This is a genomic window from Spirosoma validum (genome assembly GCF_014699035.1).
GTDB classification, from domain to species: domain Bacteria; phylum Bacteroidota; class Bacteroidia; order Cytophagales; family Spirosomataceae; genus Spirosoma; species Spirosoma validum.
On sequence record NZ_JACXAA010000001.1, the window covers coordinates 691,710 to 749,380 of the forward strand.

53 protein-coding genes (2 of these 53 cut by a window edge) are annotated in these 57,671 nt (G+C 48.0%); 19 read left to right on the plus strand and 34 right to left on the minus strand.

What is annotated here, in order from left to right; all coding sequences use genetic code 11:
- Positions 1-1,383, plus strand: the 3' portion of a protein-coding gene (locus tag IC230_RS02730) for a peptidase dimerization domain-containing protein (RefSeq protein ID WP_191037422.1). Its footprint begins 324 nt before the window's first position; the window shows 1,383 of its 1,707 coding nt (coding positions 325-1,707); the start codon falls outside the window, past its left edge; its stop codon occupies positions 1,381-1,383.
- Between the two features lie 94 nt (positions 1,384-1,477).
- Here the strand turns inward: IC230_RS02730 and IC230_RS02735 are convergent, their stop codons facing one another.
- The 10 genes from IC230_RS02735 to IC230_RS02780 all read right to left on the minus strand — a co-directional run bounded on the left by IC230_RS02735 (position 1,478) and on the right by IC230_RS02780 (position 12,814).
- On the minus strand, positions 1,478-2,320 hold the full coding sequence (locus IC230_RS02735; RefSeq protein ID WP_191037423.1) for an endonuclease/exonuclease/phosphatase family protein: 843 nt from the start codon (positions 2,318-2,320) through the stop codon (positions 1,478-1,480).
- A gap of 88 nt (positions 2,321-2,408) precedes the next feature.
- Positions 2,409-4,196, minus strand: a complete 1,788-nt coding sequence (locus tag IC230_RS02740) for a RagB/SusD family nutrient uptake outer membrane protein (RefSeq protein WP_191037424.1) — start codon at positions 4,194-4,196, stop codon at positions 2,409-2,411.
- Between the two features lie 12 nt (positions 4,197-4,208).
- Positions 4,209-7,811: a TonB-dependent receptor gene (locus IC230_RS02745; protein ID WP_223860197.1), complete on the minus strand. Its 3,603-nt coding sequence runs from the start codon at positions 7,809-7,811 to the stop codon at positions 4,209-4,211.
- A gap of 150 nt (positions 7,812-7,961) precedes the next feature.
- The gene (locus tag IC230_RS02750; protein WP_191037425.1) at positions 7,962-8,981 is read right to left on the minus strand and encodes a FecR family protein; all 1,020 of its coding nucleotides are present in this window, start codon (positions 8,979-8,981) and stop codon (positions 7,962-7,964) included.
- Between the two features lie 22 nt (positions 8,982-9,003).
- A complete protein-coding gene (locus tag IC230_RS02755; protein ID WP_191037426.1) occupies positions 9,004-9,558 on the minus strand; it encodes an RNA polymerase sigma factor in 555 nt (184 codons plus the stop codon).
- 213 nt (positions 9,559-9,771) lie between these two features.
- The gene (locus IC230_RS02760; protein WP_191037427.1) at positions 9,772-10,050 is read right to left on the minus strand and encodes a DUF167 domain-containing protein; all 279 of its coding nucleotides are present in this window, start codon (positions 10,048-10,050) and stop codon (positions 9,772-9,774) included.
- A gap of 3 nt (positions 10,051-10,053) precedes the next feature.
- The gene (locus IC230_RS02765; RefSeq protein ID WP_191037428.1) at positions 10,054-10,443 is read right to left on the minus strand and encodes a tautomerase family protein; all 390 of its coding nucleotides are present in this window, start codon (positions 10,441-10,443) and stop codon (positions 10,054-10,056) included.
- The gene (locus tag IC230_RS02770; protein ID WP_191037429.1) at positions 10,440-11,354 is read right to left on the minus strand and encodes an SDR family oxidoreductase; all 915 of its coding nucleotides are present in this window, start codon (positions 11,352-11,354) and stop codon (positions 10,440-10,442) included. The genes IC230_RS02765 and IC230_RS02770 overlap by 4 nt, the downstream gene beginning before the upstream one ends.
- A gap of 36 nt (positions 11,355-11,390) precedes the next feature.
- Positions 11,391-12,095 (minus strand): peptidylprolyl isomerase, encoded by a 705-nt coding sequence (locus IC230_RS02775; protein ID WP_191037430.1) that lies wholly within the window; start codon positions 12,093-12,095, stop codon positions 11,391-11,393.
- Positions 12,096-12,187: 92 nt separating this feature from the next.
- Positions 12,188-12,814, minus strand: a complete 627-nt coding sequence (locus IC230_RS02780) for an ATP-binding cassette domain-containing protein (protein ID WP_191037849.1) — start codon at positions 12,812-12,814, stop codon at positions 12,188-12,190.
- Positions 12,815-12,950: 136 nt separating this feature from the next.
- On the opposite strand from IC230_RS02780, the gene purN reads away from it, so the two are divergent.
- Positions 12,951-13,526 (plus strand): phosphoribosylglycinamide formyltransferase, encoded by a 576-nt coding sequence (purN, locus tag IC230_RS02785; protein WP_191037431.1) that lies wholly within the window; start codon positions 12,951-12,953, stop codon positions 13,524-13,526.
- Positions 13,513-13,932 carry a YbjQ family protein gene (locus IC230_RS02790; protein ID WP_223860199.1) on the plus strand — a complete coding sequence of 140 codons (420 nt, stop codon included), beginning with the start codon at positions 13,513-13,515 and terminating at the stop codon, positions 13,930-13,932. The genes purN and IC230_RS02790 overlap by 14 nt, the downstream gene beginning before the upstream one ends.
- A gap of 54 nt (positions 13,933-13,986) precedes the next feature.
- Here the strand turns inward: IC230_RS02790 and IC230_RS02795 are convergent, their stop codons facing one another.
- From IC230_RS02795 to IC230_RS02810, 4 genes are all read right to left on the minus strand, one after another.
- The gene (locus IC230_RS02795; protein WP_191037432.1) at positions 13,987-14,220 is read right to left on the minus strand and encodes a DUF4834 domain-containing protein; all 234 of its coding nucleotides are present in this window, start codon (positions 14,218-14,220) and stop codon (positions 13,987-13,989) included.
- 126 nt (positions 14,221-14,346) lie between these two features.
- Positions 14,347-15,897, minus strand: coding sequence for a M28 family peptidase (locus IC230_RS02800; RefSeq protein ID WP_191037433.1), 1,551 nt, complete (start codon positions 15,895-15,897; stop codon positions 14,347-14,349).
- Between the two features lie 68 nt (positions 15,898-15,965).
- Entirely contained in the window at positions 15,966-16,862 is an 897-nt protein-coding gene (locus IC230_RS02805) for a LysR family transcriptional regulator (protein WP_191037434.1), read from the minus strand.
- 91 nt (positions 16,863-16,953) lie between these two features.
- On the minus strand, positions 16,954-17,466 hold the full coding sequence (locus IC230_RS02810) for a DUF2480 family protein (protein ID WP_191037435.1): 513 nt from the start codon (positions 17,464-17,466) through the stop codon (positions 16,954-16,956).
- Between the two features lie 172 nt (positions 17,467-17,638).
- Here IC230_RS02810 and dnaN point away from each other — a divergent pair, with 172 nt between their 5' ends.
- Together dnaN and IC230_RS02820 are read left to right on the plus strand one after the other, a co-directional pair.
- Positions 17,639-18,760 carry a DNA polymerase III subunit beta gene (gene dnaN / locus IC230_RS02815; protein WP_191037436.1) on the plus strand — a complete coding sequence of 374 codons (1,122 nt, stop codon included), beginning with the start codon at positions 17,639-17,641 and terminating at the stop codon, positions 18,758-18,760.
- A gap of 109 nt (positions 18,761-18,869) precedes the next feature.
- Positions 18,870-20,108 (plus strand): TCR/Tet family MFS transporter, encoded by a 1,239-nt coding sequence (locus IC230_RS02820; protein WP_191037437.1) that lies wholly within the window; start codon positions 18,870-18,872, stop codon positions 20,106-20,108.
- Here IC230_RS02820 and IC230_RS02825 read toward each other — a convergent pair.
- The 8 genes from IC230_RS02825 to IC230_RS02860 all read right to left on the minus strand — a co-directional run bounded on the left by IC230_RS02825 (position 20,086) and on the right by IC230_RS02860 (position 27,992).
- Positions 20,086-21,588, minus strand: coding sequence for a serine hydrolase (locus IC230_RS02825; protein ID WP_191037438.1), 1,503 nt, complete (start codon positions 21,586-21,588; stop codon positions 20,086-20,088). The genes IC230_RS02820 and IC230_RS02825 overlap by 23 nt on opposite strands.
- Before the next feature lie 79 nt (positions 21,589-21,667).
- Positions 21,668-22,228, minus strand: coding sequence for a YceI family protein (locus IC230_RS02830; protein WP_191037439.1), 561 nt, complete (start codon positions 22,226-22,228; stop codon positions 21,668-21,670).
- A 4-nt stretch (positions 22,229-22,232) separates the two neighbouring features.
- Positions 22,233-22,940, minus strand: a complete 708-nt coding sequence (locus IC230_RS02835) for a hypothetical protein (RefSeq protein ID WP_223860201.1) — start codon at positions 22,938-22,940, stop codon at positions 22,233-22,235.
- Between the two features lie 120 nt (positions 22,941-23,060).
- Complete coding sequence (locus IC230_RS02840; RefSeq protein ID WP_223860210.1) at positions 23,061-23,573, minus strand: Rieske 2Fe-2S domain-containing protein; 513 nt, start codon at positions 23,571-23,573, stop codon at positions 23,061-23,063.
- A gap of 80 nt (positions 23,574-23,653) precedes the next feature.
- Positions 23,654-25,240, minus strand: coding sequence for a porin family protein (locus IC230_RS02845; protein WP_191037440.1), 1,587 nt, complete (start codon positions 25,238-25,240; stop codon positions 23,654-23,656).
- Complete coding sequence (locus IC230_RS02850) at positions 25,221-25,799, minus strand: RNA polymerase sigma factor (RefSeq protein ID WP_191037441.1); 579 nt, start codon at positions 25,797-25,799, stop codon at positions 25,221-25,223. Before IC230_RS02850 ends, IC230_RS02845 begins: the two co-directional genes overlap by 20 nt.
- A gap of 72 nt (positions 25,800-25,871) precedes the next feature.
- Positions 25,872-26,663: a hypothetical protein gene (locus IC230_RS02855; protein ID WP_223860212.1), complete on the minus strand. Its 792-nt coding sequence runs from the start codon at positions 26,661-26,663 to the stop codon at positions 25,872-25,874.
- 183 nt (positions 26,664-26,846) lie between these two features.
- Entirely contained in the window at positions 26,847-27,992 is a 1,146-nt protein-coding gene (locus tag IC230_RS02860) for an App1 family protein (RefSeq protein WP_191037443.1), read from the minus strand.
- Between the two features lie 165 nt (positions 27,993-28,157).
- On the opposite strand from IC230_RS02860, the gene IC230_RS02865 reads away from it, so the two are divergent.
- The 7 genes from IC230_RS02865 (at position 28,158) to IC230_RS02895 (ending at position 32,981) form a co-directional block, all read left to right on the plus strand.
- Complete coding sequence (locus IC230_RS02865; RefSeq protein WP_191037444.1) at positions 28,158-28,541, plus strand: Rid family detoxifying hydrolase; 384 nt, start codon at positions 28,158-28,160, stop codon at positions 28,539-28,541.
- Positions 28,542-28,642: 101 nt separating this feature from the next.
- Positions 28,643-30,184: a glutamate--tRNA ligase gene (gene gltX / locus IC230_RS02870; RefSeq protein WP_191037445.1), complete on the plus strand. Its 1,542-nt coding sequence runs from the start codon at positions 28,643-28,645 to the stop codon at positions 30,182-30,184.
- A gap of 77 nt (positions 30,185-30,261) precedes the next feature.
- Entirely contained in the window at positions 30,262-30,555 is a 294-nt protein-coding gene (locus tag IC230_RS02875; protein WP_191037446.1) for a hypothetical protein, read from the plus strand.
- A gap of 123 nt (positions 30,556-30,678) precedes the next feature.
- Entirely contained in the window at positions 30,679-31,458 is a 780-nt protein-coding gene (locus IC230_RS02880; protein ID WP_191037447.1) for a TIGR00266 family protein, read from the plus strand.
- 64 nt (positions 31,459-31,522) lie between these two features.
- On the plus strand, positions 31,523-31,813 hold the full coding sequence (locus IC230_RS02885; protein WP_191037448.1) for a hypothetical protein: 291 nt from the start codon (positions 31,523-31,525) through the stop codon (positions 31,811-31,813).
- A gap of 140 nt (positions 31,814-31,953) precedes the next feature.
- On the plus strand, positions 31,954-32,541 hold the full coding sequence (gene gldD, locus IC230_RS02890; RefSeq protein ID WP_191037449.1) for a gliding motility lipoprotein GldD: 588 nt from the start codon (positions 31,954-31,956) through the stop codon (positions 32,539-32,541).
- Between the two features lie 11 nt (positions 32,542-32,552).
- Positions 32,553-32,981: a c-type cytochrome gene (locus IC230_RS02895; RefSeq protein WP_191037450.1), complete on the plus strand. Its 429-nt coding sequence runs from the start codon at positions 32,553-32,555 to the stop codon at positions 32,979-32,981.
- A 67-nt stretch (positions 32,982-33,048) separates the two neighbouring features.
- Here IC230_RS02895 and IC230_RS02900 read toward each other — a convergent pair whose 3' ends face one another.
- From IC230_RS02900 to IC230_RS02910, 3 genes are all read right to left on the minus strand, one after another.
- Positions 33,049-34,659 (minus strand): acyl-CoA carboxylase subunit beta, encoded by a 1,611-nt coding sequence (locus tag IC230_RS02900; protein ID WP_191037451.1) that lies wholly within the window; start codon positions 34,657-34,659, stop codon positions 33,049-33,051.
- Positions 34,660-34,681: 22 nt separating this feature from the next.
- Entirely contained in the window at positions 34,682-35,689 is a 1,008-nt protein-coding gene (locus IC230_RS02905) for an MlaD family protein (protein ID WP_191037452.1), read from the minus strand.
- A gap of 163 nt (positions 35,690-35,852) precedes the next feature.
- Complete coding sequence (locus IC230_RS02910) at positions 35,853-36,692, minus strand: N-acetylmuramoyl-L-alanine amidase family protein (RefSeq protein ID WP_191037453.1); 840 nt, start codon at positions 36,690-36,692, stop codon at positions 35,853-35,855.
- Between the two features lie 202 nt (positions 36,693-36,894).
- Here IC230_RS02910 and IC230_RS02915 point away from each other — a divergent pair, with 202 nt between their 5' ends.
- The 5 genes from IC230_RS02915 to IC230_RS02935 all read left to right on the plus strand — a co-directional run bounded on the left by IC230_RS02915 (position 36,895) and on the right by IC230_RS02935 (position 43,103).
- A complete protein-coding gene (locus IC230_RS02915) occupies positions 36,895-40,266 on the plus strand; it encodes a putative LPS assembly protein LptD (RefSeq protein WP_223860214.1) in 3,372 nt (1,123 codons plus the stop codon).
- Between the two features lie 73 nt (positions 40,267-40,339).
- On the plus strand, positions 40,340-40,588 hold the full coding sequence (locus IC230_RS02920; protein ID WP_191037455.1) for a hypothetical protein: 249 nt from the start codon (positions 40,340-40,342) through the stop codon (positions 40,586-40,588).
- A gap of 70 nt (positions 40,589-40,658) precedes the next feature.
- Positions 40,659-42,326, plus strand: coding sequence for a gliding motility-associated ABC transporter substrate-binding protein GldG (gene gldG / locus IC230_RS02925; RefSeq protein ID WP_191037456.1), 1,668 nt, complete (start codon positions 40,659-40,661; stop codon positions 42,324-42,326).
- A gap of 62 nt (positions 42,327-42,388) precedes the next feature.
- Positions 42,389-42,616 (plus strand): hypothetical protein, encoded by a 228-nt coding sequence (locus IC230_RS02930; RefSeq protein ID WP_191037457.1) that lies wholly within the window; start codon positions 42,389-42,391, stop codon positions 42,614-42,616.
- A complete protein-coding gene (locus tag IC230_RS02935) occupies positions 42,582-43,103 on the plus strand; it encodes a DUF6169 family protein (RefSeq protein WP_191037458.1) in 522 nt (173 codons plus the stop codon). The genes IC230_RS02930 and IC230_RS02935 overlap by 35 nt, the downstream gene beginning before the upstream one ends.
- A 6-nt stretch (positions 43,104-43,109) precedes the next feature.
- Here IC230_RS02935 and IC230_RS02940 read toward each other — a convergent pair whose 3' ends face one another.
- The 7 genes from IC230_RS02940 to IC230_RS02970 form a co-directional block, all read right to left on the minus strand.
- On the minus strand, positions 43,110-44,792 hold the full coding sequence (locus IC230_RS02940; protein WP_191037459.1) for a complex I subunit 4 family protein: 1,683 nt from the start codon (positions 44,790-44,792) through the stop codon (positions 43,110-43,112).
- Positions 44,793-44,826: 34 nt separating this feature from the next.
- Positions 44,827-46,734: an NADH-quinone oxidoreductase subunit 5 family protein gene (locus tag IC230_RS02945; RefSeq protein WP_191037460.1), complete on the minus strand. Its 1,908-nt coding sequence runs from the start codon at positions 46,732-46,734 to the stop codon at positions 44,827-44,829.
- Between the two features lie 61 nt (positions 46,735-46,795).
- Positions 46,796-47,431, minus strand: coding sequence for a 2OG-Fe(II) oxygenase (locus IC230_RS02950; RefSeq protein WP_223860216.1), 636 nt, complete (start codon positions 47,429-47,431; stop codon positions 46,796-46,798).
- A 45-nt stretch (positions 47,432-47,476) separates the two neighbouring features.
- Entirely contained in the window at positions 47,477-47,788 is a 312-nt protein-coding gene (gene nuoK / locus IC230_RS02955; protein WP_191037461.1) for an NADH-quinone oxidoreductase subunit NuoK, read from the minus strand.
- Positions 47,775-48,332, minus strand: coding sequence for an NADH-quinone oxidoreductase subunit J family protein (locus tag IC230_RS02960; protein ID WP_191037462.1), 558 nt, complete (start codon positions 48,330-48,332; stop codon positions 47,775-47,777). The genes nuoK and IC230_RS02960 overlap by 14 nt, the downstream gene beginning before the upstream one ends.
- Before the next feature lie 20 nt (positions 48,333-48,352).
- Positions 48,353-49,864, minus strand: a complete 1,512-nt coding sequence (locus IC230_RS02965) for a 4Fe-4S dicluster domain-containing protein (protein WP_191037463.1) — start codon at positions 49,862-49,864, stop codon at positions 48,353-48,355.
- Between the two features lie 55 nt (positions 49,865-49,919).
- Positions 49,920-52,325, minus strand: coding sequence for an alpha-ketoacid dehydrogenase subunit alpha/beta (locus IC230_RS02970; protein ID WP_191037464.1), 2,406 nt, complete (start codon positions 52,323-52,325; stop codon positions 49,920-49,922).
- Positions 52,326-52,567: 242 nt separating this feature from the next.
- On the opposite strand from IC230_RS02970, the gene IC230_RS02975 reads away from it, so the two are divergent.
- Complete coding sequence (locus tag IC230_RS02975) at positions 52,568-53,011, plus strand: DUF1573 domain-containing protein (RefSeq protein ID WP_191037465.1); 444 nt, start codon at positions 52,568-52,570, stop codon at positions 53,009-53,011.
- A gap of 319 nt (positions 53,012-53,330) precedes the next feature.
- Positions 53,331-54,236 carry a prohibitin family protein gene (locus IC230_RS02980; RefSeq protein WP_191037466.1) on the plus strand — a complete coding sequence of 302 codons (906 nt, stop codon included), beginning with the start codon at positions 53,331-53,333 and terminating at the stop codon, positions 54,234-54,236.
- A 37-nt stretch (positions 54,237-54,273) separates the two neighbouring features.
- Here IC230_RS02980 and IC230_RS02985 read toward each other — a convergent pair whose 3' ends face one another.
- Both IC230_RS02985 and IC230_RS02990 read right to left on the minus strand, forming a co-directional pair.
- Positions 54,274-55,524: an OmpA family protein gene (locus IC230_RS02985; protein ID WP_191037467.1), complete on the minus strand. Its 1,251-nt coding sequence runs from the start codon at positions 55,522-55,524 to the stop codon at positions 54,274-54,276.
- Positions 55,525-55,529: 5 nt separating this feature from the next.
- Positions 55,530-57,671: the 3' portion of a tetratricopeptide repeat protein gene (locus IC230_RS02990; protein ID WP_191037468.1), read on the minus strand. Its footprint extends 744 nt past the window's final position; only the last 2,142 of its 2,886 coding nucleotides appear in the window; its start codon lies beyond the right edge, outside the window — the gene reads right to left on this strand; it ends in the stop codon at positions 55,530-55,532.

Here is a 57,671-nt window from a genome sequence, read left to right on the forward strand (position 1 = left end):
ATTGGCTCCGATATCGACTGTATTCCGAAAGCCAGCCAGAAACCGGGTGTAGCTTATAAAGATCCCATTGTAGAAGGTGCTCCCGGCCACGGGGAGGGTCACAACTCCGGTCAGGCACTTAACATCGTAGCTGTATTAGCGGTAAAGAAATTGATGGAGCGCGAGAAAATCCCGGGTACGCTAATGCTCTGGCCAGGCGTGGCCGAAGAACTCGTTGGTACGAAAGCATTCTACGTTCGTGACGGTTATTTCAAAAATGTCGACGCCTGTATCTTTACCCACGTCGGCAACAACCTGGCTGTCTCCTGGGGCGATAACGGTAACAATGGGCTTGTTTCCGTAAAATTCAACTTTGAAGGACAGGCCGCGCACGCAGCGGGTGCTCCCTGGCGGGGACGTAGTGCGCTCGATGCTGTCGAATTGATGAACATTGGCTGGAACTTCCGTCGTGAGCATCTTGAACTTACGCAACGTTCGCATTACGTCATATCGGACGGGGGTGATCAACCGAACGTAGTCCCTTCGAAAGCAGCCGTCTGGTATTACTTCCGAGAGAGGACGTATCCGAAAATCAAAAAGCTTTTTGAGACGGGCGTGAAAATTGCGGAGGGAGCGGCATTGATGACCGATACAAAATTCACCTATGAAATTCTGGGATCGGCCTGGCCAGTCCATACGAACAAGGTGATGGCGGCTGCTGCGTATGACAATATCAAAAAGGTTGGCTTACCAACCTGGTCGGAAGAAGATCAGTTGCTGGCCAGAGCCTCGCAGATTGAATTGCAAGCGCCTAAAGTTGAAGGCTTAGCGGTGAAGCTGGATTCGATGGGAATGCCTACCTCATCGGCGCCGGTCGTGATGATGGGAGGCCAGGCTATGACGCCCATGGGCGGTGGTTCCGACGACATTGCGGATATTTCGTGGTCGTTGCCAACCATTGTGCTACGTTACCCCAGCAACATTCCTGGTTTGCCGGGTCACCATTGGGCCAATGCCATTTCAATGGCCACACCTATTGCGCACAAAGGCGTTGTATATGGGGCTAAAGCTGAAGCGATGACGTTACTGGACTTACTGCTGAAACCAGAACTCATCAAAGATGCCTGGGCATATTACAAGGACGAACAAACGAAAGACATCAAGTACGAACCGCTGATTTCGCCAAAAGAGCAGCCTGCCATTTATCTAAACAAGAAGATCATGGCCGAGTTTAAGCCGAAGCTAGAGAAATTCTACTACGATCCGGCGAAATACAAAAACTACTTAGAGCAGTTAGGTATCAAATACCCAACCGTGCGTGATGATCAACGGGAGGCAGTGAAGAAGCAACTTGACAAAGAGAAATCTACAGCTGCGAAGGTTTCTTCTTCTCGGTCAGAATAGTGTGTAGAGAAATGCATTAGGGGTAGCAGAGGTGGTGTCAGGTTTTCGAACCTGACACCACCTCTGCTACCCCTAATGCATTTCCTTATATCGATTATTTCATGATTACCTTCACCATCACCGGCTGATGATCAGAAGGGTATTTCTGTTCTTTAGCATCCGTCAGAACGCCGTATTTCAACACATCGAACTGCTTGCTGACGAAGATGTAGTCGATACGTTTGTCCATCGGCGCGTCAAATTTAAAACTGTTGAAGGTACCTTCAGGGCCGTAGGGTGGTGTCGCCGTTACGTTATGCGCGTCGCTTAGCAGGGTTTGAATAGCCTGAATCTGTTCGGTTTCTGGAGTTGAGTTGAAATCGCCGACGAGGATAACCGGATCGTTCTTCGCAATTTCTTTGATTTTCGCCACCATTAATTTACCCGATTGCCGACGAGCTTCTACACCCTGGTGGTCGAAGTGAACGCTGAAAAAGTAAAAGTCTTTTTTCGTTTTCAGATCGTTAAATTTCCCCCACGAACAGATGCGGTTACAGCAGGTCGCGTCCCAACCTTTACCAGGTTTATCAGGCGTTTCGCTTAACCAGAAATTACCTGATTGAAGTACTTTAAACCGATCTTTTTTGTAAAAAATTGCTGAGTGTTCGCCCGCTTCTTTCCCGTCGTCGCGGCCGACACCGATGAAGGTAAAATCCTTTAATTCAGCTACGTCATTTAATTGTTCGCGCAGGGCTTCCTGGGTTCCGAAGATATCGAATTCGTGAAACCGAACCAGCGCTTTTACATTCTCTTTCCGATTCTCCCAGGCGTTAGGGCCGTCGTTTTTGTTTTTATAGCGAAGGTTATACGTAGCGACCGTAATAGGTTCGTTTTTTTGAGCAAATACATACTGAGTCAACAACATACTGCCCAGTAAAAGAAGAATGGATACGCGCATGTCAATGGAGTTAAAAAGTTAGTGTTTGCGGTTTAGTAGCCGAGATTTGGCAGTAGCCTCGACTAGTAAACCACAAACTAATTCATTTCTACCAACCCGGATTCTGGCCAATTTTTGGATTCAGAAGCCGATCATTCTCCGGAATTGGGTAGAGATAGAATTTTTCATCCCACTTCCTCGGAATGTTACTTAGCCAGGTCAATTCGCCGGACGTATCATTTTTCAATCGCTGGGGATTAGCAACACCGTTTACCGTTTCCGCTACGTTGATATACGTAACACCTGCCAGTTGCGTAGCTGGTTTCACTTTGTAGAAAACGACATCGTTCTTCCCATCTTCATTCAGATCAAGTGGCTTGTCTAAAGCCGGTACGTAAAAACCATTCCATACCTGCTCCATCAGCGGTCCGCGATTCCAGCGAATAATATCGGGGAAACGAAAACCTTCCAGCGCTAGCTCGATACCCCGCTCCCGACGAACTTCCAGCAGAACCGGGTCTGAAATATCGGGGAAGTAATTCGCTTTCAGATACGCGTCCGCTACGGCTGGCTTAACCGATAATCCCCCCGTAATCCCAGCCCGTTTCCGCAACGCACCCACGGTTTTAGCCCAATCGTCATTCGTGAGCGTACCGAGTTCCGTCTTCGCTTCGGCGTAGTTCAGTAGGATTTCAGCGTATCGCATGGTCGAAATCGAGTTGATGTTACGTGTACCACCGTCATAATACGTATCGTCCAGCGACCATTTGATGGGCATATAGCCCGTATAGGTATAGGAAAAAACCGGCGGTGCAGGTTCGGTCGCGCCCGCATTTGTACGGGTATAGTTACCCAGACGAATGGTCTGTTGCAGGCGTTTGTCTCGGTTCTTCACCTCATCCATAAACGTCATGGTCTGGTAACCGGCTTTATCCGTGAAGGGCGTTCCGTCGATGTTCAGGTACGTATTGACGAAGGTTCTGATCAGACTTACCCGCGCGCCATAAGTAGCACTGGTCCACCACCAGTTGGCATCATTATAAACACTCAACGTAGCGTCCGAGACCGCCGACAGCATGATTTCATTCGTTACGGGAGTTGTGTTGATGAATAACTGCCGATACGATTTGTCGGTGCCACCCGTTTCGTTCAGGCTAAACCCGCCTTCTTTCATGACCTTATCCGCTGCATTGACCGCTTCGGTCAGCCACTTATCGGCGGTGCTGCCCAGGTTATAACTTTTCCGGTATTTGCGAAACGTGCCTTCAAACAGGCAAACTCTCGATTTAAACCCGTAGGCTACGTATTTCGTGATCAAACTACGCGTATTATCACTGGTGGTTCGGATGTTCTGGGTAGCATAATCCAGATCGGCCAATACCGAATCCATCACCATCGCCCGTGGATCGCGACCATTATACAACGTCGGATCATCAATAGCCTGGGGCGTATTAATCCAGGGAACATCGCCGAACCGCTTCACTTTGTCGAAATAGAACCACGCTCTGAAAAAACGGGCCAGCCCGGTATAGTGCCGACGAGTTTCTGCTGGAATAGCAGGGTTCGTATTGTTGGCAATGAAATAGTTGATATTCCGGAGCGGTCGCCAGTCCCATCCAGTACTTTGACGAGGTCCGTAAGCGCCGTCCCGCAAAAAGTCAGGCACTTGGGTCCGGGCCGCAAAATCGGCCATTTCATCGCTTCGGATAATGTCGTTACCACTCGGCAAAACGCCCGTGTTCGTTCCTTCGTAGAACGAGTTGACGTATAATTCCAAACCACCGGTACTGCCAAATACGGCATCCTTCGAGGCTGTCGATTGGGGAACCTGCTCTAATTCATTACACCCAACGGCCAATAGGGTGATCAGGAGAAGCCAGCTATATCGTATATTCATGATTGTCTTAGATTAAAACGTAGCGGATATTCCCATCGTGAAGCTCTTCAGAATCGGATAGTTATTCCCGTTTCCACTGTTATTATTGTTTGGATCACTGCCGCTCGGTGGATTCAGAACAACGTCGGACCGACCGATATTTTCGATGTCCAGATCACGAGTGATTTTGTAGAGCGGTGACCAGGACAAGAGGTTTTCGCCCGATATGAACACGCGGGCGCTGTTCATGCCTACTTTCTGAATCAATGTCTGGGGTAAATTGTAGCCCAGTTGAATGTTTTTCATGCGCAGGTAGGCCGCATTCTGAAGGTATTTTGTCTGTGCCTGCGCTAACTCACCCGCACTGTTCTGCGCTACGTAGCCACGATAACGGGGTAGATAAGCGTCCGGATTCGTAGGCGACCAGATGTTGTCTAATTGCCAGGTAGGCAGTTTGTTGTAAGGACGATTGTACTGCCCCCAGAAAATACCCGCTTCCGTACCCGGCCACCAATCCTGTTGGCCCACGCCCTGGAAGAAAGCCGAGAAGAAGAAATTATTCCAGTCAGCGCCCAGCATGATTCCGTAGGTATAACGTGGCGTAGAGTTGCCAATAACCCGCCGGTCGCCGGGGCTACTCACTGTGTTATCGCCGTTGTTAATGACGCCATCGCCATTAAGATCCCGGAACTTAATATCACCTGGTAGCCACTGACCTGTGTTAGAGGCTTTAAACAAACTTTGTTTGGGTGACGTCTTCACGTCTTCATCCGACGTAAAATAACCCGCCGTTTCATACCCCCAGATTTCACCCATTTTCTGACCAGCGTAATAGTCCGTCAAGCGCTGATTCGGGTTATTGAACTTGTCGATAGTAGCCTGATAATCAGCCATCGTTAGCCGAACTTCGTAATTAAACGGCTTGCTGGCAACGGAGAATTTATCCCGCCAGGTCAGCACGGCTTCCCAGCCTTTCGTGGTCAAATCAGCGTAGTTGCCTTTCGGTACGTCGGTTCCGAAAACGGCGGGCAACGTCATCCCGACGGTGAACATACCCGTTGTTTTCCGAATGTAGGCATCACCCGTGAACGTCAGGCGGTTATTCAGCATACCCAGGTCAACACCCAGATCAGACGTAGTGGAGGTTTCCCAGGTCAACCCATCCGGAATAACGGTAGGTTGGCCGGTCCGTTGTGGCTTCACACCATTCAGCACCCGACCCGATTGTGAAATACTGAACTGTTCCTGGAAAGCATACGAACCAATGCTACCGTTCCCCAATGATCCATACGACGCTCTGATTTTCAAGTCCGTAATGGCCTTTGGCGATACTTTCCAGAACGGCTCATTCGATACGCGCCAGCCGCCCGATACGGACGGAAAGAATGCGTAGCGTTGATCCGTTGGGAATTTCGATGAGCCATCGTAACGCCCATTCAGTTCAAGCAGATAACGGTCTTTAAAGGAATAGTTCAGTCGATAAAACCCGCCCAGAATGGCCCAGGTTTCCATCCCGCCACTGGTGTTGATCGATTGGCCTAACGCCAGACTAAGATCCTGCGCGTTTTCATAAATCAGCCCGTTTCTGACGACTTCAAGCCGCCGAAAATTCGACTGTTCGTAGTTATACCCAGCCAGCACTTTAACGTAGTGATTCGGACTGAACCGGGGTTCGTATTCAGCATACAAGTTTGTAGCGGTGTAGAGCGTTTCCCGGTAGATGTTCTGAAGGTCGTTGTAGTTCGTACCAACGTACTCAATAACCCCCGGTTTGCGGCTATAAGGAACCGGTACGCGCGTCCGGTACTCGTTGTTATCGGTATTCTGAAACGTGAAGTTCCCGTTTATCCGAAATTTGTCGTCAAAGAACTTCGTCGCAAAATCAACGGTATTCCGGAATACCCGCCGATCCATGTTGATGCCATTCTTACCGTACCAGAAATCACCAACCGTATAAGCCGCCGAATAACTCAACGTACCATCGGGGTTAAACATCGGCGCCACCGTATGCCCTTCATCCGAAATATTCCGCCAGATGCTGCCACCTTCACCCACGTTGAGCGGATTGTGGTATTTCATCGACGAGAAATCGGCGTTGTTCGTAATCTTCAGCCATGAATACAGTTGGATCGAACCTTTAGCCCGTAAGCTCAAAAGTTTGTAATCGTCTGAGTTGTATTTAAAAATGCCGTCCTGCGTATAGTAGCGCCCCGTTACGTAGAAATCGGCTTTTCCGCTGCTGCCCGAAAACGATAGGTTGTGCTCCGTAGCACTCGTGTTCTTTTTGTAGAGTTCACCATACCAGTCTGTGTTTTCGTAATATACATACTCGCCTGTAGTCGGGTCCACAACCGTTTTGGGCAGGCTGGGGTCGTTGTTACGTCGTTCAAGCTCCGTTAAATAAGCGGGGGAGAAACGTACCGTCTTGTTAATATTCTGGGGCGTTTGCGCGTAATCGTTCCAAGCACTCCAGCCTTCGTTAAAATTTTTGGCAAATACATACCCATTCGTTACGTAGTCGGGAACCGTAGTCGGTGTTTTGATGGACCGGTTCACCGAATACGTAATGCTGGTACGGTCTTTCGTTGGGCTTTTTGTGGTAATCAGCACCACGCCAAAAGCACCGCGAGCCCCATAAATAGCTGCCGAAGCCGCATCTTTCAGCACAGACACCGTGGCCACGTCGTTCGGATTCAGACGGCTCGGGTCGCCCTCTACGCCATCAATCAGCACCAGCGCGCTCCCACCCTGTCCGATGGACGTAGTGCCCCGAATGTTATACGAAGGTGACTGAGTGGGTTTACCATCCCCCATCGTTAAATTAAGGTTAGGGATTGTGCCCTGAAGGCCCTGCGTCAGGTTGGGTAATGAACGGTTTTCGATCACTTCGCTGGTTACCTGATCAACGGCTCCGGTCAGGTTCACTTTCTTCTGCGTACCATACCCTACAACAACGACTTCTTCCAGCGATTTGGAATCCGTTTTGAGTGTTACGCTAATAATACTCTGATTACCCACCTGAATTTCCTGCGACAGATAGCCAACAAACGAGAAAATCAACGTAGCGGACCCGTTCGGAACGGCAATTCGATATTGGCCTTTGGCATCCGTAGTGGCACCGCGTTGCGTCCCCTTGATCACCACGCTTACGCCGGGTAGCGCTTCGCCTTTTTCGTCGCTTATCGTACCCGTTACCGTCTGATCTGCGCTGGCTACGGTTTGCTGAACCGCCAGTGGCTTAATCGACGGTAAGGAAAACGATGTGGCTTCCACTATTTTTTTACGGAGTAAAATGCGAGAGCCAACTACCTCATACGAAATCCGAAGCGGTGTCAGCAAATCATCCAGCACTTTCGAGAGTTTTCCGTTCGATACGTTCACAGACATTTTCTGCTCCGCCCGGATGCTATTGGCGCTGTAGACGAACTTGACATCTGTCTGTTTTTCAAGCCGGTTCAGGATTTTCCATACTTCGGTGGATTCCATTTTCAGGGACACTTCCTTGTTCAGAATCTCCTGCGTATGGGCGTCGTGAGCTAATGTTAAGCCACAGAAAAACACGGAAAGCAGCAGTTGCAAAACCGGTAATTTCATAGCCGTGAACAGAAGCTTTTTCGAGAGTATACTTTCTGTCATATTTGTAAAAGATTAGGTAAAAATTTGAATAAAATAGGCCTTGTGGCTCTGTTGATCATGTTTTTGTCTTTAGTATGTCATCGCAAAAGTAGGCTTGTCCACATTACCGCTACGTTAACTCTGAGGGCGGTATGTTAAGGTTTTACCTCGTTAATCCGGGCAGCCTTCTCCATGGATAAAGAGCGTAGTGCCCCGTCGTTCATACGTAGCATTTACCGATTTACAGACTAGATCCAGCTGAACGTAAAGGGGTAAATCTGTCAAATCCCCGGTGAAAACGCAGTGGCTCAGTACCTGATTCTCGATCAGAAAGTCAATTCCGTAGGCCTTATTGAGTACGTTAAATACGTTAGTAAGAGGAGTTTTATCGAAGACAAAAGCCGACCGGGCTTCTGGCGGCTGAATCATTCGAGGAGCTTCAACAAGAGCCGGCGTTAACTTCTGGGAAGCTTTATCGAACGTAATCTTTTGATTAGGAATCAGAATGACGCCGTTTCGACTGTTGGCCGACTTCTCCGAGTTTTCATAGACCGATACCCGACCCCGCGTTACCAACACTTCAATCGCCTTATCCTCTTCGTAAGATTTTACGGTAAAGCTGGTTCCCAGCACTTGCGTCACTAAATTACCCGTATGGACAATGAAAGGCCGGGTGGCATCTTTCTTTACGTCGAAAAGAGCTTCTCCCTGTAAATAAACCTGGCGGGTCTTAGCGCCAAAGTGCGCCGGATAGCTAATACTACTTCTTGCGTTGAGCATCACCAGGCTCCCGTCCTTAAGCCTGATTTCCTGTGGTTTATTTGTGGTGTTTCTTATGTTGATTGTGTTGTCTACATCCGATTTTTCAGTAGCAGAAACCTGTGTTATTTGGTTAGGTTCTGGTTGCTTCCAGAAGAAGCCAGCCACCGTTATACAAACGACAATCGATGCCGCTACTACGCTTATGCTACTCCATCTATACCGTACAAAAAAAGGCTGTTGACGTAGTGTATCGTTATGAATGCGTTTCCAGATTCGTTTTTCAACGACCTGCTTATCGTCGGTATTAAGCTGCAACTTACTTTCTTCCAGTCTGGCTTCTGCCCACCTGTGCATTAGTTTTTCTTCTTCCGGACTGGCTTCTCCCGCAAGGTATTTCTGCACCAATTTGTCGAAATCATACTGGTTCATGTAGACGTGCGTTTACTCTGGATCAATTATCCGAATGATAGACCCTGAGTTGGCCCTGTAAAGCTTTGAGCGACTTAGTAATGTGGTATTCCACTGCTTTTTCCGACAGACTGAGCTGACGAGCAATGTCTTTCACGGGTTTATTCTCAAATCGGCTTAGTTTGAAAATTTCGCAGGTTTTCTCCGGCAGTTTTTTCATTACTTCGTCAACTGCTTTTGATAGATCCGAAAAATTCACGGTTTCGTCCGTCGATTCGGTTTGGTGCAGTTCGTGTAGAATCAAGTATTCCTGATAGCGTCGATGCGTGATCTTCGATTTTATATAATTCGTGGTCAGATGCTTGATCGACACGACCAGATAGGAGCTTAAGTGCCGAATAATAGCCTGATCGCGCTTATTCCAGAGGCTTTCAAATAAATCGTGCACTAACTCTTCGGCATCCTCCCGACTGCCGGTTTCCTGATAGGCGACGCCGAATAGTTTATACCAATAGCGCTTGTAGATCGCTTCAAAGGCTTTTTGATTCCCTTCTTTGAGAAAACAGACCAATTCCGAATCGGTATATTCTGCATTCATTGAGCTAAGCACCGTAATTTATGTATAGTCAATCTAGTCTATGAAATCCCTAAATAATTTTTAAAATTATATGATAAATACAATTCCAGCCAAATAAATACAGTTGTTCCTAATTGAGAAGTCAATTAAGTGGATGACTATGCCAGCCTTACAAAAGCAAATGCCTGACAATCGGGACGACTGTCAGGCATTTGTTTAGAACGTACTAGGCTCTTAGTTTACTTTTGATAGGGGGCTTATTTGATCCAGCGTAGCTTGGATGGATTTTTCATCCCCGTCAACGTTAATTCGCTTGTGCGGATTTGTCAATCCTGCAATAATCGTTACGTTCGATTTGGCTATTTTAAACTGCTTGGCCAAAAACTCGACGAGATATGCATTAGCCTTTCCGTCTTGCGCAGGGGCTTTAATCTTAACGTTCAATTGTCCGGTGCTGTCGTAAAATAACTGATCAACTTTACTACCGGGTTTCACTTTTACGTGCAGCGTCACGATTCAGACATTGATTTTGTAATTCAGTTGAATCTCATCACCCGTCATTCCACGAAATCCCCAGTTATGTGCCGGACTTTCCAGAATACAAATTTCAATATCCGCTACTGCCAGGCCCACTTGTGCGTTGATCCGTTCGTAAAGCAAATGAATCAGCTTCTTTTTCGTCTCAACGGTACGTCCTTCCATCATCAGAAACTCCAGAATAACGTAGCGTTCCGACGCGGTAGCCGGTCTGAAAAAATCGTCCTTTTCCAGATAGAAAAAGCGGTGTGCTCGCTTGCTTTCCGGAAATTGAAGCGCTTCAACCACGCAGGCGTGAATTACGTCCGAAAGCTGATTCCGAATGGGCAGCAGATGTTCGCGAACGCCATATATTTTTACCTGACTCACACAACCTCGCGCTTCAGTTGACTCGCTAAAACGGCTATCCCTTCCTCGAACGAATGCGGATCGTAGCCCAGCACCATACGGGATTTGTCCAGCGTGAAGCCCGTACGGGGAGGCCGACGCGCTACCTGCGTGAAGGTTGATGCGTCAGCTTGCGCAATTAGCGATTTATCTAACCCAAAGTAATCAGCCGTTTTAATGGCCATGTCGTAAGGGGTCAGAACCTCTTTGCCGGAGATATTAAAAATTCCTTCGGCTTCTTTATCCGCGATTAGATAGCAGCCCATCGCCAGATCTTCGGCCAGCGTTGGGCTACGCCACTGATCCGTTACGACTTTAATATTTTTGCCATCCTCCAGTGATTTTTTAACCCACAGGATAATGTTACTACGGCTCATGTCATGGGCAATGCCATACACCAGTACCGTGCGGGCAATCGCCCAGCGTAAGCCTGAGTGCTTGACAACCGATTCACCGGCCTGCTTGCTCCAGCCATAGAAACTAATCGGATTGGCTTCGGCAGTTTCGTCGTAGGGTCCGGCAGAGCCATCAAAAATAAAATCGGTCGAGACGTGTGCTAAGAAAGCGTCGGTTGACCGACAAGCTTCGACGATGTATTCAACAGCATGCACGTTCTGATCCCAGCAGGCGTCTTTCTGGGTTTCGCACTTATCCACATCCGTCATAGCGGCACCGTGGATAACTACGTCCGGGCGCGCTTCGCCGATTACGTCGAGAACTTGCTGCCGGTCGGTGATATCCATCGAACGATACGTATACCCATCCGAATAAGGCAGCCGATTATCGCCCCGCGCTGTAGCGATCAGTTCAACCTCCGATTTCTGCGCCAGCAGATCTACTAATTTCTGTCCCAGCAACCCGTTCGCGCCGGTAATGAGAATCCGTTTTTTCATATCATCAGCTCTGTAGAAACGCAATACGTTACATCTCTACAGGTATTTATATCCGTACTGTTTTGTAATTTTCTTTTTCTTCAGCCATTCGCCGGTCATGGTCATCCGAATATCTTTCAGCGGACGATCCTGCGGGTCATGGGGTTGTTTGGCAACGCTATCAACAACGGCTATGCCATCGATTATTTCCCCGAAAACGGTATAGTTTCCATCCAGATGAGGGGTCCCACCGAGCGTTTTATAAACCTGCTTTTGCTCATCGGTGGGCATACGTCCTTTCAGGCTTTCAATACGTTCCATCTGCTTTTGTAAGCCCGCATCATCCCATACGCGCCCCTGCACTACGTAGAACTGACAACCGCTGGATGCTTTTTCCGGATTGTTATCGCGAGCCGCTGCCAGTGACCCCTTCTTATGAAAAAGCGTTGGCACAAACTCCGCCGGAATCTTGTAACCGACATCGCCATTGCCCGACGGTTGTTCAGCTTCAGCCTTACGCGAGTTAGGATCGCCCCCCTGAATCATAAAGTTCTGAATGATCCGGTGAAACAGCAGACTATCGTAAAATTTCTGATTGACAAGCTTAATGAAGTTTTCCTTGTGCTTCGGTGTCTGGTCATACAACACGAGCTTCATGGGCCCATAGGCGGTTGTGAGCGTAACCAGATAATCTTTTTTCTTCCGATTCTGCGCCAGCAAAACGGTTGGAGTCAGCAAAATCAACAGTAAAAATTTATTCATCTTGTTTTTGTCATGCTGACGAAGGAAGCATCTTCGATAATTGACCAATCTTGCTATTATCGAAGATGCTTCCTTCGTCAGCATGACAAAACCTACAAGGCTACTCGATTTTGAAACGCATCTTTCAACCGCTGATCGTGCGTAACAACGATCAGGCTGGCGCCGATTTGCTCCGACTGATTTCGGAGAAGCTCCACAACCAGACCCGTATTTTCATCATCCAGGCTAGAGGTAGGTTCATCGGCCAGAATAATGTCAGGCTGATTCATGACGGCCCGGGCAATGCTAACCCGCTGTTGCTCACCCTGACTGAGTTGGTGGGTTTTCTTTTCCAAATGATCGCCAAAGCCCAATTGGTCAGCTAATTCACGAGCGCGGTTTTTATCCTGCGGTTTGTTGGCCAAATAATTCGCCATCAATAGGTTATCCAGTACCGACAGCGAACTGACGAAATGAGGCTTTTGGTACACGATGCCAACATGTTTGGCACGAAAAGCCGCTGTTTCTGCCACGCTAAGTTTCGTCAGTTCAGTCTGATCAATAACAACAGAACCGCTTTTAGGATTGAGTAGTAGGGCCAGTAGATGCAGAAATGTCGTTTTTCCCGTACCGGATCGTCCTAAAATCAGGAGCGCTTCGCGATTAGCGCAGTATACATCGGGAAACGAGAATCGCTTCGAGGGACCGTATTCGAATGTGAGTTGCTTGGTTGCCAGCATTGGATTCGGGCGAGTACTCACAAAAATAGGCAAAAGCTCGTAATTTTGACTGTTTAGTGGCCGGTGATTCGCGGTTAGTGGCTTGTCTATTATCCAATTACTGAACACTACCTATTAATCATTAGCCATTAATCTGTTGAAACGTATCGCCATTTTTGCTTCGGGTTCAGGCTCGAACGCCGAGAAAATTGCCCAGTATTTTGCCGATAAGGCTACCGTAGACATTACACTGATTGTATCGAATAATCCGAAAGCGGGGGTCATCGAACGTGGTCGCCGGTTGCACATTCCGGTTCTGCTTTTCGATCGGACAACGTTCTACGACACAAACCGGATTACACAAATTCTGCTCAGCCAGCCTATCGATCTGATTGTTCTGGCCGGGTTTATGTGGCTGATGCCGAGCGATTTAGTGCGAGCTTTCCCGCATAAAATCATTAATATCCATCCGGCTTTATTACCTAAATTTGGCGGTAAGGGCATGTATGGCCATTTCGTTCACGAAGCTGTTGTAGCGGCTGGTGAGACTGAATCAGGTATTACGATTCACTACGTAAACGAGCATTACGACGAAGGGCAAATTATTTACCAGGCCCATTGTCCGGTATCACCAACGGATACGCCCGAGGACGTAGCACACAACGTACAAATCCTTGAACATCTACATTATCCAAGAGTAGTAAACGAAGTGTTGATGAATGATGAGTTATAAAAAACAAATTACCAGATTTCTGTCGCTGCTGGTTGTTTTTGTGGGCGTAACGAGTTGCTTCAGACCAGTGGCGTACCTGCAAAATAAGCCGAATTATCCGGTCGATGTTTTCTACGAAAATCAGCGCCCCGAACGCCCATTTGATCCGTTGCAGGACCTCGAAATAAAAGGCGAAGTACCATTAATGAGACGCCAATGGGATAACGGACGGATGCTGAGCCGGGGAAACGATGCGCAGCAGAAAGAACTGATGCTAGCCCGCCTGACAATACAGGCTAAAAAACTCGGAGCCGATGCACTGGTAGCCGTTCGTTATACATACTATACTTCCATGACCGATAATGGCTACGTAATGACGGGGCTGGCGGTTAAGTATAAGCATGAGTATGAGAATTCGGCTAAATAAATCGGCCTCCTAACGTAGCGTTACGTTAGGAGGCCGATTTATTTGTATATAACTCTATTTAACTTCTTCGTAATCAACGTATTCTCCGCCCGTATAACGCGAATCTTTTCCATTGTTTGGGCGAGCATCGACCTTTATCTCTCCTTCACGACGACTACCGCGAATATCAGCCTGCTGCTTCTGTTGTTTCACTAATTGTCGACCAACCAGCAGATAAAACACAAAACGACGTACAGGGGGTACGAACAAAATAACCAGCGTGATGATGAAAAGATATTTTAACAGCATGTCAGAGTATCGTTATTAGTAAGTAAACGCCGAAGGAAGTCGTTTAGTTTTCTGTTCCGTTGAACGGATGGTATTCGGGTTAATCGGTCATTATATTGTATTAGTAAAAGTAGGTTCTTACAAACTCTACTCCTGCGTATACAACGCTTTTGCGGCTGGTTCATACTTATCACCTGCGGACCACTGTGGCCGCGTAGCGCGGTTAGCGATCAGGCGGGCGGTATGCGCATACGCCTGACAGAACCTTAATACGTAGTTAAAATTAAGTGATTCCGGATTATCGATGGCCTGGTGGTAATACTTACCGATTTCCTGGTCAAACGATTTAAATCCGGGAGAAAAATCTGGCGCAGGTACGCCTTTAGCCGCAAAGCTCACGTTATCAGACCGATCAAATAGTCCCTGTTCAGGCGCTGGTTCAGCGAATACACCCAGTCCAAACGCTTTGGCACCCGCTTCGATCTCGGCCTTAGCCCCGGTACGTTCAAGACCGATCACCGAGATTATGGTTGTGTCACTATAGCCTGCTCCATCGGTGTTCAAATCAAAAACCGTTTGCTTCAACGGGACTAATGGATGATCGGAATAGTATTTACTTCCCAATAAACCAACTTCTTCGCCGGTTAAAGCCAGTACCAATACTGACCGGCCAGGCCGTTGCAGAGATAACGCTTTGGCGGCTTCCAGAATCGCTACCGTGCCGATTGCATTGTCACGTGTCCCGTTGAAAATACTGTCGGACGGTTGATAGGCAGCCCCTCCCTGTTTCCCAACACCTACGTGATCGAAGTGCGCAGAGAGCACAACGTATTCATTTTTTAATTTCGGATCAGTCCCTTCAATAATACCGGCTACATTGGCTGACGCTACCGTTGTTTGTGGACGACCTGACGTACGTAGCGTGATGGTTTGTGCAGCTTCTTTCAGTTGTTTGTATTGATTATTTGCATTGTTCACCCATAAATGCGTCAAAGGTTTGCCAGGATTTGCATCAGTAGGCAACGTAATCTGTTCACGGCTAAAGTACTGATTGACAAATCCCCAGGGAATCGATTCGCTATAAAGCTCAATAAGAGCGGCCGCTCCTTTATCCGTTGCCAGTTTACGTTTATCCCTTGATGCCCGGAAAATCTCCCCCGGTCCTTTCGCTTCGGGCGACCCACCCTGCGCTACGACGATACGTCCTTTTACGTCGCGTCCTTTATAGCCATCTTCACCGTCGGTCAGGCCGTAACCTACATACATAACCTCACCTGATAGGTTCGTGGGTCCGCCTGCCATGATGACCAGATCTTTGCCAGCCTGGAGGGTATCTTTACCCAGAAGCAGGGTTGCCGACGTAGCCGCTTTTACCTTTTCAAAATTTATCCGTTGAAAATAATCATCCTGACCAGCCGCCGGTTTGAGGCCCAACAACCGAAACTGTTCAGCAATGTAGCGGGCAGCCGTCCAATTGCCTTTCTCGCCCGTCCGACGACCTTCCAGCTCATCAGAGGCTATAAATCGAATGTGAGATTCTACTTCAGCACGGGAAATTGAAAATTCAGGAAGTTTAGCTGTCGTAACGGTTGTTGCTGTGCGGGTTGAGGTACTCTTGACGGTTCGAGACTGCGCCTGCAACGAGGTAGTTATCAGGAACGAACCCGCCAGAAAGGCAAGTATAGAAGACGTTTGCATGATGATTGGGTTAATAAGCAAAAGTACGAAAAAGCTTAACCCCAAACCCTATGCCTCTAGCCCTCAAATCAACCCCGCTTATAGTGCTGCCGGGCAAAGCGCATGAACGTATCGGCTAAACCCTCACTAACCCCCTGTAATTGAATCGAATAAAAGTCTCGATGAATAGCCAGTTCCTGAACGTCCAGGATTTTTAGTGTCCCTGCCTTTAGCTCATGCTGTAGCGCAAATACCGATACAAACGCCATACAACGTGAGCTACTCAGGTATGATTTTATAGCTTCTGTACTACCTAGATGCATCTCGATGGTCAGGTCAGTCAGCCGAAGCCCAAAACCACGTAGCGCATGCTCAATGACCTCCAGTGAGCCGGAACCCCGTTCGCGTAATACAATAGGTACGGCCCGTAATTCGTCCAGTGTAATTTCATCGCGATCGGCCATCGGATGATCAGTTCGACAAACCAACACCAATTCATCTTTTAAAAAAGGCGTGTAGCGAATATCGCTGTGGTGCGTTCGGCCTTCCACTAAACCTAGATCGACGTCATTATTAAGCAGTTGTTGTTCAATCTGTTCAGTATTGCCACTTAGCAGCGAAATCGACACATCAGCCGACTGTTCATGAAAACGGGCCAGCACTGGCGGAATAACGTATTGAGCTATCGTCGTACTCGCCCCTACCCGTAACGTACCGCCCGATTCGCCTTTAAGCGCGTTCATGTCGAACTCCAGCTGGCGATACGTTCCCATAATGGTTTCGGCATGTCGAAGCAATACGTTCCCCGCTGTTGTGAGACTAATCTGATTACCTCGTCGGTCAAAAAGTGCCGTACCAAATTGGTGTTCGAGTTCCTGAATGTGTTTCGTTACAGCCGGTTGCGTTACGTATAACTCAGCGGCCGCTTTCGTGAAGCTAAGTCGTTTGGCAACCGTGTAGAATACGTTCAGGCGAAAGTCGAGCATGAATTTTTAATCGTCTTTGGTGCAAGTAAGAACATTTAGCGTAAAAAGCCCACTGCCGGGTAAGCAATGGGCTTAAAGATAGATTAAACGCTTACGCTTTGGGTCGTTTGTATAGAGGAACGGTACTACAAGGTTCACCAAACAACAGACTTTGCACGACAGGACGTAGCAAGCGCGTAACGTCAACGTAAGCCGCTGTTGGAACGGGGACTTTGGAACAGCCTTTTACGACAACCCGGGCATCACGATAATCCTCGGGATTAATTTGCGCGATGGCATCGAAGTAAAGTTTTTCTTCCAGATCGGTGAGATTGCCGAAGACAATTGTGTTGGCGTACGGCTGTAACTGAAGCGTAAGTAGCATATAGGCCCAGGTGGGTACAATAGCATCTTCGGTACACGTAATCGCTACGTTCTTACCTATGTATTGACTCCAATCGTGTTCTTTTAGAAAAGCGCGAAAATCCTTCTCTTTCAGGATCAATCCCATATAGAGATTGTCTTTCAGATCATAGACTATACGCTCGCCAGAATGATAATAGTCTTCCAGATCCAGGGTAATCAGACCACTATTGGCGACCCGGTTGATGATTTCAGTTTCCATTCGTTACTTGTCAATAAACAGCTACTAGTTATCACTAAACAGCAGTCTACTCTCAGCCGTTCAATCCGTTCTGATTACTGACAACTCTTTCCTGAAAAGTAAATAAGGGCTCCGCTTTTTTTGCTACTTTTGTTCTTATATTTCATAATGAACCGTCTAAATACTTGACCCGATGAAATTCATTGTTTCCTCGTCTGTTCTGCTAAAGAACCTTCAACATATTAACGGCGTGGTAGCGACCAATCCGATTGTACCAATCCTCGAAAACTTCCTGTTTCGCATTGAGGATGGGACACTTACGGTAACGGCATCGGATCTGCAAACGACCATGACGACTCAGATTCCGGTCGAGTCCAGCGATAACGGTTCGATTGCCATTCCGGCTAAACTGCTGCTGGATACGCTACGTAGCCTGCCTGAACAACCTGTTACAGTCAATATTGACACCGATACGTTCGGCACCGAAATTCTGACCGATAATGGCCGTTATAAACTGTCTGGCGAGAACCCGATTGACTTTCCTAAGTTGCCAACAGTAAATAAAAATATGTCGGTTGAAATGACATCGGACGTATTGCTGAGCGCTATCAATAACACCGTTTTCGCCACCAGTACTGACGACCTGCGCCCGGCCATGACGGGGGTACTCCTGCAACTGACAGGTGACAACGCTACGTTTGTTGCTACAGATGGACATCGGCTTATCCGGTACCGCCGGACCGACCTTGGCGCATCAGCGAGTACGTCCATTATTATTCCCCGGAAAGCGCTTCAACTGTTAAAAGCGTCGCTGCCAGAGAACGTACCCGTTACGTCAGAATTTAGTCAGGCAAATGCTTCGTTTACATTCGGTCCAACACAATTGATCTGCCGGTTGATTGATGAGCGTTTCCCGGATTACGAAAACGCCATTCCAACTAACAATCCAAACGTAATGACGATTGGCCGCACAGATCTGCTCAACTCGTTGAAGCGGATCATGATTTACGCTAACCGCACGACGCACCAGATTCGGTTGTCGCTTAAAGCGAATTCACTAACCATCTCGGCCGAAGATTTGGATTATTCCAACGAAGCCAACGAAAAGCTTTTATGTGATTACGATGGCGAGCCGATGGAAATTGGTTTTAATGCTAAGCTTATGGCGGAGGTGTTGAGCAACTTAAGTGCTAAAATGATTTCGCTCGAAATGTCAGCTCCAAACCGCGCGGGCCTGCTCATTCCGGCGGATAAAGAAGAAAACGAAGACATCCTGATGCTCGTTATGCCTGTGATGTTGAATACCTACGCTTAATTTTTTTAGGAGGAGAGGGAAGAAGGGGAAGAAAAGGAGGAAGGGGAAGATTACCAATCCCACTTTTTCCTTTCTTCCCCTTCTTCCCTCTCCTCCTTTTCTCCTTTTTATGGCCTCCAAACGCACGGCGCCTGCCCTTGTTTTCATTTTCATTACGTTACTCATCGACGTTACGGGGCTGGGGATCATTATTCCGGTTTTTCCGAAGTTAATCGAACAACTTATTCATGGAAACATTAGTCAGGCCGCTAGTTGGGGCGGTTGGCTAACGTTCTCCTATGCGTTAATGCAGTTCGTTTTCTCACCCGTGCTGGGTGGGTTAAGCGACCGCTATGGCCGTCGGCCGGTATTGTTGTTTTCGTTGTTCGGTTTCGGGCTGGATTATATTCTTCAGGGCTTTGCGCCGACGATCGAATGGCTTTTTATTGGGCGGATATTGGCGGGAATCACAGGAGCCAGTTTCACTACGGCTACAGCTTATATTGCCGACATCAGTACACCTGAAAAACGAGCGCAGAATTTTGGCCTGGTTGGGGCGGCTTTTGGCGTAGGCTTTATATTAGGTCCAGCCGTGGGTGGTTTTCTGGGGCAATACGGGCCGCGTGTTCCTTTTTTTGTAGCTGCTGGCCTCACGATGATTAATTTCCTGTACGGCTTCTTTGTCGTGCCGGAATCGCTCGCTCCCGAAAACAGGCGGCCGTTTAACTGGAAACGTGCCAATCCGGTTGGTTCTTTGATGCGATTAGGTAAATACCCCGTTATTCTGGGCTTGGTGGCATCGCTGGTTCTGGTTTACATTGCCGGGTTTGCCATTCAGGGTACCTGGACGTTCTACACAATGGAGAAATTCAAATGGGACGAAAAAACGGTCGGTTTATCGCTGGCCGCGATCGGCCTATCATTTGCTATTGTGCAGGGCGGATTGAGCCGGGTTATTATTCCCAAACTAGGGCAGCAACGGTCAGTTTACGTAGGACTGGTTTTCAGCGCGATTGGCTGTGTATTACTGGGCTCTGCAACCCAAAGCTGGATGATGTTTGCTTTTATGGCCGTTTATGCTCTGGGCGGTATTGCTGGCCCATCTATTCAGGGCATTATCTCAAACCAGGTTCCGTCAAACGAGCAGGGTGAACTGCAAGGTGCGTTGACAAGTCTGACGAGCACTACGTCTATTTTCGGGCCGCTCATCATGACGAATCTATTTTCGTTTTTCACCTCTCCCGCAGCTCCAGCGTACCTGCCTGGGGCGCCCTTTTATTTGGGGTCATTGCTGTTTTTGATTAGTGCCGTCCTGGCCCGGCGCGGGCTAAAGAGACGGATGGTCATTAGTGAGTCTCCTGCTTCTTAAATTGCATTCCGTCAAAGACCAGCGTATCAACTTTGCCCGAAACGCCTACATTAAACTGGGCTAATGCCTTCCCATACCAGGCTTTCTTGTAAGGTCCATAGAACGTATCATACTGCCAGTGTGATAAAGTCGCGTTTAAGGTATTGTCGTTCACGTTAAAAAGCAGTTGATTTCCAACTAAGCTAACTTCGGCCTGACCGTATAATGGACTCGTGTATTTGCCAACGTACTGGTTTAACGGCAGGGTATGCGACGTATTCAATACTCGTTTAGCTATAAAATTTTGCCGTGCCTTTTTGCCTTCTTCTTTCAGGCCTGAATACAGCGTTTTAAACTCCGTACTCCAATCACGGTTACCGCCCAACGCAAACCAGTCGAAGGTTTTGTACATGAGTGCATGGCGTACTTCGGCATGATCGTAATTCCCAAACACATACACGCCCAGTTTCTCATCGGGTAATTGTCCGATGATTGCCGTCAAACCGGATAAGCTACCCGTATGGAAGTTCACTTTGTGCCCTTTGTAATCATGCTGATACCAGCCTAGTCCATACGTTCGCCAATTGGGTTTCAAGATGCGCATGGTCGGATATTCATCCTCCGGGAAGAACGTTTGCGGCTTAAATATTTCCGCCCAGGTCTCTGGCTTTAGCAAACGGCCTCCGTTGTATTTGCTGCTATCGAGCATACAAATTACCCACTTACTGATGTCGTCGGCTGACGACCAGACCGCCCCCGCTGAACCAATTTCACTATCCGCGCCATAGTCGATGACGCGAATCGTGTCATTAATGCTATAGTGAGGTTTTGTCAGGTTATCATCTTTGATGTAGCCGCGTTTCGGTGCGGTACGTAGCATTCCCAACGGCGTAAAAATTCGCTCTTTTAGGTATTCAGCCCAGGTCTTACCGACAATTCGTTCAATAATTCGACCAGCGGCTGAGTAGAACGTATTTTGGTATTCGAAGCCTGCCCGAAATGGGTAACTGGGTTTCACCAGAACCATACGCTTGAACATCTCATTCGCCGGAATGGTCATGGCACCCGTCATAAAATCAGTACCCCCAATACCCGTATCATGAATGAGTAAGTCGCGAATCTTTAGCTCCCGCGTTACGTAGGGATCGGACAATTGCAGCTCCGGCAGGTATTTACTGACTGGATCATTCCAGGAAAGTTTGCCTTCATCGACCAGCATGCCCATTAACGTAACGGTCATGGCTTTTGTCGTTGAGGCACAGGCAAATAAAGTCTGAGTATTGACAGGATCAGGTTTGCCCAACTCACGAACACCGTAGCCTTTCTTGAAGAGTATTTTGTTGTCTTTGACGACCGTAATGGCCATACCCGGTACGTCCCACTGTTTGCGAGCGGCCTCTACGTAGGCGTCAAATTCCTGAATTTGTTTGGGTGAGATTGGCTTTTGGGCAAAACCGAAAAAAGGAGTCAGAACGAGAAAGGAAACGGCAAATGCTCTCATCTATAGTCAGAATATATTGCGAATAGCTCGTCGCCCCAAATCGTTCACGCATCCACCCACCGAGCTATTCGCAATATATTCACAAACTGAATACAACGTTAAACTTAAGCAGCATCCCGTCTTCTGTTTTCATCCCCATCAGCGATGGGCGTTCAATCTTGTAGTCAGTCATATTGACTGGAAATTCGCCTACCAGCGTCATTTTACCATCAGCTTCCTTACGTGTCGCCTGCAACGTAACAGGTTTAGTAACGCCATGAAACGTCAGGTTTCCTTTAGCTGTCAGAGCCCCATTGTCGCCCGCTTTAACGTCCGAGCTTGAGAACGTTACGTTGGGGTATTTTATGCCTTCCATGGCTTCTACGGCGTGTGAATCGCGGTTGTTATTATCACTGTCGAATGACGCTACTTTTATGGAAACGGCTATACTTTCGGGCTGTTTGGTTTCGTCATTGTAAATCATGGCACAGTTCACATCACGACTAACACCTTCCCAACTATGAAGCGGATGTTTGGCGGCATAAGAAACCGTCGATAACGCTTTGTCAGCCATCACTTTGCGTTTAGCCATTGGCGCTACAAAAGCACAAAGAACCACGATGGCTAACCAGTAGCCATTCAGAATCAGATAGTTTTTCATGAGCTTAGAATTTTAAGGCAATTATCGAAGCTGCGTACGCGCCAAACGTAGCATAAGCTGCTGCCCGGTGATAGGGCTTTAACGAGAAGTCTTTCTCAATCATATGAGCCAGAATATTCGTTGCTACCATTCCGGTGAGGTGAACAATGGCCAGGTATTTATGCAGCTTGATGGTTGTAAATCCTCGTTTGGGTCCTACGATTGGCGGTGGTGTTGTCAGTGCTAAAGCCAGCGTAGTACCATACGTAATGTTGATCAACGTAGCTGATCGCTCATGCCATTTTTTCGTGTCAACATAATCCTGTCCCTGAGCATTGTATAATTTTGCTCCTAATAGTCCTTGAGCAACAAATCCGGCCAGGGTTACAAAGCCACCAATCTGGTGGGCAACGAGCATTGTCCGTCTGACTTTCAACTCTTTGATACGTCCTTCTGAGGTAAGAGGGGCTACCTTCATAGACCGTAATAACCCTTTTGGCCCCCAGAATGCCCGTTGCGTAAACAGCATTTTGTGCGGTAGCAGCTCTTGCGTTTCAGTGGAGTCGCTCAACCCAGCCAGTAGATCATCAGCCGAATTCGTCGGGGCTAGGGTATCCTTAGGCGTAGCAGGCGAGGCAGGCAACGTATCGCGTGGGGTTCCTGTAGTGATTTGGCCATACGTAGTGACACTGACCATCAAAAAGACCCATATCCAGTTTAGTGCTTTTTTCATAACTTAATAGGAAGGCAAAGCATTTCTACCTTGCGGACAAAGATGGATAATCAGTCAGTGCTGAGGCAATTAGCATACCTCAACACTGCTCCAATTCAGACTGGCATATTGATTGGGTGACTACGCTTTTACGGTTAACGTATTTCCGTCGGCACTTATCGTGGTCGTGTATAATTTCGTAGCTACTGTAGTTGGACCATTTTTGACTGTTCCATCGACATTAAAAGCCGAACCATGCCCACTACAGTTGAATGTGTTGGTAGAAAGGGTATAAGATACTTGGTCAAAATTAAAACCTGGATGCGTGCATAAACGTTGAATCGTAACATATTTATTCCCTGTAGTATTGGCGATCAGTACGCTGCCAACTTTCAAAAAACTACCCACTGTCTTAAGTGAGTTATAGTTACTATTCGTCAGGTCAACGGTGAAATTAATGGCCCCGGCAGAGGTATCGGCATTACCCGATAATCCACTCGCAGGTGTCGTGGGCGCGGGATCGGTAGTACTTTTCGAACAGGCGGTTAAGCTTGTACCCATGCAATAGAAGGCCATCAATGCTGCACTATTCAGGCCGAGACTTCGGAGAAATTCTCCGCGTTTCATTTGGTCGTTAGTTGGATTCTGAGTCATAAGATTAGGTGATTGATGTAATTACATTTATTTAGTTAAAATTAGGCTGTATTCTTGCTTTATCATAGGTTGGTAGTTTCTTAAAAAAGTTTGTATCGGATCGAGAAAAAAGCGCCTGTGCTTATCAGGTTTGTTTTAAAATAACCAACACTCTTCAGTGGTACTTTAATAAACGGCTCGATTTGCCATGATAGTCGCCGACTGAAAGCTCGCTCGTAGCCTACGGATAGATTTATAGTACTGAAGCTATAGCCACCAGTGGTAGTATCTCTGCTTTCCCTTTGTGGATAGCCAAGCGTTGGGTAGTTATAAACGTAATGCTCCTGGTTCATTATGTAACTTGTCACGCCCCCACTAACAAAAAACCGATCTGGAAATCGCTCAATGCGGCTAGAATGCAAAACAATATCATACCGCAGGTTAATTGGTATATCCAGCATATTGCAACGGCCATCAACACTCAACGGCTTTACATGTCCATTCCACTCACCAGCAGGTGCAGTATATTCCTCGGGTAAGGCTCGATATACTTTTGTACTTTGAATTACGCCAGCCTGTACGCTCCAGCGCGGAGCCAGTCTATACTCAAGCAATGCCCCTATATTCGTACCAGGCCGCGAGAAGTTTTTTAACCCGATCGAACTCAAATCAGGTGCCACTACAAGCCGAACGCTCAGTCCACGCTCTGAAGGAAGTTTAGGAACGATACTACGTGACGTAGTATCCGGATGTGCTAGTACAGCCCGATCTGTAAAAGACAGCTTAGGCCATTTAGCGGGTCGAATTGTCAGTTCAGACAAAGTCGGTAAGACAATGTTTCCAGTTTCGTTAGCAATAAGCGGGTTTGTATTAGTAGGACTATCTAAACGATCAGCCTGGATAGAGTTCTTCTTATCCAACGCACGCCGTTGGCTGAATGAACGATTAGACGTTAATCCATAAGTTGCTGTGGCAAGAGATACACCGTAACGACCATTAGTTGTCTTTTGCTGTTTCCGCGATACACTACGTATATGACGATTCGCTTTACCTGGCCGATACCCAGCCACTTTCGCTACGCTGATACTAGTCGCAGTTACTGGTTTATTAGAGCGAATTTTACTTGGTCGGTTACGTTTTGCCTTTAAACTACCGTACGCTGAAACTGATCGTTCCGTTGCAGTTACCGGAGTAGAAACTTTGTTTATCTCAGAGTCGGTTGCCGATTTAGTAAAGCGATTCGCTGACGTAGTAGTGGGGTTAGCAACCGATCCTGCTAAATCGGCCGGTTGCCTCCCCTCTGTAACATCAGACCCTTTCGAGCCGACTGTGGTCGTTCGTACTGGCTCATTATCAATCGTTGGTCTTGCTCTAGTCCGTAGCAATTTTTGTCCATTCCGGTTCTCAATTCGTCCCGCGGGAGCACTCATCCGCACAGTAGACTCAGGAATTCCAGGATAAACTCTACGATAAACATACCAGGTGCCTCCTGTCATCAGTAGTAGCAGAACAGGTAACCCCCAACGGAGCAGATTTTTCCAGATTAGCGCTCCTCCCGTTGCCGTTCGATCATTCGCATCCAGCCGGGTTTTCATGTCCTGCCAGGCTACGGGATCGAACGGGGGATCGAACTCTTCAGCCGACTTTCTGAAGAGCCCGTCCAATTGGTCATCGGTTAGCTCTGACATACTCATCGTAGTTTATTTGCTTCAGCAACACACGCAAATTCTCCCTTGCCCGGGCTAAGTTCGATTTCGACGCACCCACCGAAATGCCCAGTTGACTGGCAATTTCTTCATGCGTAAACCCATCTATCACGTACAGATTAAACACCAGTCGGTAAGCAGGCGATAACCGCTGAATTAAAGCCATCAGGTCTTCGTGAGCCAGCTGACTAAACGCATCCGCTGATTCCGAAATAACTTTTTGCTCTACCTGCTCGACATCGTCGTGGTAATAATGGCGTACTTCCTGTCGATAATGATCCACTGCCGTATTAATCAGGATACGCCGAAGCCAGCCTTTGAATGGCTGAGCGGGATCATACTGGTCCAACCGTGTAAAAACTTTCAGAAAGCCGTCGTTCAATACCTCTAACGCGCTTTCACGTGTTGGTACGTAGCGTAGGCAAACACTCATGCCATACCCATAGAATTGCCGGTAAAGCAATTCCTGGCTTTGCCGTTGGTTGCGGAGGCAACCGGCCAGCAAATCATTCAGGGCAGGTATGTTCGGTGCGTTGGCCATTACTTGTAATAAGGTACCGAATTGACTGGAATTCTCCTGACTTTAGAATTAAAATTATTGACTCTTCTTTATTTAATTCGGTGCGACGGGCGACGTATTGTTTACCACAGGCCACACACCCGGTCTGGGCACACTCACACCCTTGGTAGCCCCCCGTTGTTTACTGTCCTGACCGAAGTAATACATAGGCCATCCTTTGTAGGTCAGTTGTGTTTTTCCAACCGCCGTAATTGTCCTAAAATCACTTGTGCTAAGTACGGAAGGTATATCGCCAATCGTAGCTGATGTCACAAATATTGGCCAGACCGGATCATTACTTAAATCAGGCCGCGTATACGTATTGACGTTGAATTTATCTGGTGCAAATGCGTAGAGGGTAAGGCCGACGCTATCTACCAGGAAAGTTGAATTGCCTACACCTTCTTTGGTGTCAAACGTATAATTTTTTCCGTCATTGCCCACTAGTTGCCGGGAAGCGATCATCACGGTATAATGAGCTTTGGACGCCATCCAGATTCCACCGACTTTATCACCAAGAACATCGCCCGCTTTCGTATCATTCTTGTAATAATAAAGCGGCCAGCCTTTGTAAGTTGTCTGCTTGTCGCCATCCGGACGTGTAATCGTTGCAAAATCTGACGTTTTAAGGCCGGTACCGACCGAAGGCGCTTCTTTATAATAAATTGGCCATAAATCCCGGCAGGTACCAGCGCAGTTAGCATCTCCGGCTACATCGCGCCCAAAGACATATAGCGTTTTACCGTTTTCGTCGGCCAGTACGTTGCCAATCGAGGTCGATGCCAGAATTACATTAGAAGCAGGCACGGTATGATCCTGCACACAGCCCAGCAGTGATACAGCCATAAGGCTTGTTATAAGCACTGCATACCTGATGTTAGTAGACGATTTCATTTTATCAACTGTGTTTTTAGAATGAGAGAAAAAGAACAGTTGAACCGGTTCGTTCGTCAATACGGAGGGTTTTACAAAAGGGTTGCGTTACGTTTAAAAAAAATCATCAACTTCTATTTACCAGTCAGAATTCACTTATTCGTTATCGGCCCGTCGGTCTGCCCGAATTTCAGGAATTGTGTCTGAGTCGATCAATCCTAACGAAGCGGCATGTTCAGCGGCTGCTACCGTATCAGTTACCAGCATCATCGGTACGTTGTAGATCTCGGTAGTACGTATCAGTTCGCGAACAGCCTCATCTCGCCGGTCTTCCGATACGTCGCGAATGTAAACAGCCTTAATCCGGCCCGGATTTTCCTTGACAACCTGACTATAAATTTCGGGGTCCTGCTGGCCGCTATCGCCGATCAATACGAAGGGTAATTGAGGATTTACGTCCAGTACTTTCCGAATCATCGTCAACTTGTGCGAATGATGCCCTTCAGAAGCTAGCAGTTTTGTGCTTAGGCTGAAATCACGTAACAGAAGCGGGCCTTTGGGAATACCCTGAATCCGAAAGAAATCGACCAGCAAATCGTAAAGATTCCATGGGCTGCTCGACACAAAATAAATGGGGTTGAACAACGTAGTGACGGGGCCACTCTGCAACGCCCGATAAAAAGCCGCAATGCCAGCGAAAGGCAAGCGTGTATAAGCATTACCCAGAAAGGTTAGTTTAGCCGTTTGCAGCAGATTCGTTGCATCGGTCACCAGCACCGTATCATCGATATCCGAAATAACGCCAAACTGGCTGAACGGCGGGGAGATCATCAGATAACCGTCTTTAACAACAGGCTGATGATCGGTTGTTTCCTCCGTGTCGGGCTGCGTTATGCCATCCAGCGAATAACGAACAGGAAACCAGGCACGGCCAGGCGGCAAATCATTAGGCGGATTAATGGTCTGTTCAAAGAAACCGTCTTCATCGGTTACGGTCGTATAGGTTTGCCCGAACGCTTCGATCTGAACCGACACCCCCTCAACTTCATTGCTCCCAAAACGCTGATACGTTGCTAGTAAATTCTGCCAGACTGTATCATTATCGCTGGGCGTACTTAAATCCTTCTGCCGTAAAACACGCCCTTTCAACCAAACAGCGGTCGAACTGCCAAAACCTCGATAGTAAATAATTCGATACGGTTTTTTGGTGTCAAGCCGGTTAAAAAGACGGCTTTTTAGTCGATCAAATTGTGTTTCAGCATCGGCCGATGCATTCAGCAAAAAATCTTTCCAGGTACTCATACAGTTATAATCTTAAGTCTGCGAACTTCACCAGGCGGCACAATACGTTTTGAGGAAGATCCACGGTTTAGTATCGGCCTTAGCGGGCTTTGTGGTAACTTTGGAACGAAATTCATTCGCCGTGAGTCGATCAACGAATGACTTACTTCTATCGACTAATAAACCATGAGCAAACAAATTGTTTATACCGAAGAGGCCCCAGCAGCCCTTGGACCCTATAGTCAGGCAGTAAAAATTAACGTAGCATCGACTACGAACATGCTATTTGTTTCCGGCCAGATCGCCCTCGAGTTGGCTTCGAAAGGCGATATTCAGGCCGAAACGCAGCAGGTAATGGAAAACATCGGCGCTATTCTGAAAGAAGCGCGTATGGACTATACCAATATTGTCAAAAGCAGCATTTTCGTGAAAGACATGAACAATTTTGCCGCTATCAATGAAGTGTATGGACGTTTCTTTCCGTCGGAACCACCCGCTCGCGAAACTGTTGAGGTTGCCCGTCTGCCCAAAGATGTCAATGTTGAAATTTCAGTTATAGCTATTCAATAAAGGAGAAAAGGGAAGAGAGGAAGGAAAGGGACGAAAGGGAACACGAACTGTAGTCCTTTCGTCCCTTTGCCCCCTTTCTTCCCTCTCCTCCCTCAATCTATATGTCAACTCCCGTTCGCGTTCGTTTCGCTCCCAGCCCGACTGGTCCGCTCCATATCGGTGGGGTACGTACTGCGCTTTATAATTATTTATTCGCCCGAAAAATGGGCGGCAAGATGCTCCTTCGTATTGAGGACACCGATCAGAACCGCTTCGTACCTGGTGCGGAAGAGTATATTCTGGAATCATTACGTTGGGTGGGTATCGAGATCGACGAAGGCCAGGGAGTTGGTGGTCCGGACGCACCATACCGCCAGTCGGAACGTAGAGACATCTATCAAAAAGAAGCGCAACGTCTGGTTAACGAAGGCAAGGCTTATTACGCATTCGATACGGCCGAAGAGTTAGACGCCATGCGACAAAGGCTCGAAGAAGCCAACGCACCAGCCGCTCAGTATAATTCCATCACGCGGATGCAGATGCGGAATTCGCTGACGATGAAGCCGGATGAAGTACATGCCTGTATCGACGCAGGTGATCCCTTTGTGATTCGGCTGAAAACTCCTCGAAAGGAAGAAGTTCGATTAAATGACCTGATTCGGGGTTGGGTCAACGTGCATTCATCGGCTATTGACGACAAAGTCCTGCTTAAATCGGACGGCCTGCCAACGTATCACCTCGCCAACATTGTTGATGATCACCTCATGGGTATTACCCATGTGATCCGGGGTGAAGAATGGCTCCCATCGGCTCCGCTGCACGTACTGCTTTATCGGTATCTGGGCTGGGAAGACACCATGCCCCAATTTGCTCACCTGCCCTTGCTGTTGAAACCGGAAGGCAACGGTAAATTAAGTAAGCGCGATGCAGACCTGGGCGGCTTCCCGATTTTCCCACTCCAATGGACCGATCCAACTACGGGTCAGGTAGCGCGTGGATTCCGCGAAGACGGGTATCTGCCCGAAGCAACGATTAATTTTCTAGCTCTGCTGGGCTGGAATCCGGGCACGGAGCAGGAGTTGTTTACGATGGACGAGTTAATTGCCAGTTTCGATATTGCACAGGTGCACAAAGCCGGTGCCCGGTTCGATATTCAGAAAGCGCAGTGGTTCAATCATCAGTATATCCGTCAGCAGTCCGATGCGGATTTAGCACCAACCGTTCAGCAACAAGCCGAAGCCGCCGGATTTGCGTGTTCGCTGGAGAAAGCCGAGAAAATTGCCGCTCTGCTAAAAGGCCGGGTGAATTTCGCGCATGAGATTTTTACCGAAGCGGGTACGATCTTCAACGCGCCAACAACGTATGATGAGAATATTGCTGCCGCCAAATGGAACGATGATGCTATAAAGGCGGTGACGGTTTTCCGCGATGCATTGCAAGCATTCGAAGGTGATTTTGTGGCAGATTCGATTAAACATGCTTTATCTGATTCGATGCAACAGGCCGGTATTAAGCAGGGTAAAATCATGCAGGCCATGCGGTTAGCCCTTACAGGTTTAGGCGCCGGTCCTGACTTAATGCTGACGATGGAAATAATCGGTAAAGAAGAAACCGTTAAACGACTGGAAAAAGCGCTTACAACATTAAAGACGCCAGTCAGTTAACTAGTTAAAACCGATAAGCTAGGCCGAAACGTCGACCCACTTTATCGGTTTAGGTTTGTATTTAACCCATGGCAACGATGGCTAAGAAAAAAATAAACCCTGATGAAAATGACAAGCCCCGTGTTCATAAAGAGCTCGAAGGTTTCGATATTCAAATCAACTCGTTTGGCGAAATCACTACGAGCTTTGATATCGACAAAATCAATCAGTTTCTGAACAAAACGGTTGATGACAAGAAACTACGTCACCGTACGGATCTGAACCTGAAAGGCGAATCCACCCCTGACGAAGCATCTGACGAGACGGAGGATGAGCATCTGTTTGACGAGACGGATAACGATTTGCCCGACGATATTAATTCACGTCAATAGCCCGACCAGTCAAAATGCCCGGTCGGGCTTTTTTTATGCCGTTTATCAGAAAATTTGACAGTGAAATTCGCATGATTTCGTAGTTTTCACTCACTAATCACTGACCATTAATCACTCCTTAGCATGTACTCGCACGAAATCGACTACAAAATCATTGGCGAAGATATCCAGATCGTAGAAATCGAACTGGATCCAAATGAAACCGTTATTGCCGAAGCAGGCTCGATGCTCTTTATGGAGGAAGGCATTACGTTCGAAACCAAAATGGGCGATGGCTCCCAGCCTGACCAAGGTTTTCTTGGAAAATTGCTGCAAGCTGGTTCGCGCATGATTATGGGCGAATCGCTCTTTATGACGCATTTTACTAACCGGGGTGTTGGGAAACGCAAGGTCGCCTTCTCGGCCCCATATCCTGGTACAATCATGCCCGTCAATCTGGCCAATGTATATGGAAACACGCTCATCGTTCAAAAAGATGCTTTTCTGTGCGCAGCGCTGGGCACGAAACTGAGTATTCAATTTAATCAGCGCTTAGGATCTGGCTTCTTTGGTGGCGAGGGATTTATTCTGGAAAAAGTGCAGGGCGACGGCATGGTATTTATTCATGCCGGTGGCGTAGTCATTGAGCGAATTCTTAATAACGAAACGATTCGGGTAGACACGGGTTGTGTTGTTGGGTTCGAACCGAGTATCAATTTTGATGTTCAACGGGCGGGTGGATTACGTAGTATGGTATTCGGTGGCGAAGGCTTATTCCTGGCTACCTTAAGTGGTTCCGGTAAAGTATGGATTCAATCGATGCCGATTTCAAAATTAGTGCAACGGCTATCGCCCGGTGGCGCTCAAAGTCATAAAGAAAGCGGTTCCGTTATAGGAAAGCTAGGGAATCTGTTTGAAGATTAATCGGGAATCACTTCTAACAATTCAATGTTACCTTTGTACGACTTTAGCGAGCAAGAGACAACAGATGGAAGTTATTTGCACAAACGACAATTTTCCAGCACCTGTACTGGCGTTTTACGCCGAGTTTGGTGTGAAGACGCCCCAGCGCGATCAACTATATAATATCCGTCAAGTGAAGCGGCATACGACTGGCGAAACAGGCGTGTTATTAAACGAGATTCAGAATCCAGAGGTGCCGGTCAAGCATCCGGTTATGGGTGAAGTTTGGTTTGAGCCTACGTTCAACATCAACCGGTTCGCTACGCTGATGGGGCAACCTGTACGGCAAGAGGAATTAGAGAATGTGAATGTTTAAATAATACTGTTACGTCTTTTTGAAAAGCCTGGCACCAAATCGCCGGGCTTTTTCGTTTACCTGTAGCCTGGACGTCCACGTCCGGATGAGAATATCATTACTAATAAACCCGGACGTGGACGTCCAGGCTACGTTATCTTGTGATAAACTATTCGCTCCTTGTTCTTACTGGCCTGTGGCTCGCATCCTGCAGTGATAATTCATCGGATAATTACGTGCCAAAGCCGAAAGGTTTCCCACGTTTGGATCTACCAACGCCCAGCTACACACTTCTTGAACCAACCCATCCGTATCAGTTCGAGTACAATAAAATTGCCCGAATTTTACCCGACACGTTTGCCCGATCAGAGCCAGACTGGATTTTTATCAATTATCCGGCTTATCAGGCCAGCGTTCAACTTACTTACAAACCGGTTCGGAATGATATCAATCGCCTACGCGCCATGCTCGATGATTCGTATAAATTGGCGACTCGTCATAATATTAAAGCGTATGCGATTGAGGAAAAAAAGATTCGGCTAAAATCAGGTCTGGAAGCGAGTCTGATCGACCTTTCGGGTGAGGTGCCAAGTCAGGTACAGTTCATCACAACGGATTCGACAACCCATTTTCTGCGTGGCGCCTTATATTTCAACACAGCAACAGAAAACGATTCATTACAGCCTGTTATTCAATACATTCGCAAAGATATTCTGCATTTACTCAACACCTTAAGATGGCGCAAATAAGCCCAACTTTTATGAAAACCTTATTGACACTATTCGCTTGTTTATCGCTATCCGTCACTTTTGCTCAAACGAAAAAACCAGCCACGAAAGCACCGCCCAAACCGGCCGCTACGGCTAATAAATCACCAGGTCAGCTCGTCTACGAGCAAAATTGCCTGACCTGTCATCAGTCTAACGGTTCAGGTGTACCAAACTTAAATCCGCCTTTACGAGAAACTGACTGGGTTTTGGGCGATAAAACCAGACTTATCAACGTAGTACTAAAGGGTCTGCAAGGCCAGGAAATTGAAGGGGATATGTACGACAATGCCATGCCCGCTCACGATTTCCTGACAGACGGTCAAATTGCCGACGTATTGACCTACATCCGTAGCAGTTTCGGTAATAAAGCCAGTGAAATAACGACTGATGAGGTGAAAGCAGCACGAAGTCAGAAGTGACTTGTTTAGACACTGAGGCACAGAGATTGATAAATAACGTTTGTCTTCCCTGTGTTTATAAGAAAACTTAGGTCTGAATCACTCCGACAGAAAATGGCTTCGTGATCGGAGAGTGGTTAGCGGCAGCAATACCTTCTGAAAGAATTTGCCGGGTCTGGAGCGGATCAATAATGGCGTCGACCCAAAGACGGGCAGCTGCATAATACGGTGATAACTGCGCATTATATTGATCTGTAATCTTTTTCAATTGCGCTTGTTCTTCTTCCGGCGTCATGGGCTGGCCCTTTGCTTTCTGAGCTGCTACCTGAATCTGGAGAAGTGTTTTTGCCGCCGATGCACCACTCATGACGGCCATTTGCGCCGTTGGCCATGCCAGCATCAGGCGCGGATCATAAGCTTTTCCACACATAGCGTAGTTGCCCGCTCCATAGGAATTTCCTATCACGACCGTAAACTTTGGCACGACTGAATTGGCCATCGCACTAACCATTTTAGCACCATCTTTAATGATACCACCCTGTTCGGCCCGGCTGCCGACCATAAAGCCTGATACGTCTTGCAAAAAAACCAGCGGAATCCGTTTCTGATTGCAATTCATGATGAAGCGAGCTGCTTTATCGGCTGCGTCGCCATAAATGACACCACCCATCTGCATTTCGGTTGGTTGACCGGTTCGGCCTTTAGCTTTCACGACTTTGCGCTGGTTGGCAACGATGCCCACAGCCCAACCGTCGATACGTGCGTAACCGCAGAGTAATGACTGTCCATAACCCGGTTTATACGCGTCAAACTCCGAGTTATCCACAAGTCTATCCACAATATCCTGCATATCGTAGGGTTTGACCCGATCAATAGGTAGAATTTGATAGATCTCTTCTGGGTTTTTCGTAGGAAGCACTGATTCGATTCGATCAAAACCAGCGGTTTCCTGGTGACCTACTTTATCAAAAATTCGCTTAATAGCATCTAAACAGCTTTTATCGTCGGGATATTTGTTATCCACAACCCCCGAGATGTCGGTATGTGTAGTTGCTCCCCCAAGCGTTTCAGCATCAACATCTTCACCGATGGAGGCCTTCACCAAATAAGGGCCAGCCAGGAAAATCGAACCTGTTCCTTCCACAATCAGCGCTTCATCGGACATAATGGGCAGATAAGCGCCACCCGCTACGCAACTCCCCATAATAGCCGCCACCTGCAAAATACCCATGGCCGACAGATGGGCGTTGTTTCGGAACGTTCGCCCGAAGTGTTCTTTATCCGCGAAAACTTCGTCCTGTAGGGGTAGATAAACCCCCGCGCTATCGACCAGATAAATAATCGGCAGATGGTTCTCCATCGCGATTTCCTGCGCCCGAAGATTCTTCTTCGCTGTGATGGGAAACCAGGCACCTGCTTTTACGGTAGCATCATTCGCCACAATGACGCATTGCCGACCCGATACATAACCAATACCCGCAACGACTCCCCCCGATGGGCAACCGCCGTGCTCAGCGTACATATGCTCACCTACAAACAAACCGATTTCGACAAACGAGCGGCCTTCATCCGTAAGGTACGCAATACGTTCCCGGGCAGTCAGTTTGCCTTTCCGGTGCTGATCGTCAATTTTTTTCTGACCGCCCCCAAGTTGAGTCTGGACAGTACGTTGATTTAATTCGTCAAGGTAGGGTTGCATAGAACGTAACGACCTATTCGTCCTATTTTCGAGTCGAATCAGCCGGTATAACAGTCGAAGTTGTGAGGGTAGTGCTGGTAGCCGCCGAAGCCGGTGCTACGTACGCTTTATCTTTCCGGCCAAACAGCGAAAAATGAACGTAGCGCTTTGGATTTTCGCGTAGATCGGTGAGTAGTTTCTCCAGACTGGCAGTAGTCCCGTTGACATTTCGGTAGAACGTATCATCAGAGGCAAGTTTCCCCAAAGACCCCTGCCCTTTATTAATGTTTCCCAGAATGGTCTGCAGGCCATCAACCGTTTTATTGACACTGGCCAGCGTCTGTTTCAGTTGAAGGCTCTGAAGTGAATCAGCGAAGCTATCAGCTTTCGTCAAAATCGGCTTGAGTTGTTTCTCCGTTTCAATCAGCGATGACGATAACCGGTTAACATTGGCAAGTGTCGTTTGCAAAGCGGCCCGATTTTCGGAAACCGTTAGACCCAACGTCCCGACAGCCGCGTTAGCATTACTGAGTGTTTTGTTTAAGATGACGCCCGTCTGATCGAACTGGCTAACAACGCGGTTAAGCTGGTACGTAAGGGAATCAACATTATTCAATACGGGCAGCGTCTTTTCCCGAATTAAGGCGGATAGACCTGTTTCTTTAGCGGAAATCAACATACCGCCGTCGTTAAGAAGTGGTTTGCTAGGGTCCACAGCTAATTGAATCATTTTGCCGCCCAATAGTCCATCATCGGCCAGAAAGGCCTTCGTTCCCTGCGTAATCCGAATATCCTTATTAATCTCCACAGTGACCAGCAGTTTATTACGTTGATCCTGCAGCATTTCGATACCTTTTACCCGACCAACTACCAGTCCATTAATTCGGATGGGATTGGAAGCTGTCAAGCCGTCGATATTATCATAAACGACCTGGTATTTATTCGTTTTGGAGAAGAAATCAGAACCTTTTAGAAATCGAAATCCAAAGTAGAACATCGCCAGCGAGACAACCGCTAGTAAGCCTACTTTTACTTCCTGCGAAATTTTCATGCGTGTGTACGAAGGTGAACAGCCCAGTCGGGCGCGCCAACCAATTGGTTGTACGTATAACCAACTTTCTGGAACGTTTGTCCCGAAAATTGAAATTTTCGTAAGAGTCGTTAACCAGTTACCAATTGCCGTTAATGGCAAACAAGCTGGCGACTTGTGACTACTAATCGGTTTCGATCTCTTGTTTATATCGTTCGAATGCCTTGAAGATCGCTTCAGAAATGGCTTCCTGCCCATCGTCCGACCTTAAATAATCTTCTTCGGCGGGGTTCGTCAGGTACCCACTTTCGATCAGAACACTGGGCATCGTCGTTTTCCAGAGGACGATAAAACCCGCCTGTTTCACACCATTGCTTTTCCGTTCGGCATTTTGCCGAAAACTGCGCTCGACTTTTTCGGCAAAATTAATGCTGCTGGCCATGAACGCATTCTGATAATTTGCCAACATGATCGTCGCTAAAGGCGAGTTCGGATTGAACCCTTTGTACGTCTGCTGATAGTTCTTTTCCTGCAAAATTACGGCGTTTTCGCGTCGGGCTACGTCCAGATTGCTCTGGGTTCTGTGTAGCCCCAGCGTATAGGTTTCAGTGCCATAAACCCGGTTGCTGGATGGACTGGCGTTGCAGTGAATCGAGATGAATAAATCAGCCCGACTACGGTTGGCAATAGCGCCCCGCTCGTATAAATCAACAAAGTGATCGGTAGACCGAGTATAAATTACCCGAACATCTGGATGTTTATTCTTAATTTTCCTACCCAATTGCAGGATTAAGGCCAGATTGATCGTTTTTTCCTTCGCATATCGACCGTGGGTTCCCGGATCTTTTCCGCCATGACCTGCGTCGAGCACAATGGTACGTACCTGATTAGGAACAGCATTGCCTGCCGAATTTGGTTCATTGGACCCAGCTGTACGAACCGTATCCTGGGTTAATTCAGGGGTCAGCGCATCCGGCGTTGTTAAGGCCAGTAGTGGCAGCACGACCATGGCCAAGGTTGTCATTATTCCGGGAGCAAAGACGCTTGTCTGTGCTCTGCCTGATTTAGTAATTTTTAACAGCTGAAAACGTTTCAAAGCAATAGCGAGATGACCGTTCGTGAATATCTTTGTAAGCTTTAGACTTAACGGTCTTTTGGCAAATATAATTTTTTTGATAGTCCCAACGAAACGATACTTTATTTTGCGGCCCTCGCGAACACAATCAATGTGGATAAAGACAGTGCTATGTCTTATCTGGTTCTTCTGGACGCTCAACGCGTTAGGGCAAAGCAAACCTTTACCCCAGCAACCCGCTAAAGGTGGTTTACCAGACGCTACGGTTCCGGCGCAACGCGTACCGGATTCGCCCGCGAAAACAACTCTTGCCGATACAACTAAGCCCGCAAAGCCGACCAGTACTACAACTATAACTACCACTCCCCGCTCGCAGACAAGCCCGGCTGCCGCTACGCAGGAGAGTGAGCTTGAACGGGAGCTTAATCAAAAATATTTGCCCCCGAACCGAGTCGGTCCTGAACCATCAAGGGCCGTTACAACTCCCCCGGCTCAAAAAAGTCCGCGTGTTGCATCGCCAAAACCGACCCAGCCTGCTCGCACAGACACCGTGCGCACCCGTCCTGCCCAACGCGTAGCCGCTAAACCAAAGGCGGATTCGATACGTATTGATTCGGTTAAAAAGCAGTCTATTGCGCCCTTACAGCCCAAGCGTACGCAACCGGCTCAATCGAAGCCTATACAATCTCAGCCGGGACTTGTAACCCCAAACATTGTTCGTCCGGAGTCGAGAACGGCAATCAGCGATTCGGTACGTGTAGCGGTTAGAGACTCTGCCCAATCCGATTCGACCCAGCAGGCTGATTCTTTTAAGACGACGGTTAAGTACGAAGCTAAAGACTCTACGATTTACGCAGCGGATGGCCGCACAGTGGAGCTATTCGGGGATGCCAGCGTTATTTACGGCGATATTTCGCTTAAGGCTGACTATATCCGTCTGAATTATTTAACGAACGAGGTTTACGCGAAAGGACGATATGATTCAACCTCAAGCAGATGGATAGGCCGACCTATTTTCCAGGATGGTGAAGGCAAGTACGACACCAAGGAAATCCGCTATAATTTTAAATCCAGAAAAGGACGTATTCAGGGGGTTGTTACCCAACAGGGCGAGGGCAATATCCGCGGGACGACGGTAAAGAAAGACGCCGAAGACAACATGTATATTGGCAAGGCAATTTACACGACCTGTAATCTGGCTACTCCGCACTTCCACATTAATGCCAGTAAGCTAAAAGTCATTCACAACACACAAGTGGTGGCCGGGCCATTCAACCTAGTTATCAATCAGATTCCTTTGCCTATCGGTCTGCCGTTTGGCTTTTTCCCGTTTCCGAAGCGGAAAGAAATTGGCGTCTCGGGGATTATCGTGCCTCAATATGGTGAAGAACCCAACGGTCGTGGTTTTTATCTGCGAGATGGCGGATACTATTGGGCTGTTAACGAGAATCTTGGTCTTCAGTTTAAAGGTCAGATTTATTCCCGTGGCAGTTGGGGCTTAGGCGTGTCATCGGCTTACAACAAACGGTATCGGTATAGCGGCAGCGTGAATCTGCAATTTAACCGCAACCGCTCGGGCGATCGTGTCGATCAGACGCAGACTCCGCGCAACGATTTTGCCATTAGCTGGGCGCACTCCCCCGTTCCGCGTGGGCGTGGAAGTTTTTCGGCCAACGTTAACATCACCAGCAACAGTTATAACCAGTTTAACTCCTACACCACGCAGTCGTACATTTCCAACGTAGCGGGATCGTCTGTGCAATACAGCCGCACCTTCGGACAGTACGTCCGGGCGGGGGCTAATATTCGGGTGAATCAGCAGTTCGGACAGATAAACCAGATAACCGGCGTTCGCGAAAATGGCAAAACCGATATATCGTCTGATTTCAATATCGGTGTCAATCAGATTTCACCGTTCGCGCTAAAAGGTGGTACAGGCCGCTGGTACGAAAGTTTTCGGGTCGGGTTAGATGTCAGCGGGTCGTTCGCCATCAGCAATACCGTTCGGCGGCAGGTCGATACGACCGGCTTGGGCTTTCCCGTGATTACGAATTTAACAACCATCAGCAGTGTTCAGCGCGCTTTGGATAGTGCCGCCCGTGCGCTCGCTCTTCAAAGGGGCCAGGTAGTAGCCGATCCAAATCTGATTGCTTTTAGCCTTGACAATCTGCCACAAATTTTAAAAAATCGTGTCGTACAGGCTCGTTACAGCATTCCTATTTCCCTGCCAAATATTAAGTTACTACGTTACATTAACGTAACGCCCGGCTTCTCGTTGCAGGGAAACATCTTCACGAAAAAGCTGAACTATACTTATGTACGTGAAAGCGATGCCGTTCGTATTGACACCATTCCAGGCGTTTTTGCGTCGTATAATTTTTCGGTCAATGCCAGTATGAATACGCGCTTCTATGGTACGTATTTCATTCGCGGCAAACGTATCGAAGCAATTCGGCATACTGTAGCGCCATCGATCTCCTTTAGCTACGTACCTGATTTCACGAACCCATCGTTTGGTCAGTTTCAGATACTGGAAGCAACAGGTAGTTTGACAAATCTGCCATTGTATCGCAGAACCTTATCTGTATTCCGGGGTATTGACGGGAACAGTGGTAGTGCGTCGAGTACGCAGGCGGCATTCGTTTCGTTCGGCATAGTGAATCAGTTGGAAATGAAAGTTCGGACCCGAAGCGATTCGACCGGACAGGATTTCAAGAAAATTCCAATTTTCGACAACTTAAGCCTGACGGGTAATTATAATTTCCTGGCCCCTGATTATAAGTTATCGCCGATTGCGCTTAGTGCGAATACTCAGATTTTCAAGAACATTAGTTTTAACTTTTCGTCGACGTTTGATCCGTACGCTTTCCGGGCTTATGGTGGAACACCGCAGTATTATTTCTCTACGTCAACTACCACAACGCCCCTTGCTTTTTCACCCTCGCTTCAGGGGTTACGTGCCAATGATCCTTACATTGATCAGCAATTTATTCGAGTGCCTAATTTATATGCGTTTCAGGCTGGACAAGGTTTGCTACGTATGACGAATCTACAGGCTTACGTTAGTGCGCGCTTTGCCCCAAAACAGGCTGATAAGAAGAAAACAAGTCCCAATGCCTCAGAGGCAACGATGAAGTCTATTAACAATAATCCCGAGTTGTATGTGGACTTCAACATCCCCTGGTCTATGAACGTCAGCTACACGTTTGGTCTTACAAATCTGACGCCCCAGCTCTCGCAGGTCGTTCAGGCACTGACCTTAACGGGCGATTTGAGTCTGACTCCCAAGTGGAAAGTTACGGTCAGCACGGGCTATGATTTCCAGTTTAATAGTCCAACCCTGACAACTATCGGTATCAACCGGGATCTGCACTGCTGGGAAATGGCTTTTAACTGGACACCGTATTCGGGTAATAATTTCCGCTCTGGTAACTATTCATTCGATCTGCGGGCGCGGTCGTCTATTTTGCAGGAGCTTAAACTCAGCCGTCGCCGTAGCTTTTACGACCGTGGAGGTTTTTAAATCTGACAGACTCTTTTGCTGCTCATCAAAGACAAAAACTGTAACTTGCCCTTGCGATTTAATTCAACTTTCTATGACTGAGCGCGATAAACAACGACTTGACGAACTGGAACTCAAAACGGCTTATCTTCTGGCTCGTCAGGATGAACAGGACACTAGAATGAATCAGATTATGGCTCGTTTGGCATATGTTGAATCTCGTCAATATCGAATTCTGAAAGAACTGGGTATTGAGCCGGATAAGCTGGATACCCCCCAGACAGCTCAGGCAGATGCTAAAGCCATTAATCTGACGGTAATTCCTGAACAGCGGTTGAATTAAACACAATATATTAAGCCAACGTAACGACACTGTAGACCATATCGGCCTGGTTGTTCGTTAAGGTTCAAGTATGAAATTCGCTTCCCTACGCACCCTACTCGTTATTGCTGCGTTACTGGCGGTCAACGTGTTGTCGGCATTTGTTTTTTTTCGGCTCGATTTGACGCAGGAGAAACGCTACACGCTCTCTAGCGCCACACAAACCTTACTGGCTGACTTACCAGACGATATTCACGTTGATGTTTATCTAACGGGCGATCTGCCTCCGGCCTTTAAACGACTTGAAAATGCCGTTCGCGAAACCCTGGATGAGTTTCAGGCCAGAGCGGGAAAGACCGTTACGTACCGATTCATTGACCCTACGGTGATTGCCAATGCCGATGAGAAGAATAAATTCATCGATCAGTTACAGCAGCGCGGTTTAGCTCCTACTAATTTGTTTGCGACTGAAGGCGGCAAACGTACCGAAAAGCTGATTTTCCCGGGGGCTGTTGTTTCGTATAAGGGCAAAGAAATAGCTGTTCTTCTGCTGAAAGGCAATAAGACCGCGTCGAAAGAAGAACAGCTGAATCAATCCTACGAAGGGGTCGAATTTCAACTGGCGTCGGCGATTCAGCAGCTAACCCAGACTGAGGGGAATCGTCGACGTGTCGGATTGCTTTATGGTCATACACAAGTCCCCCCCTCCCGGTTTGCCGATTTACTGGCGTCGGTACAGGCAAGCTACGATCTGTTTTTTGTTGACATGACCAAGCCCGGCCCAATTGCGGGGGTGGATGCTGTGTTAGTACCAAAACCAGATCGTCCTTTTTCGGAAGATGAATTGTTTAAGCTCGATCAGTTTGTGGTTAACGGAGGCCGGGCCTTATTTTTTGTTGATGGTCAGCGGGTTGATAGCGTGAACAACGAAGGCACCTACGCTCAACCGATTAGCCTGAATCTGGACGATTTATTTTTTCGCTGGGGCGTCCGCATCAATCGGGACGTAGTAAAGGACTTCTACTGCGCACCAATTCCGATTACCGTGGGTAACCTTGGCGATAAGCCGAACGTTCAATTGCTTCCCTGGCGGTTTTATCCACTGCTGAATAACTTTGGAACATCAGGTAATCCCATTGTGCGAAATCTCGACGCTGTGTTGGGGCGATTTGTCAGTACGCTCGATACGGTACGATCGGCTAATATTCGTAAAACACCGTTGCTGATGACTTCCCCTTATACGAAGGTCTTGAAGGCACCGGCTTTAATATCGTACAACGAAGCCCGGCAGCAACCCGATCCACAAACGTACAATGGTGGTGTTCATATCGTCGGTTGCCTGTTGGAAGGCAAATTTCAGTCTATGTTTGCCAATCGCATTCTACCGGGCGATCCACGGGCGGCTGGTTTTAAAACGGAAGGTGTTGATTCCCGAGTGCTCGTTTGCTCAGACGGCGACCTGATCGTAAACGACGTCGACTATAAACGTAACACGCCATATCCACTTGGCTTCGATCGATTTACCCGTAATACGTATGCCAATAAAGATTTTGCGTTAAATGCTATCAACTATCTGGTCGATCCGAACGGCGTTATTGCTGCCCGCACCCGAACTGTCACGCTACGTCCTTTGGATAAAATTCGGGTAGATGCGAACCGGACTGGCTGGCAATTACTTAATCTGCTCGGTCCACTGGCGCTGGTGGGTTTAGTAGGTGGCGTGTGGCAGTTTATGCGACGGCAGAAATACGGGCGTTGAACGAAGCTGAGTCTGTAATCGTTTTTACGTTGATTTAGTTATCTTTACTTGTCAACAATACAATGATGGAACCAAAGCAACCGACCGTATCAGCAAAACCTCTTTCAGAAATGACACCACAGGAGCGTCATGAACGGGCTATAGGGGTTCTAAAACGCTTAGTCGCTGATAAGCACCAGGCCGAAGAAGAAATGGTTGAAAATTTTCACAAAGATCCAGCGATTCAGGCAGCCGTTGCCAAACTTAAAGAAGAAAATGAACGAAGAGGAACCCCCGTTGTCCAGTTATAATTTCAATTTCGTCGGAGGGCCACGCAACAGCTATTTCTTCATTACGTTACAACAAATTACTTACGAGATTCAATTTAAGCCAACGCCTTACCTGTTTGGCGATGATTTTGTGCTGGCGGATGAAATTGTCGAACTGGTGATCAAAGTGACCAATAATCCGACTGGCCGAACCCCTTCGCTCGATGTACTCATTGCTCCGACTGTTGCAGCGATTATCAACGATTTCTACCAGAAAAGCAGCTTAACAATCACTATCTTCATCTGCGACACGGCAGATCGCAAACACGAAGCACGCTGGCGAAAATTCAATCGCTGGTATGATCATTTTGCCGCATCTGATTACATACGGATAGACGATACGTATCGGGACACTAGAGAGGATTTACTTTACCACTTTGCTGTAATTGCTAAAAATGGCAACCCTTATCTGCGCGAGGTTGGGCTGGCTTTTTTAGATTTTATGGCTGACGTTAAGATGAATAAATAGGCTGGATTATTCTACCGCGAACTTCATTAACCACTGCGCTACGGTTGCATTGGTCAGATTGAAAATAAGATTGGGAAATAATCCCAATACCAACGCCATTACGCCCAAAGGAATCAGCATAAGTTTCTCACGTGCTGTTAAGTCAGCAAGTACCGCCGTAACGTCTTGTGGCGAGTCGAATGGACGAATCCAGGCTGGACCAAAGAACATACGCTGAAACGTCCAGAGAAAATAAGCTGCAGCCAGCAAAATCCCGGTTGTAGCAACGGCGGTTAGCCAGCCAGGAAGCCATTGCGACTGAAAGCTACCCATCAGCGTAAACAATTCACCCACAAATCCGGAAAAACCGGGCAATCCTAACGAGGCAAAGAAAGCGATTGCCGTCAGCGTAGTATATTGGGGCATCGGTTGCATCAGCCCCCGGTATGAGTCGATCCGTCGATCATACGTGCGGTCATACAGTACACCCGCAATCAGGAACAGCATGGCCGACAGAATACCGTGGCTCACCATCTGATAAATGGCTCCGTTGATGCCTTCGGCGGTAAGCGACGCAACACCCAGCAGGACAAACCCCATGTGCGACACGGATGAATAGGCGATCATTTTCTTGAGATCCATCTGCGCCAGCGCATTCAGTCCTCCATACACAATGGACAACGTACCCAGAACGCCCAACGCCTGAGCATACTCAGCAGCGCCATCGGGGAAGAAATCCCAAACAATACGTAGGAAACCATAGCCACCTATTTTCAGTAACACACCCGCCAATATGACAGATACGGGTGTAGGAGCCTCTACGTGTGCATCAGGGAGCCATGTATGTACGGGCACAATCGGCAATTTGATTGCGAATCCGATGAACACAGCCCAGAAAGCCAGCATCCGTGCAGGCAGACCCAGTACGATTGGCTCGGCAGCAGGATTTAGAAAAGCATTTGGCAGGTAATTACCACCATCGGCCAGATGACGCATATCGAATGTATGAACGATTTGCGACGGATTAAGCTGGCCGTTCTGAAGATACGCCTGTATAGTCCGAATAAGTTCGTCCGATACGGCTGATGGGGACGCCACTACGCCAGTCGCTACTGCCGTGCTGACGGGGTCCATAACGGATAGATAGAGCCCAATCATGACTAACAGAATCAGCAACGAGCCCAGTAATGTGTACAGGAAAAATTTGATGGATGCATATTCCCGGCGGGGTCCTCCCCAAAGCCCGATCAGGAAATACATCGGGAGGAGCATAAACTCGAAGAACAGAAAAAACAAAAAGAAATCGAGAGCGACGAAGCACCCCATGATCGTGCCGGTCAGCAAAAGGTACAGCGAAAAGTACGCTCTGGTACGTGTCGTTATGGTTGTCCAGGACGAAATAACGCCAATCAGCATCACAACAGCCGACAATATCACCAGAGGCAGGCTCATTCCATCAATGCCAACCAGGTAACGAATGGAGGCAATTCCCATATTACCGAGCGGTAACGTAATCCAGTCAGCCTGTTCAAGAAGTTGATAACCTGCCAGCGTCTTATCAAAACTGGCATAGGCTACTGCTGACAGCAAAACCTCAATCAACGTAATGACCAAAGCAATCCGCCGGAACTGGGACGCCTGATTTTCCGGCATTAGTACCACCAGCAGCGACCCAAATAACGGTAGAAAAATAAGTAGCGAAAGAATCATAAAGAGTACCGGCAGCGTCCTGATGCCGGAAAGGTTACAGCAACCACCAAAGTATGAGTAACAAGCCGACTACAGCCGCCGTAATATACGACTGCACCAGGCCATTCTGCACTGAACGAGTTATCCGACCTAACCGGCTAATGCACCAGGCCAGGCCATTAACAAAGCCATCTATCACAAACCGATCGAGCCCACTCGCAAGATAAGCCAGCGTTACGGTTGATATACCGGCACCGTTGACAGCTCTATCAATTACTCGTTGATCGGCATGGTTAAGCAACGTAGCAAGCTTACGTATCGGGTTGATAAATACGTAGTGATACATCGTGTCCAGAAAACCGTATTCTACTGAAAGGCGGACGTAGCTACGTTGTGAATGAGGTTCACGCATTCGAAAACCCAGCCAGCCACCGATTAATACCAAGCCGATGGATACTGGTGCCAGCCACCAAAAGTTCTGTCCCTCGGTTGCTGGGAACAGTTTAAAAAACCAGCTACTATGAGCAGATAAAGGATTTAGCGCAAACCAGAACCATACGGATAAAACGGCCAGGATAAGCACTGGCCCACGCATCAGCCAATCAGGTTCGTGCGCCTGACTTAACGGTACCACATCGTTACGATAATCGCCAAAGAAGACTAGCCGCCACTGCCGGACCATGTAAAAAGCCGTTACCCCTGACGACAGTAGGAGTAGTACGGGCACAAGGTACGACAACCCATCGTTTTGTGCTGAAGACCAATGAAACGCTTCACCAAGAATGGCTTCTTTCGACAGAAAACCAGAGAAAAAGGGCAGGCCTGACAGGGCTGCAGCACAAACGGTATAGGCTATAAACGTTGTCGGTAGCGCTTTACGTAAGCCACCCATGTGCCGCATATCCTGTGTATGGACCGCGTGGATCACAGCGCCTGCACTCAGAAATAATCCGGCTTTGAAAAAGGCATGCGTCAGTAAATGAAACATCGCTCCGCTGACATTGCCCGTTCCCATCGCAGCGACCATCAGGCCCAGTTGCGAAACGGTCGAAAAGGCAAGTACTTTCTTGATATCAGTCTGAAAGACTGCCGAATAGCCGCCCCAGAGCGTTGTAATGGTACCAACTACCGTAATGACGACTAATGCGTCCGGCGAAAGCAATGGATGAATTCGAGCAAGAAGAAAGATTCCAGCCGCAACCATCGTGGCCGCATGAAGCAAAGCCGATACAGGTGTAGGGCCTTCCATCGCGTCGGGAAGCCAGGTTAGTAATGGAAATTGCGCCGACTTACCCACGCAGCCCATAAACAAACACAAACCAAGAGCTGTCGATGGTATTTCACCTGAATTGGGAGCAGTTAATGAAATTAATTCAAGGGTATTGAAATAGTAATACGTCAGGAAAATACCGATCAGGAAACCAATATCCCCAACGCGATTCATCAGGAAGGCTTTTTTAGCGGCCTGACCAGCGGCAGGACGATCCGTATAGAAGCCAATCAACAGGTAAGAAGCCAAGCCTACCAATTCCCAAAAGGCATACAATACCAGCAGGTTGCCAGCCAGAACAATACCCAGCATCGCACCAACGAATAATTGAAGATAGGCAAAGTAACGACCTAGTTTAGGTTCATCGTGGAGATACGACAGCGAATAGAGCTGTACAAGGAGCGCGACAAAATGAACCAGGATCAGCATCAACGCGGTGAGCGCATCGACTTGAAAACTAATGCCAAATGAACTACCTGATAGCGTTGCCCAATTAGTCTGGATAAGCATCGGCTGTTCTGCTACGTTCATAGCCACCACTATCGATACGGCTAAGCCTATACTTGTCAATAGGATGGCTAAAGCACCCGCTATTCGTCGATGAGTTAGCAGCAATACCAGGAACCCCGCAAAAGGCAAGGTTAGTAAAGCGGCAACCGATGCAGACAATAACGGGGAAGCGTCGAGGGGCATTTAGAATCAGTCTGAATTGGCCGCAAATATCCCGATTCTTACCTAGGGAAACAAACTACTTTTAACCCGTTTTTAGCCAGCCCGTCACACTGAGTCGCTCTCGAGTAGCCGGTAAAACCTCGTGTTCCAGGCGACCACTCTCGAAACAGACCAGTCGGCCACCTACTGGCGAAACCGTAATTTGCTGTTCTGACGTCTCGTCGGAATCAGGCAAATAGATGGCTAATTGACCACCGTCGCTTTCCTGCCAATCCGTATTCAAGTAACAGATAACCGAAAGTTTTCGGCGTGAATCGCTCCGAAATTGATCGAGATGACGCTTGTAGAACGTACCGGGCGGATAGAGCGCGTAATGAAATTCATAATCCCGCAAACCGAGATAACACGTCCGATTAACGTACTGAACGAATTCGCCGATACGTAGCAGAAAAGCGGTTTCTTCGGGTGTAGCCGTAGCTTCCTCTAACCATAAAATTTCATCGCCACGAATTGTATTTTCAACGGTTACCTGTTGATTTCCAATGCCAGCCGCCCGAAACTGACCAGCCGCCCGACGTTCACGTAGTCGACCAGCCAAAGCTGTTACGTCGCCGGGTGCTAGAAAATTATCGGTCATCCCATAACCATTGGTCAGAATTCCGTCGATAATCGGCTCAAAAAGCATCTCGGTTTGAGACCCGTGGTCTGCATTATTCATAATAGCTGTGGTTTTCCACGACAACAACGAGCGGTCGACATTACGTTACTGTTTCAACTCATTCAATTCATCTAATTGCGCTGTTCTGAAATGCCGATACACCTGCAACACAATGGCCAGTGCAACCGCCGACTCCGCAGCGGCCACAACCATCACGAATAAAGCCAGCATTTGCCCCTGCAATCGATCAGGATCGTACTGACTAAACGCAACAAGATTGATATTTACGGCGTTGAGCATCAATTCTATGCCCATCAACACAACAATGGCGTGCCGTTTGACAACAACCACCGCTAAACCAATGCTGAAGAGTGCAGCTCCGACAAATAAAAACAGATGGCTATCAACGGGTTGCATGACGGAACGGTTTACGGTGTGAAGCGGCCAGATACGTAGCGCCGACCAAAGAAGCTAACAGGAGAATCCCCGCAATTTCAAACGGAACTACGTACTCCGTCATGAGTTGTTTCCCAATCGTATTGATGGTACTTTGCCAGCCAACAGGTTGGTTCAATAAAGCGAAATTCGCGCGGATCAATAGCGAGAACAGAGCCGTACATAAACTGCCAGCCAGCAATATGCCCCAAAATAAACCTGAACGCGCCCCTGAACGATTCAGGGAAGCAACACGATTGGGTTGCTGGCTATTCGTATTGGCTGGTACTTCGGCTTTGTGCGTGAGCATAATACCAAAAATCACCAATACCAGCACCCCACCCACATAAATCATAATTTGAGCAATAGCCAGAAAGTCAGCGCTCGCCAGGACAAAAAGGCCGGCTACACCCAGCAGCGTTAGTAAAAGAAAAAAAGCGGCATACAGTACGTTACGCGTGAGTAAAACCGCCAGTGCGCCTGCGAGAGCAAGAGCCGAAAAAATATAAAAAGCTAGTTGAATCACTGATTTCTCTGGTTTTATGATTACTCAGCCTGTCCGTCTTCTGGTTTTGCCTTGGGTTTCATCGTGGGTCGGAAAGCTGGTTTGGACTTCGGCGGATCAATCCTAGGGGCTTCGTCTTTTTCATCAGCTTCAAGAGCTGCCTGAATAGCTGGTTCAGCTTTGCTTTCGTCAATGTTAGGCGTCGTCGGAGCGGGTTTCATCGTCGGTCTGAAACCGGCGGGTTTGGGCTTTGTAACTTCTGGCTTAACGGCTTCCGGTTCCTGAGTTGGCTGCGTTTCGACGGGTTTTGCTGGCTTCATCGTTGGCCGAAAACCGCTTGGCTTTGGCGCCGATGGTTCCTGGGTTTCCGTCGTATCCGATTTTGGTTCTTCTGACTTCGCTACCGGCGGCTTCATCGTTGGCCTAAAAGCTGGTTTCGCTTTCGGTGGTTCAGACGTCAATGGTGTTTCTGTCTCGTTTACCGGCGGCTTCATCGTTGGCCGGAAACCAGTTGGCTTTGCACTTGGCGCCGTAGGCTTTGGTGTTACAGTCGTTTCGGGGGCCGCATTTACATCTGATTCGGAAGTTGCCGGTTTGGATGTTCCGGCTGCTGGCTTCATACTGGGGCGGAAGCCAGGCGGTTTTGCGCTTGGCTTAGATGCGATTGGTTGTTCAGTCGGTAAAGCTTGTTCGTCCTGTTTTGCTTCAATCGGAACGTCAGTTGGTGGCGTAGCGGGTTTCTGAGTTGGCTTGAAAACCGGATGTTTTTTGGTTTCCAAACCACACTGGGCAATCTGCTGCATTTCCTCCGGCGTCGCATCCGTAAGTGGATGTTCAATGGAAGAGCCTTCGGAGTTAGCAGGTTCGGCAGGTGGCGTTTTAGAGACTGGCTTTGCCGTTGGCTTAAATATAGGTCGGGCGGGGCTGGCCGTTGGTTTCGCGGCTGGCTCTGTCGACTGATTACCGCTGGCTGCCTTAGCAGCTAGTTGAGCGGCTTTGGCAGCTTCTTTCTCCTGAAGGAATTGTTCGTATAAAGACCGTTTCTCATCGGCCTGTTCAGGCGTCAAATTCGAGAAATGATACGTTAGTTCACCTAGCTCAAACTCGCTGTAGTCGAACTTCTTGTCCATGGTCAGGCACTCGGTGGGGCAAACCACCGTGCAAAGGCCGCAGTAGCAGCACTTGGCCATGTCAATGTCAAATTTGCCCGCATACAGCCGAATTGGCGATCCATCCGACGCACGACCTACTTCTTCCGTGGCTTTGATGGCGTCAATGGTAATGCAGTCTACCGGGCAAACTTTCGCGCACTTGTCGCAAACAATACAGTCATCAATTTCATTACGTAACCGATAACGACCATTGTCAGGAATGGGCAGTTGTTCGTGCGGGTATTGCAGCGTAACCAGGCCATTCTGTAAATCGAAGTAATTCGCACTCGCAATGCCTTCGGGTGTCCGGCGCTTTGTGGCGTTACGTAGGTGCCTGAATGTCAGACTCAAGCCTTTCAGCGTTGTCCGAATACCCAACTGTATATCCTTGAAATAAGACATTTCTACAAGAGTGAACGAGTGATTTTTGGTATGTACTGGTTCGCTTGTTCACTCATTAAATTTTGGGATAGCGATTCGGTTCAGCTTCACTCATAAGCGCATAAACCGTTTCGATAATATCGTCAACGTTGGGTTTTGAGAAATAATCTCCGTCGGACCCATAAGGAGGCCGATGCGCTTTTGCCGAGATGGTACGGGGTGCTGAATCTAAATAGCGATAAGCGTTCTGTCCTTCCACAACTTGCTGCATCATATAAGCCGACGCGCCACCCGGTACGTCCTCGTCCGCAAAAACTACCCGGTTTGTTCTTTTAATGGACTCAACAATGGTGTGATGAACATCAAATGGAATCAGGGTCTGTACATCGATCACTTCGGTATTTATTCCCATCTGCGCTAGCTGATTAGCGGCTTCCATTACAATCCGGCACATGGAGCCATAGGTTACAACTGTTACGTCGGAACCGAAACGTATCGTTTCCGGTACGCCCAAGGGCACGCAAAACTCCGCCAGATTATCGGGTACTAATTCTTTCAGGCGATAGCCGTTCAGCGACTCAATCAACAAAGCCGGATCGTCTCCTTTGATCAGCGTATTGTAAAAACCAGCAGCCTGGGTCATGTTCCGGGGCACCAGTACATGCAGGCCTCGTAAACTCCCAAGCATGGCGCCTAACGGCGAGCCCGAATGCCAGATGCCTTCCAGCCGATGTCCACGGGTTCGAATAATCAGGGGGGCTTTCTGGCCACCTTTCGTCCGATAAAGCAACGTAGCCAAATCGTCCGTTAAAGTAGCCAGGGTATAATAAACGTAGTCGAAGTATTGAATTTCGACAATGGGCCGCAGACCGCGCATGGCCAGACCGATTCCCTGGCCAATAATGGTGGTTTCACGAATGCCTGTGTCGGTGATACGTATCTCACCGTATTTCTCCTGTAAGCCCGCAAATCCCTGATTGACATCCCCAATTTGCCCAACATCCTCACCCAGAGCGACTACGCGTGGGTCGCGAGCGAACAGACTGTCAAAATAATGCTGGAGAAGTTGATAACCATCAAGAAGAGAACTATCGTCGGTAAACTGCGCTGGAACGCTTTCGACCAGCATTGGCGAATCAGGCGATTCGCTGTACAGGTGCGAGTTAAACCGATCATCATTTTCAGCGTTTGTGCGCTCCAGCCAAACTTTTAATTGCTGACGACCAGCACTCGTATCGGCTCGTAAAATACGTAACGCTTTTCGCACAGCCGCAACGGCATCCCGACGTAGCGGAGTAAACGTTTTCCGTAGCTCTTCCCGAATCGCCATGAGCTCCGCTGATTTGGCGTGATGACGAGCCGCCTTTTGCAGCAAATCAAGCGCTTCTTCGAAATCGCCTTTCATTGACTCCTGAAAAGAACTCCAGGCCGCCAGCCGCGCTTCTTTTGCGGTTTGTTTCGCTTTGGCTTCAATGGTTTCCAACTCTTCGTTGGTAGCATAACCATTTTCCAGAATCCACAGCCGGAAAATCCGGTTGCAATCCTGTTCGGCTTCCCAGGCCAATCGATCCTTCGACTTATACCGTTCGTGGGAGCCAGACGTTGAATGTCCCTGCGGTTGAGTAAGTTCCTGTACATGCACCAACACCGGTACGTGTTCGGTACGACAGATATGAGCCGCCTGCTGGTACGTTTCCAGCAACGCTACGTAATCCCAGCCTTTTACCGTAAAAATTTCCAGCCCCTTGTCTTCTGAGTCGCGCTGAAAACCAGCAAGCGCCTTCGAAATACTACCCTTAATTGTCTGATATTCAATAGGAACCGATATACCGTAACCATCATCCCAGACCGACATAAGTAAAGGCACCTGCAACACGCCAGCCGCGTTCATCGTCTCCCAGAACATGCCTTGCGAAGTCGATGCATCGCCAATGGTAGCAAAGACGATTTCATTGCCGTGGTGCGAGAAATTCGTCAGATCATTCAGGTCAGGATTTTCCCGAAACAGCTTGGAGGCATAGGCTAGACCGAGCGAACGCGGAATTTGCCCGGCAGTAGGGGAAATATCACAAACAGAGTTATAGAGTTCCGTTTGATTTCGCCACAATCCCTGCTCATCAAGCCAGCGAGTGGCGTAATGACCATTCATCGACCGACCACCCGTGTTGGGTTCAGCTTCGAGATCGGTGTGGGCGTATAGTTGTGCAAAAAATTCTTGCCAGCTCAATTCGCCTAACGCGGCTACAAACGTCTGGTCACGATAATATCCCGAGCGAAAATCACCCCGATCAAAGGCACGAGCGGCTGCGATTTGTGCTAATTCTTTACCATCGCCGAAAATTCCGAATTTAGCCCGTCCTCCCATCACATCACGCCGACCTAACAAACTCACCTGCCGGCTTTCGCAGGCTAACCGGTAATCTGATAGGATTTTTTCACGACTGAGAATATCAGTCGAGCGGAGTTGTTCGTTTGCTATCACAACAGAGCTACGGATTGAAATCGTCTAGTTAATTTAGTTGCTGATGACGTAGCAGACACCATTTGTACCCACTACGAAACAAAAGTAAAAGTAAGATAAAACAAGTCAGCTTTCAAAAAAACGATTTTCTGTGTTTCTTTGTTGAGCAAATACAAATCAATACGTATTTACAAATTAGTTGCGCTGAATATCTTTTCTTAGTTTAGTATTTTAACAATCAAATTATAATTCCGTTTAGTCCGATGAAAAAGATTTTTTCACTTTTCGTAGCTTTATTTGTGCTGGTTGCAGTTAGCTACGCCCAAAAGGGAGTCATGAAATTTGCCAAAGAGACGCATGATTTTGGCAAAGTAGAACAAGGGAAGCCGGTGACCCACGTATTTGAATTCAAAAATACGGGTACTGACCCAGTTGTTATCAATGACGCTCAAGCTTCCTGCGGCTGTACAAAGCCTACTTTCTCACGGGAACCAGTACTTCCTGGGAAAAGTGGTAGTATCTCGGCCACGTATAACGCAGCTTCAGCTGGTCAGTTTACGAAAACGGTTACGGTAACCAGCAACGCCGAAAGTGGAAGTGTAGTTCTCTATCTGAAGGGCGAAGTAGTTCCTCAGAAGGAAGCTGCAACGGCGGCTGCCCCGGCTACGGCTCCTACTGCTAAAGACAAGAAAAAAACGTCACGCTAATTTACTGAAGGGTTACTAGTGTGGTTGAAAAAGGCATCCGGTTGTTTACCGGATGCCTTTTTTTTGTGCTTATAGTATTTCCATCCTGCTTCCTAACCGACTGACAAAGCCTGTACCCGTCCTTCCCATATTGCTTCTCTATACGCTGATTATTCAGTAAGTTTATAGTGTCTACTACTGACATTCGTCTATGGCTCCGCCCCAGCTTTTATAGAATAGCCTTACAATCGTCCTTTCGACAAGCTACTTTCTTAGCGATCAATTTCACTCAGCTATCGTTGTGCTTTTTGGGCATATAGATGGCTTTTTCTACCTAAACATGTTTTTCATCATTCTCGGCTTTCTGGCTTTGATTGCCGGATTTGCCATTAATACCCCTGCGCTAACATTTTCGCGCTTTTCCCGACCAGCTAAAGTGATTGGAATTATTCTGATTCTGTTAGGTGGCCTTACAGCCAGTGTTCGACAGATTGACGCTGGACAAGTCGGCGTTATTTCATTATTTGGCAACGTGAGTGATCGAGCTTTAAACTCTGGTCTCAACCTGGTCAATCCATTAGCCAACGTAACGGAGTTTGACGTAAAAACGCAGAACTACACCATGTCAGCTTCGCATAATGAAGGGCAGAAGGAAGGCGATGATGCTATTCGAGTCTTAACCGCCGACGGTCTGGAAGTCGTAATTGACCTGACTGTTCTATATCGTGTGGTTCCGGCTGATGCACCAAGAATTTACCGCGAAATTGGTCCGGATTACATGGACAAAATCGTTCGGCCGATTACACGCACGCGTATTCGGGACAATGCCGTTTATTACGATGCCATTGCCTTGTACTCGACCCGGCGAGATGAATTTCAAGGCCGTATTTATAAAACGATCGAGTCTGACTTCAAAAAGAGAGGACTGCTGCTGGAGCAGTTGTTGATCCGCAATATTGACTTACCCGCATCAGTCAAGAAAACGATCGAATCGAAAATTAATGCTGAGCAGGACGCCCAGAAAATGCAATTTGTATTGCAGAAAGAACGACAGGAAGCGGAACGGAAACGGGTTGAAGCGCAGGGTATCGCTGATTATCAAAAGATTTTATCTACAGGCCTCTCAGATAAGCAGTTGCAATATGAGCAGATCAAAGCCCAGCGCGAACTGGCCGCATCGCCCAATGCTAAAATCGTCATCATGGGCAGCCGTGGTAACGTACCGTTAATTTTGAATGATCGATAGTAGGTTAGTCGAAAAGGCTTCTGAAAGCCTTTTCGATTCAATTGAGACATAAATCTACACGTCGATTTCGACTTCGGCTTGACTCGGAATCGTTCGGGAACGCCGGTCGTTGGTCACCGGCGGCATCGACGTCGATACGTTCAGGACGAATACCCCGCTGAATAAGATAAGCGCGTGTTGCTTTAGCCCGAAATTCCGATAAAGTCAGGTTTAGTTCCGGATTTCCGACCGAATCGGTATGGCCTATAATCTGGATCGTTCGATCAGGCTCCCGGAGCATTTTCGTAATTAATTCATCAAGTTGATTACGGGCAGTTGTGCTTATTTCGTAGCTGCTTTGTGCAAAATAAAGCACATCGCATTGAGGTGTATTACGATTGACTGGACTTGATTTCCTGTCGAATTCATACGTGTTGATGCCCGCTTTCAAATCGATCGTATCTCCCTGATCAATAACCTTTTGAAGCCCACCCCGGATCTGGTATTTCCCAGGCTTAATTGCCCAATTAGTTCGGGTATTGATAGCCAGCGATTGCTTACCTGTTCCAATGGTTTTAAGCATTATATCGTCTGTGTCTCCTCGAAGCGCTGACGTCATGAGCAGAGTAGGCATGGGATTAAGTCGAATTTCGTAGCTGAATACGTCGTCAGCAGGTGAGTGATTAACGACCAGATTACCCAGATACGTTTGATAGCCCGCTGCCCGGATCTCGAGCGCAACAATGTCCGGAGATAGTAGCTTAGTGCGGACAGATTTGCTGACTGGATAGGTTATTTTCTGATGATCATGCGTAAAAAACAACGATACTTCTGCCCATACAGGCTGGTTCGTTAACGCATCAAGGATATAGATGTTAGCAGGTACGGACCGTCGAATTGACGTTTTTTCGATTAACTGCAACGGCTTCTGTTCAGATTGGAAATACGGCTGGTCAGCGGTGGGTTTATCGACAGGTACGGCCGGAAGCATAACCCTGAACCGCATAGAATCAGTAGGTGATTGGTTCCAATGGATCGGCAGTCGTATTGGCCGATAGCCTGCAGCGTCAACTCGAAGCAGCCTCACTTGCGCAGAAACATACCCCTGAAATCCACTAGCCGAGGCTGTAGTTTTGACTAGCGTATGCTCAGTTGAGTCGACCCATTGCCACGAAGCCGCAATTGGCTGATTCGTATGGTAATCGACAAGCCCGCCCGAAATCCAGATGACTTGCGCGCTGGCTATCCGAATGCTCCACATCAAAATTACCAACCAGCCGATACGTATCAATCGACTTTTCCATCGCATAGCTCTTACTTATACCGGTTAGCAAGTTGCGTGTATGCCTGATTTTTCCGGAAGTCTTTTCGTACAAAATCGAGTAGCTTATCTTTCTTCAGGAATTCTCTGGGCAATCCCATTTGTAAGGCTTTCTCCAACTGAGTCAGGGCCTGTTTTTCATCGTTCGCCTGTAGATGCGCACAGGCCAGTACGTAGCGGAGTTTAGGGGCGTTTTCGGGCGACGCGGATGTGGTTGACAGCCCAACCATACGTACATTTTCGGGCAGTTGCCCTGTCCGAACCTGCGCGTAAGTGCGTAGATAAAGGCACTCATCAGTACAAGCCACGCCATCGTATTGACCGTACCGATTTAACTCAGCCAACGCGTCGAGGTATTTGCCCAGCGCCATTAGGCAGCGTCCCCGGCCGAGTGCCACTACGTTTGCCAATTCATGCTCCTGATCGAGTTCCTGGCAGCGCGCGTAGTCCGTCAGGGCTTCTTCAAATTTCTCGCGTCTCTCAAGCATCAGGGCCAGCGGTACGTAATGAGAAGCTACGGTTGGCTCGAGTTGAGCGGCCCGGTTATAGTCATCTCGCGCACGATCCGGTTTTTCCAGGGCTTCATACGTCCGGCCCCGTTCGGTATAGGCAGCCGCCCAGTCTTTGGTGATCGAGAGTGCATCCTCAAACCGTTCGAGTGCATCAGAATATTGTTTGAGTTCGTAAGCGCAACGGCCCGAGAGGAAATAAACATCAGCGAAAAAAGCAGGCGGATAGCGCTTTTCAAGCTGTTTACGAATATTGCGTAACGAGGTCAGCGTAGCCTGGGCTTTATCGTACTGACGGAGGGCCGTGCGTGCTTTTGCTTCGCCCAGTGCAGCATCGTACATATCAGCCTGAAACGATATAGCCTTTTGAAAATCGACGGTAGCATCGGCATAAGCATTCAGGCGCATATTCGCCAGGCCGCGCTGGTAATAAGTAAGTGCGTCCGTGGGCTTGTAGCGAATCGCATTCGTCAGCGCTTCAGCAGCTTGCTTATCGGCCCGGGTCGATAACAATAGCTCGCCCTTCACCAGCCAGGCCGCAGCGTAGTCGGGTTTTAAACGCAACGCAATATCCAGCTGTGCAAGCGCATCTCCAACTTTTCGGGCCTGTATATCCTGCTGACTCTGCTGATAAAACTTAGCCGCTACTGAATCAATCTGAGCACGAATACGAGCATCTACTCCCAGCTCAGTCGCCCGGGCGAAGTCGTCGCCCGCTGAATTAAATTGTTTCAGACATACATAAGCAACACCGCGCTGAAAATAAAGCTCCGGCTGTCGGCGGCTTCGATTAATCCCTTCGGTGAAGTCAGCTTCTGCTTTATCGCATGAGCCGTTTTGTAAATGAAATTGTCCACGCAGCAGGTAATAACGAGGATTCTTGTCGTTAATTCGAATGGCTTCATCATAATCAGCAGAAGCCTCAGTCGGTCGATTCGTACGTATTCGATAAGCGGCCCGGCGCGTAAGCAGTTCGGCGTTGGCCGGATCAATGGTCAAATAAACCGATAGATCAGCAGCCGCTTTTGGAAAATCGCCCATCCGGGCATAAAGATCAGCGCGGGATTCGAGTGCGTCGAGGTTCTGGAAGTCGAGTGTCAGCGATTCATTGAGGTCACGCAGGGCCTCTTTGTAATCGCCTAGTTGCGTATATGACTTTCCCCGTCCCAAAAACCAGTCAGAACTATTGACTTTACTGCTGGTACTGGGTTGTTTATTTTGTTTGCGCTCCGCGTCGATAATTCGTCCGTATTCTTTGACCAATTCCTTGTATTGACCGGAAGCAAACCGTTCGTCGAGTTCCGCTTTCCGCCGGGCCTGCGCCATTACGTCCTGGCTTTGCGTTTCCAGAGCCGTAGAATCGGGCTGTTGCTTCAGAATAGCCTGCATCAGGCTTAACGCTTCCGTATATCGCCGTTTACGAAGTGCCAGATTGAGTCGTTTTTTCAGTTCTACGACAGAATTACGCGAACGTTCATCCAGTGTTTTCTGAATCGTAAACAACCGAACTTTCGGCGTCAGGTCTTCGAATGGTTTTTGCTTTTCAGCCTGCTCAAAAACGCGTTGTGCCGTGACCATATCCCCTGCCGCAAAGGCAGTTTCGCCTTCTTTCAATAGCTTCTGATA

Coding starts and splice junctions, on each gene's coding strand:
- nuoK (WP_191037461.1), bottom strand. CDS start 47,788: ATGCAACCCGTTGATAGCCATCTGTTTTTATTTGTCGGAGCTGCACTC.
- IC230_RS02770 (WP_191037429.1), bottom strand. CDS start 11,354: ATGAAAAAACGGATTCTCATTACCGGCGCGAACGGGTTGCTGGGACAG.
- gltX (WP_191037445.1), top strand. CDS start 28,643: ATGTCAACTCCCGTTCGCGTTCGTTTCGCTCCCAGCCCGACTGGTCCG.
- IC230_RS02850 (WP_191037441.1), bottom strand. CDS start 25,799: ATGGCCAACGCACCGAACATACCTGCCCTGAATGATTTGCTGGCCGGT.
- IC230_RS02745 (WP_223860197.1), bottom strand. CDS start 7,811: ATGACAGAAAGTATACTCTCGAAAAAGCTTCTGTTCACGGCTATGAAA.
- IC230_RS02810 (WP_191037435.1), bottom strand. CDS start 17,466: ATGGAAACTGAAATCATCAACCGGGTCGCCAATAGTGGTCTGATTACC.
- IC230_RS02775 (WP_191037430.1), bottom strand. CDS start 12,095: ATGAATAAATTTTTACTGTTGATTTTGCTGACTCCAACCGTTTTGCTG.
- IC230_RS02735 (WP_191037423.1), bottom strand. CDS start 2,320: ATGCGCGTATCCATTCTTCTTTTACTGGGCAGTATGTTGTTGACTCAG.
- gldG (WP_191037456.1), top strand. CDS start 40,659: ATGAAATTCGCTTCCCTACGCACCCTACTCGTTATTGCTGCGTTACTG.
- IC230_RS02845 (WP_191037440.1), bottom strand. CDS start 25,240: ATGTCAGAGCTAACCGATGACCAATTGGACGGGCTCTTCAGAAAGTCG.
- IC230_RS02825 (WP_191037438.1), bottom strand. CDS start 21,588: ATGAGAGCATTTGCCGTTTCCTTTCTCGTTCTGACTCCTTTTTTCGGT.
- IC230_RS02750 (WP_191037425.1), bottom strand. CDS start 8,981: ATGAACCAGTATGATTTCGACAAATTGGTGCAGAAATACCTTGCGGGA.
- IC230_RS02915 (WP_223860214.1), top strand. CDS start 36,895: ATGTGGATAAAGACAGTGCTATGTCTTATCTGGTTCTTCTGGACGCTC.
- IC230_RS02910 (WP_191037453.1), bottom strand. CDS start 36,692: ATGACAACCTTGGCCATGGTCGTGCTGCCACTACTGGCCTTAACAACG.
- IC230_RS02880 (WP_191037447.1), top strand. CDS start 30,679: ATGTACTCGCACGAAATCGACTACAAAATCATTGGCGAAGATATCCAG.
- IC230_RS02780 (WP_191037849.1), bottom strand. CDS start 12,814: ATGCTGGCAACCAAGCAACTCACATTCGAATACGGTCCCTCGAAGCGA.
- IC230_RS02895 (WP_191037450.1), top strand. CDS start 32,553: ATGAAAACCTTATTGACACTATTCGCTTGTTTATCGCTATCCGTCACT.
- IC230_RS02965 (WP_191037463.1), bottom strand. CDS start 49,864: ATGTCTTATTTCAAGGATATACAGTTGGGTATTCGGACAACGCTGAAA.
- IC230_RS02865 (WP_191037444.1), top strand. CDS start 28,158: ATGAGCAAACAAATTGTTTATACCGAAGAGGCCCCAGCAGCCCTTGGA.
- IC230_RS02805 (WP_191037434.1), bottom strand. CDS start 16,862: ATGCTCGACTTTCGCCTGAACGTATTCTACACGGTTGCCAAACGACTT.
- IC230_RS02900 (WP_191037451.1), bottom strand. CDS start 34,659: ATGCAACCCTACCTTGACGAATTAAATCAACGTACTGTCCAGACTCAA.
- IC230_RS02975 (WP_191037465.1), top strand. CDS start 52,568: ATGAAAAAGATTTTTTCACTTTTCGTAGCTTTATTTGTGCTGGTTGCA.
- IC230_RS02945 (WP_191037460.1), bottom strand. CDS start 46,734: ATGCCCCTCGACGCTTCCCCGTTATTGTCTGCATCGGTTGCCGCTTTA.
- IC230_RS02855 (WP_223860212.1), bottom strand. CDS start 26,663: ATGGCTGTATCACTGCTGGGCTGTGTGCAGGATCATACCGTGCCTGCT.
- IC230_RS02935 (WP_191037458.1), top strand. CDS start 42,582: ATGAACGAAGAGGAACCCCCGTTGTCCAGTTATAATTTCAATTTCGTC.
- IC230_RS02885 (WP_191037448.1), top strand. CDS start 31,523: ATGGAAGTTATTTGCACAAACGACAATTTTCCAGCACCTGTACTGGCG.
- IC230_RS02755 (WP_191037426.1), bottom strand. CDS start 9,558: ATGAATGCAGAATATACCGATTCGGAATTGGTCTGTTTTCTCAAAGAA.
- IC230_RS02905 (WP_191037452.1), bottom strand. CDS start 35,689: ATGAAAATTTCGCAGGAAGTAAAAGTAGGCTTACTAGCGGTTGTCTCG.
- IC230_RS02875 (WP_191037446.1), top strand. CDS start 30,262: ATGGCTAAGAAAAAAATAAACCCTGATGAAAATGACAAGCCCCGTGTT.
- IC230_RS02840 (WP_223860210.1), bottom strand. CDS start 23,573: ATGACTCAGAATCCAACTAACGACCAAATGAAACGCGGAGAATTTCTC.
- IC230_RS02800 (WP_191037433.1), bottom strand. CDS start 15,897: ATGCAAACGTCTTCTATACTTGCCTTTCTGGCGGGTTCGTTCCTGATA.
- IC230_RS02980 (WP_191037466.1), top strand. CDS start 53,331: ATGTTTTTCATCATTCTCGGCTTTCTGGCTTTGATTGCCGGATTTGCC.
- IC230_RS02830 (WP_191037439.1), bottom strand. CDS start 22,228: ATGAAAAACTATCTGATTCTGAATGGCTACTGGTTAGCCATCGTGGTT.
- IC230_RS02940 (WP_191037459.1), bottom strand. CDS start 44,792: ATGATTCTTTCGCTACTTATTTTTCTACCGTTATTTGGGTCGCTGCTG.
- IC230_RS02740 (WP_191037424.1), bottom strand. CDS start 4,196: ATGAATATACGATATAGCTGGCTTCTCCTGATCACCCTATTGGCCGTT.
- dnaN (WP_191037436.1), top strand. CDS start 17,639: ATGAAATTCATTGTTTCCTCGTCTGTTCTGCTAAAGAACCTTCAACAT.
- IC230_RS02790 (WP_223860199.1), top strand. CDS start 13,513: ATGATGAGTTATAAAAAACAAATTACCAGATTTCTGTCGCTGCTGGTT.
- IC230_RS02820 (WP_191037437.1), top strand. CDS start 18,870: ATGGCCTCCAAACGCACGGCGCCTGCCCTTGTTTTCATTTTCATTACG.
- IC230_RS02950 (WP_223860216.1), bottom strand. CDS start 47,431: ATGAATAATGCAGACCACGGGTCTCAAACCGAGATGCTTTTTGAGCCG.
- IC230_RS02985 (WP_191037467.1), bottom strand. CDS start 55,524: ATGCGATGGAAAAGTCGATTGATACGTATCGGCTGGTTGGTAATTTTG.
- IC230_RS02920 (WP_191037455.1), top strand. CDS start 40,340: ATGACTGAGCGCGATAAACAACGACTTGACGAACTGGAACTCAAAACG.
- IC230_RS02835 (WP_223860201.1), bottom strand. CDS start 22,940: ATGAAAAAAGCACTAAACTGGATATGGGTCTTTTTGATGGTCAGTGTC.
- IC230_RS02795 (WP_191037432.1), bottom strand. CDS start 14,220: ATGCTGTTAAAATATCTTTTCATCATCACGCTGGTTATTTTGTTCGTA.
- IC230_RS02930 (WP_191037457.1), top strand. CDS start 42,389: ATGATGGAACCAAAGCAACCGACCGTATCAGCAAAACCTCTTTCAGAA.
- IC230_RS02860 (WP_191037443.1), bottom strand. CDS start 27,992: ATGAGTACCTGGAAAGATTTTTTGCTGAATGCATCGGCCGATGCTGAA.